Genomic DNA, 40,957 nt, shown 5'->3' with positions numbered 1-40,957 from the left:
GCCGCCGCTACTGCGTGTCTGGCTCCTCCTCTCCCCCCCCCCCCTCCCCCCCCCCCCCCCCCCCCCCCCCCCCCCCCCCCCCCCCCCCCCCCCCCACACCGTGCCCTGCCCACGGCGGTGGTTCGGTCCATGGCGCTCCCGGCGCATCACCGATGCCCACCGCCACGGCACCCACCGTGCCCTGCGACCGCCCGGCAAGGACAACCCGCCGAACCCGACCCCCCTCTTTGAGGCCCGTCGCCGGCCGCCGCCCCCGTGTCGCCCACACCGGTGATCATCACAGTGCTCATCGGCCGATGACAGGCACCCAGGCATCCACAGGTCAGCCCATCCGGGCCCGGGTTCCACATGCGCCGAAGCAGACGCCGCCCCGTCCAGCAGCGCCACTGTGGCGCCGGACGCCGCGTCACAGACCACCACTGGCCCTGTGCCCGGACTCGGCTGGATCCCGGCAAGTTGGAGGAATCGGCCTCCGCGCACCCGAGCGCACTGATCCCCAGGTTTCATGCACAGCCTGTGGACAGTCCCGTCTCCCGTCTACCCGGCCGCCGCGTCCCCTCGGCGAGAGCTTCCAGCGCCTGATACACGGACTCCGTGAACTCCCGATGGATCTCGCGTTCGCGCCGTCTGGAATCGCTGTCCAAGACGATCCACTTCGCCCGCCCGAGATCGTCCGGCCCGGCCCCGAGCAGTAGCCGGGTCAGCAAGATCGCGTCGATCGGCTCGAGACCCCGCGCGGCCAGAACGCGCTGCACCTCGTCCATCCCCGTCCCGGCGGCCATCGCCGCCCGACACTCGTCCAACAGTCTGGTCAAACGGGTGACCCGCTCCGGCTCGAAACCACTGGGAAACACTGCCGCCCCGCTCCGTCGTCTTCCGCCGAACCCGCCCGTGCGCCCGTCCGAGACCCACCGTAAAACCCGACCCCGATCACCCCGTCACACTTTCTCCACCCCCTCCGTCATGGAAGCAGGAGCCCATCGGGGCCCCACCCAGACCGGGAACCGAAGCCCGGTCCGCACAACGGGAGCTGTCATGACGAAGTCGATTCTGGTCACCGGTGGTACGGGCACGCTGGGCCGCCTGGTCGTCCCGCTGCTGCGGGACGCGGGCCACCGGATCCGGGTGCTCAGCCGCACCGGCGGTGGTCCGGCCGCGGAAGGCGTCGAGTACGTGACCGCCGACCTGCTCGAGAACAAGGGCGTCGAAGCGGCGGTGGCCGGCACGGACACCGTGTTGCACCTGGCCGGCGGCCCCAAGGGTGACGACGAGGCCACCCGCAATCTGGTCCGGGCCGCGAAGGACGCCGACGTACGGCACCTCGTCTACATCTCGGTGATCGGCGCCGACCGCGTCCCGCTCGGCTACTTCAAGGCCAAGCTCGGCGCCGAGCAGGCGGTGGCCGAGTCGGGTCTGCCGTGGACCACGCTGCGCGCCGCCCAGTTCCACGACCTGATGCTGACCGCCGTGGACAAGATGACCAAGCTGCCGGTGGTGCCGGTGCCGGGCGGGGTCCGGCTCCAGCCGGTCGACCCGCGCGACGTGGCCCAGCGGCTGGTCGAGTTGACGCTCGGCGAGCCGGCAGGTCTGGTGCGGGACCTGGCCGGCCCGAAGGTGTACGGGATGCGCGAGCTGAGCCGCAGCTACCTGCAGGCACGCGGCCGGCGTCGGCCGATGATGCCGGTGCGCTTCCCGGGAAAGGCCGGTCGGGCGTACCGCGCCGGCGAGAACCTGACCCTGGAAGGCGGCACGGTCGGCACCCGCACCTGGGAGGACTTCCTCACCGAGCGCGTGAGCGCGAACGCGAAGTAGTCCGTGGCCGGGCTCACGACCGGACCCGACGCCCAGCGGGGCCTTCCGCCGGAACGCGCGACCCGCGCAACCCGCGCGAGATGCGCAACACACGCGACCCGCGCCACACCCCCGGAAGGCCCCGCGACCACGCCCCGACTCAGTTCACCTGCCGCCCGCCCTCCCCCCAATACCGCGCCCGCAGCGTCTTCTTGTCCGGCTTGCCCAGCGGCGACAGCGGAATCGCATCGGTGAAGTCGATCGACTTGGGTGCCTGCACCGCGCCCTTGCGTTCCTTCACCAGCGCGATCAGCTCCGCCGGATCCACCTCCACGCCCGGCCGGAGCACCACGACCGCCTTGACCGCCTCGCCCCACTTGTCGTCCGGCACACCCACCACCGCGACCGCGGCCACCGCCGGATGCGCCGAGATCACGTCCTCGACCTCGCGCGGGAAGACGTTGAAGCCGCCGGTGATGATCATGTCCTTCTTGCGGTCCACGATGGTCAGGAAGCCGTCCGCGTCCGCCCGCGCGATGTCCCCGGTGTGCAACCAGCCGCCGCGCAGCGCCTCTTCGGTCTGCTCGGGCTTGTTCAGGTAGCCCGCCATCACCAGCGGCCCGCGGACGCAGATCTCGCCCGGCTCGCCCTGGGCCACCTCGTTCAGGTCGTCGTCGAGCAGCCGCACCGTCAGGTACGGGACCGGCCGACCGCACGAGGCGAGTCGCGCCGGGTCGTTCGGGTCGTGCTCGTCCCGGCGCAGCACGGTGATCGTCATCGGGCACTCGGCCTGACCGTAGTACTGGAAGAAGATCGGCCCCAGCCGTTCGATGCCCTCCTTGAGCCGCGCCGGCGACATCGCCGAGGCACCGTAGAACACCGTCTCCAGGCTGGACAGGTCGTGCTTGTCCAGGTCGGGGTGGTCCAGCAGCACATACAGCATGGTCGGCACCAGCATCGTCGCGGTGATCCGGTACTTCTCGATCGCCGCGAGCACCTGCTTGGGATCGAAGTGCGGCAACACCACGATCGAGCCGCCGCGCAACAGCGTCGGGATGAACGCCGACATGCCCGCGTGCGACAGCGGCGTCGCGACCAGGAAGCGCACCTCGTCCGGCCAGTCCCACTCGGCGAGTTGGATGGTCGGCAGGGTCACCCCGGAGCGGTACGTGGACATCACGCCCTTGGGCCGCCCCGTCGTGCCGCCGGTGTACGCGTAGCCCGAGACGTCCTCGGCGCTCACCTGCGGCGGCGTGATCGAACCCGGCTCGAACTTGGCGGCCAGCGCGAGCAGATCGACCCCGAGCCCGTCCGTGGCCGGCCCGAAGGCGAGCAGCTTCAGGTGCGGCAGCCGCTGCTTCAGCGCTGCGGCCCGCTCGCCGTACGGTCCCGGGTCGTAGATCAGCGCCTCGACACCGGCGTCGGCCAGCACGTACGCGTGGTCCTCCAGCGAACCCATCGGGTGCAGCGGCGTCGCGCGACAGCCGGTCAGCATGTTGCAGCCGGTCGCGAACAACACCTCGGGCCGGTTCGCGGACAGCACCGAGACCATGGTGCCCTTGACCACACCCTGCGACGCGTACGCCTGCTGGTAGCGGCTGATCTCGTCGCGGACCTGACGCGCCGTCAAGACATCCTCGCCCGCCGGTCGGTCGGTCAGGTAGACGGCCGGCTTGTCGGCATGCCTGGTCAGCGCGTGCAGGAGCAGATCGGGGACGAATACCGGGCGGTGCAGCGCGGCGGGCAGGTCGTACGACATCTGCGGCTTCCCCTCGGAGGCGATGGACGATGACGGATGGCGGCGGACCGTGGCGGAGGCCGAAGGCGTCGCCGTGCGAGAACATGTTTTCGCCATCCATTGACCTCGTCAAGGAACCTTACCTATCGTTCGGCCGGTGGCCGACCTCGTTCCCAGGCCGAGAGGATGACCGTGTCGACACAGACCGTCAGTACTATCCAGTTCCCTTACAAGCGCACACTCGGACCGGTCATGGGTCGCTTCTTCTCGGAGTTGACCGCCCGTCGCATCGTCGGGATCCGCTCCGGTGAGCGGGTGATCGTGCCGCCCATGGAGTACGACCCGGAGACCGGGAACGAACTCGCGCACGACTTCGTCGAGGTGGGTCCGATCGGCACCGTCCGGTCCTGGACCTGGGTCGCCGAACCGATCGAATCGCACCCGCTGGACCGGCCGTTCGCCTTCGTGCTGGTGCGGCTGGACGGCGCGGACACCGACCTGGTGCACGTGCTGGACGCCGGCAGCGAGGACGCGGTGAGCACCGGCATGCGGGTCGCGCCGCGCTGGCGCGACGAGCCCGTCGGCCGGATCGACGACATCGTCTGCTTCGTGCCGGGCGAGAATGCCCAGGCCCCGGCGGGTGAGCCCGGCGAGGCGCAGGAGGTGACCACGATGGAGTACTTCTCCAAGATCACCTACACCGACGTGCTCTCGCCCACCCTGGTCCGCTACGCGAACAACCTGCGGGCGGGTCGGCTCACCGGCCAGCGCTGCCCGCAGTGCAACCGCGTGTTCCTGGGCCGGGGTTACTGCTCCGTGGACGCCATCCTGCTCGGCCCCGAGTTGGACGAGGTGCTGCCGGACCGGGGCGTGGTGTCCAACTACACGATCATCACCCCCACGCCCTACCCCGGGCAGAAGGAGACCGAGCCGTTCGCGCGGGCCTCCGTCGTGCTCGAAGGCGACGAGATGGTGATCGCCCAGCAGCAGATCCTGGACATCCCGGTGTCCGAGATCCGGGTCGGCATGCGGGTCCAGGCCGAGTGGATGCCCGAAGCCGAGCGGGACGCGGCGGAGATCACCAGCAAGGGTTGGGGCACGGTCTCCGGCTTCATCAAGGGCTGGCGGCACACCGGCGAGCCGGACGAGCCCGCCGAGCAGTACATGAACCGGGTGTTCTGATGACGGCGCGTCACAACGCGGACGGCACCGGCCGGACCGGCCAAGAGGCGGGCGAGACAAGGGAGACGGCAGTGCGGCAGGACAGCGACATCGCGATCGTCGCGACCGCGCAGCTCCCGGCGGTGCGCCGGCAGGAGCTCACCGAGACCGAGATGCTGCTGATGGTCGTGGACGAGGCCCTGGGCAAGGTCGGCCTCGAGCGCTCCGACATCGGCTTCAGTTGCCAGGGCTCGTGCGACTACATCTCCGGCGGCACGTTCTCGTTCGTGCCCAACCTGGACGCGATGGGCGCGTGGCCGCCGATCCACGAGTCGCACGTGGAGATGGACGGCGCGTGGGCGATGTACGAAGCCTGGGTGCGGCTCAAGCACGGCGACATCGACATCGCGGTGGCGATGGGCTCGGGCAAGTCCTCCACCGGCGACCCGGCCGCGATCTACCCGCAGGAACTCGACCCGTACTACCTCGCGCCGCTCGGCCTGGACCCGGTCTCGCTGGCCGCGCTCCAGGCCCGGCAGTTGATCGAGTCGGGCAAGACCACCGAACGCGAACTCGCCGAGATCGCCGCACGCTCGCGGCGCGACGCGGCGGGCAATCCCAAGCAGCAGGTACGCAACGCCGAGCAGGACGTGGACAAGCTGCTCGCCGAGGCATACCTGCGCAACCCGCTGCGCAAGAGCGACCTGCCGCCGATCTCGGACGGCGCGTGCGCGGTGGTGCTCGTCCGCGGTCCGCGCGCGGCCGAACTGACCGAGCGCCCGGCCTGGATCACCGGCCTCGACCACCGCAGCGAGGTGCACAACCCGGCGCTGCGTGACCTGACCGACTCGCCCTCGACCCGGATCGCCGCCGAGCGCGCGGGCGGTGTGGCGGGTGTCGAGGTGGCCGAGCTGATGGCTCCGTTCACCGCGCAGGAGGTGATCCTGCGGCAGTCTCTGGGCCTGGCCGACGACGTGTTGATCAACCCGTCCGGCGGTGCGCTCACCGGCAACCCGCTGATGGCCACCGGCCTGGTCCGGATCGCCGCCGCCGCCGACCGGATCCTGGTCGACGGCCGCTCGCGCACGCTCGGGCACGCCACGTCCGGCCCGGCACTCCAGCAGAACCTCGTCTGTGTCCTGGAAGGTGACAACCGATGACCCATGAGCGCGTTGCCGTCGTCGGCATCGGCCAGACCAAGCACAAGAAGCGGCGGGACGACCTGTCCATCGCGGGCCTCGTCCGCGAGGCCGCCCAGCGCGCGCTCGACGACGCGCGGATGACCTGGAGCGACATCGACGCGGTGGTGATCGGGAAGGCCCCCGACATCTTCGAGGGTGTGATGAAGCCCGAGCTCTACCTCGCGGACGCGCTCGGCGGGGCCGGGAAGCCGGTGTTTCGGGTGCACACCGCGGGCAGTGTGGGCGGGTCGACCGCGATCGTCGCCTCACACCTGATCAGCAGTCGCGTGCACAAGCGGGTGTTGGCCGTCGCGTGGGAGAAGCAGTCCGAGGGCAACGCGCAATTCGGCCTGGGCGGCGGCAAGTCCGGGTCGATCGGCGCGGGCGGCGCGTTCGCGCCCTGGATTCGGGCCTACATCCAGAAGTCCGGGGCGCCCGAGCACATCGGCTGGCAGGTGGCGGTCAAGGACCGGCAGAACGCGCTGCGCAACCAGTACGCGCACCTGCAACTCAAGGACATCTCGATCGACAAGGTCCGCGAGTCGCCGATGATGTGGGACCCGCTGCACTTCCTGGAGTCGTGCCCGTCCTCGGACGGCGCCGGCGCGATCGTGCTGACCGACGAGGCGGGTGGCGACGCGGCGGCGGCCGACGGCCGGGCCCCGGCCTGGATCCTGGGCACCTCGATGCGTTCCGAGCCGTCCTCGTTCAACGGCCGCGACCCGATCCGCCCGCAGGCGGGCGTCGACTGCGCGTGGGACGTCTACCGCCAGGCCGGGATCACCGACCCGCGTCGCCAGATCGACGTGGCCGAGTTGTACGTGCCGTTCTCCTGGTACGAGCCGATGTGGCTGGAGGGCCACGACATCGCGCCCGTGGGGGAGGGCTGGAAGATGGTCGACCGCGGTGAGACCGCGTTCGACGGCGACTTCCCGGTGAACCCGTCGGGCGGCGTGCTCTCCTCCAACCCGATCGGCGCGTCCGGCATGCTGCGGTTCCTGGAGGCGGCCCTCCAGGTGCGGGGCGCGGCCGGAGAACACCAGGTGGACGGCGCGAAGGTCGCGCTGGCGCAGGCGTACGGCGCCGCGGCGCAGTACTTCGCGATGTGGGCGGTGGGTGCGGACAAGCCGTAGCGGCCCCGCGCCGCTCCCGTGACATCGCGCGGGAACGCGGCTCGGCGCGACGGCCGATGTGTCGACCGGCAAATGGTAAGGCTCCTTGACCTTGATTTGGTCAAGGAGCCTTCCTATTCTGGGGCCTTCACCCGGTGACCGGAGGTTCTGGCGATGAAGCCCCCCATCTGCGCGAGGCTCGGGATCGACTTCCCGATCTTCGCGTTCTCCCACTGCCGTGACGTGGTCGCGGCGGTCAGCCGAGCCGGCGGCTTCGGCGTCCTCGGCGCGCTCGCGTTCGATCCCGAGCAACTGGAGATCGAGCTGGCCTGGCTCGACGAACACACCGACGGCAAGCCGTACGGCGTCGACCTGGCGATCCCGATGGCGTACATCGGCAAGGGCGGCGGCGACGCCGCGCTGCCGAGCAATCTGGAGAAGCTGATCCCGGAGCAGCACTGGAAGTTCGTCGACGAACTGCTGGAGCGGCACGGGATCCCGGCGCTGCCCGCCGAGTTGACGGACAAGCCGGTCAAGGCCGCCGGGCTGAACGTGGACCTGGAGTCGCGCGCGCAGATCGAGGTGTCGCTCAAGCACCCGCTGGTCAAGATGTTCGTCAACGCGCTCGGCCCGCCGCCGGCCGACATCATCGACGCGTGCCACGCGGCGGGCGTTCTGGTCGGCGCGCTGTGCGGCAGCCCTCGGCATGCCCAAAAGCAGGTCGAGGCGGGTGTGGACGTGGTGGTCGCGCAGGGCACCGAGGCCGGTGGGCACTGTGGCGAGATCTCCACGATGGTGCTCATCCCGCAGGTAGTGGACACGGTCGGCCCGGACGTCCCGGTGCTCGCGGCCGGTGGCATCGGCGGTGGTCGGCAGATGGCCGCCGCCCTGGCGCTCGGCGCGCAGGGGGTATGGACGGGGAGTCTGTGGCTCACCGTCGCCGAGGCGGACACCCACGAGGTGGCCGTACAGAACCTGCTGGAGGCCAAGTCCACCGACACCGTGCGCTCGCGGGCGATGACCGGCAAGCCGGCCCGCCAACTCAAGAGCGCGTGGACCGAGGCGTGGGAGGACCCGGCGAATCCCGACCCGCTGCCGATGCCGCTCCAGGGCATCATCTTCAACGCGGCGTCCCGGCGCTTCACCCGGACCAAGAACAAGGAGCTCAACGGCTGGCCGGTGGGCCAGGTCGTGGGCATGCTCGACCGGGTGCGGCCGACGCAGGAGGTCGTGCTGTCCCTGGTCGAGGAGTGGATCGAGACGACCGAGCGGCTGACCGCGTTCCTCGCCGACGACTGAGCCCGCCGCGGCGACTCGGATCCGGCGGCGACTTCGATCCGGCCGAGACCTGCCGGGCCGGGCGCGCGGGAGGACTCGCGTGCACGGCCCGGCGGTCGGCGGGTCACGGGAGTGAGTGACACCGGTCCCGCGCCTATGGATATCGCGAACTGTCTCGGTATTTCCGCAACTTGAGTGTTTTGCGTGTGTCGGCGGCGAGATGTCGGTAAAATTTGCCGGCTCGCCGGCGTCGGGTCTCGACACGTGTGGAGGTGCCCGACGCCGGCGGTTCGCCTACGGGGCGACCGAGTCCCACCCGGTGAAGCCCGATGGGTCGTGCCGACCGAAGGTGCCGTGCTCGAAGATGCCCACACCCTCGGCGAGCAACGCCCCGTCGGGGCCGGTGAGTCGGGCGGAGGCGACGTGGTCGATCACGCTGAACGGGATGCGCTTGGCCACCTCGGGATCCTGCTGCTCGTACACCGCGCCGTCGAGGTAGTCCTCGCCCTTCCACTGGCCGTGGCCCCAGTCCGGGTCGCCGCCGTAGCCCGCGCCGACGTTGAGCGCGATGTACCCGTGGTTGTCCAGGTGCAGCGTGAGCGCGTTGCGCTTGCGGTCGGTCAGGTGGATCGCGGCACCCTCGGGTATCCGGGTGCCGGACGTGTAGCGCACGTCGAACTCGGGCCAGCCGAGTTGCTCGGGCGCCTTCCCGTCGGCGATCGGGAAGATCCGGATCGCCTCGGTCAGGAAGCGGTGCCCCTCGGCCGACTCCTGCGCGATGATCATCAGCGCCTGGTCGCCGAGGTGGATGGGGATCCAGTTCCACCAGAACCCGGCGGTCTGCGCGGGCCGCCCGGCCGGCGGCGCCTCGCCCGACGGGCGGATGCCCCACGAGCGGTCGCGCGAGCCGGACCAGGTCTGCGGGGTGACCGCGATCTCCTCGCCGTCCAGGGTCACCGTGCCGGTCCAGTCGCCGATCTGCACGAAGCGCGAGGCGTCCAGGAGTGGCTTGAAGTCGCTGCGCTGCACGTGTCGAGGTTCCGGCAGCGGCGCGAACGGTGAGGTGAAGGTGAGGTCGATCGAGATGCCCTGGTCCGGCGCGTCGCACACCACGCGCACGCTGGCCAGCGGCTCCAGGACCTCGATCCGGTACGGCCCGACCTCCTGCTCGAGCCGATCCGGGCCGAGCGCGCCGGACATCCGCACCGCGTGCTGGCGGCCGTTCTTGCGGATCACCACGTACGCGTCGATCACGCCCAGGTTCGGATAGACCCCCAGGCCGGTCGCGATCTGGACGCCGCCCGCGCGGTCGTAGGCGTGCATGATGCAGCGGTCGTAGAAGTTCCGGTCGGTCGAGCCGACCTCGCTGTGGAACAGCGGGACCTGGTGGACCGGATATTCGTCCAGGGGCACGGGGATCGGCATCGGATTCCTCCTGACCACGCGCCGACGTGCGCCGACGCGTTGGCGCTGGTTGAGACGTCGTGCGAGTCTGCGTCAAATCATTGACGCAATCAAGCGTCTCGCTCGCGCACGGCCGGGGTCATCGCTCCTCGAGTGCGGTCGCGAACCGGGCGGCTTCGGCGGGCGCGGCGTGGTGCGGCGTCGCACGACGCGACCTCGACGCGCTGCCGGTGCGGTGCCTCCACGGCAGTGCGTTGCCGATGCGATGCCGGTGTGACGTCCGGCGGCGGCCCGGTCGGGCATCGGAGGTATGTGGCGGGAAGAATCGGACATATCGGACATATCGGCCATGTAGTTGAATCCGCCACTCGGTTGGGCCTCCAGCCGTCGGTGCGGTTGCCACGCTCCGTGAGACACGTGTTACTGAAGGTGTCCATGTGTAGGGATACCGCCCGGACCACGCTGTCGCCCACCGTCGTGGGGAAGGGCGGTCGGGATGGAAGTCCGCGACGCGTCGGGAGAGATCATGAGTCACCAGCAAGACCTCGTCATCTGCCGCGAACTCGGCGACCGCAACGGCGAGGGGCGGACGTTGAACAACCTCGGCACCGCCCTCCAGCACGTGCGGCGGTTCGACGAGGCCATCGACGCCCACCAGGAAGACCTCGTCAACTGCCGTGAGCAAACCGACCACCACGGCGAAGCCCAGGCGCTGGGCAATCTGGGTACCGCTTTCCAACAGGTGGGGAAGTTCGACGAAGCCATCGACGCCCATCGACGGGCCGCGGCCCTGTTCGCCGATCTCGACGACCGGCACCGCGAGGCCCAGGTCCTCAACAACCTCGGCACCGCTCTCCAGGAGGTGCGGCGGTTCGACGAGGCCATCGAGGCGCATCGGCAGGCCGCGGCCCTGTTCACCGAACTCGACGACCACCACCGCGAGGCCCAGGCCCTGAACAACCTGGGCATCGCCCTTCAGGAGGTGCGGCGGTTCGACGAGGCCATCGAGGCGCATCGGCAGGCCGCGGCCCTGTTCACCGAACTCGACGACCACCACCGTGAGGGCCAGGCCCTGAACAACTTCGGGTTTGCCCTTCAGGAGGTGCGGCGGTTCGAGGACGCCATCGAGGCGCATCGGCAGGCCGCCACCCTGTTCACCGAACTCGACGACCTGCACCGACAAGGCCAGGCACTGGACTGCCTCGGAGGCGCGTTGCACCAGGTGCGGCGGTTCGACGAGGCGGCCGACGCGCACGAGCGGGCCGCGACCCTGTTCGAGAAGCTCGGCGACCGGCACCGCGAGGGCCAGGCGCTGAACAGCTTCGGGGCCGCGCTCCAGCAGTTGCGGCGGTTCGACGAGGCGGTCGGCGCGCACGAGCAGGCCGCGACCCTGTTCGGGCAGGTCGGCGACCGCCTCGGCGAGGGCCGGGCGCTGAGCGAGATGGGTACGGCCCGCAAGCGGGCGCGCGGGGACGACGAGGACCGCGGACCCGGGTTGTGGGGCAGATTCGCGGCGCGGCGTCGGGAGCGACAGGAACGACCGTTCGACGCGATCGCCGCACTCGGCCCGGTCCTCGAACCGACGCAATAGCGCACGGATCCCCCGGCGCATGCTCTGGGGCAAGGACGGCTTCCCGCCGAGTCACGGGCACTCGTCCCCGCGTGGTCGTCGAGCCGGTGCCCGGGCGGAGGCAAAGACGCGGACGGCACCGAACGAGGAAACCGGAATTCCATATTCCGGCTTCCTCGTTCGGCTTTCCCGGTTCGGGTTCGACTTCCCCGTTCCGGAATTCCGGCTTCCGGATTCCCGTCCCCGGTTTCCTCGTGCCGACGGGCCGCTCCGGATCGGCGTCCGAGGATCGCGTCCGAAGATCAGCGTCCGGAGTGGAAGTAGTCCCGCGGATCCCTTTCCGCCCCGTGCCGGCGCGACGCCCGTCGGCCGACCCGACTCGCGGCCGATGTCGCACCGATCCGGTTGTCCTCCAGGCGGGCCAATCGGGCGTCGAGTTCCGCCTCTTCCTTGATCTCGTCGGCGGACGGCGACAGCGCGACGACGAACAACGTGATCACCGTGAAAAGGCTGATTCCGGTGATCAACGGCGCGAGGAATTGGGAGGCTTCCACGCCGTGTGCCATGCCGTGCCTGCCCTCGGTGCGCACACTCATCGCGGACATGCCCGTGTAATGCATTCCGCTGACCGCCAGGCCCATGATCAACGCGGCGCCCCCGGTCGCCGCGAATCCGCTCACGTTCAACGCGGCCCACAGCGCGGCGGTGGCCGCGACCACCGCGATCACGATCGACAGGCCGACCCGGAACGAGTCGTATTCGACCGAACCGTCCAGGCTCATCGCGGCCATGCCCATGTAGTGCATGCTCGCCACGCCGCCACCGGTGATCACCCCGCCGAGGACCAGTCCCCCCGCGCCCGCGTCGCGCCGACCGGCGACCGCCATGCCGATGCCGACCACCACCACCGCGAGCACGAGCGATGTCATCGTCTTGGTCACGTCGTATCGAATCGGTGTCTCGCGCACGGAGAATCCGAGCATGCCGATGAAATGCATGACCCAGATTCCGGTGCCGCCGATCGACACCGCGCCCAGTACCAACCAACGTGCCCGAACCCAACCGCGCACCGCGCGCGCCCGTGTCGTACAGAGCAGCCCCAGAGCCGATCCGACACACGACATGAGATAGGCGATGCCCGGGGTCACAGCTCCGTACGCGAAATGATCTACGTGTCCCATGCCGGCAAACCGCTCCGTTAGTCCAGGCCCCTTCGGAAGCGGGGAATGTCATCGTCGAATCGCCGATGATAGGGCAGCCGGGCCGGCGGTTCTCAGGCGGGTTTGCGACATTCCGAAACGAAGATCGAGAACGTCACCGCCCGTACGCGGAGCTGGAATTCGGATAAAGATCCCGGTAAGCCGGGATCTCGCCGCCGCGTTTCGCGGCCAGTACGCCGTGCAGCACGGCCCGGGCGAATACGTCCGCCGCCGCCGCGTGGATCACGGTCAGCGCGGCGGCCTCCGCGTTCACCCCGTACGGCGTGGTCGGATCGGGCGTGGGCAGCGGCACCAGGGCCGTGGACACCGCGAAGACGGTGTCGCCGTCGTAGAGCGTGTGCACCGGTCGGATCGCCCGGGCCAGCCCGTCGTGCGCGACGCCCGCGACCTTGTGCGCCTGCGACCTGGTCAGCACCGCGTCGGTGGCCACGATCCCGATCGTGGTGTTGAGCGAGGGCGGCAACTTGGCCGACGCCGCAGCGCGGTCCAACGCGGCGGCGTGTTCGGCGTGTTCGGGCGGGACGAGCGGAAACTCGCCGGGCAGGCCGAGGCCGACCGCGTACGGCAGCCCGCCGGTCGGGTCCACCGCCGAGCCCGCCGCGTTGACCACCGCGAGCGCGGCGACGGTGACCCCGCCGGGCAGCACCACGCTTGCGGTGCCGACCCCGCCGCGCAGTCCGCCGACCATCGCGCCGGTGCCCGCGCCCACACTGCCCATCGGCACCGGCGCGTGCTCCGGCTCGGCGTCGGCCGCCGCGATCGCCGCCCGGCCCAGCGCCGCGTCCGGCCGCCGGGCCCAGTCGCCACCGCGTCCGAGGTCGAACAACGACGCGGCCGGCACCACCGGCACCACCTGATGCGGCTCCGTGCCGACCGGGAACCCGCGACCGCGCTCGGCCAGCCAGGCCACCACGCCGCCCGCCGCGTCCAGGCCGAACGCGCTGCCGCCGCTGAGCACGATCGCCTCGATCCGGGGCACCAGGTTGCGCGGGTCGAGCGCGTCCAACTCGCGGGTGCCCGGCGCGCCGCCGCGGACGTCCACCCCGGCCACGAACCCGCCGACCGGGCCGAGCAGGACGGTGGTGCCGGTCATCGCGCCGGCATCGGTGTAGGCGGCGTGTCCGACCCGCAGTCCGGCCACGTCGGTGATCGCGTTGCGCGGTCCGACCTTGTATTCCTCGACGTCGAACATGCGGCCTCCCGAGAGCGATGAACCGTGCTGAGGTCCCTGTTCCCATGCTGCTCCATCCAGCATGTCTCAGAGTTCAAGATTCTCGTCTCAAGCTCTGAGAAAGCTTGTATGGTGCACTGATATCGACGTGGAGGTGGCGCGATGGGGGAGAGCCGGCGCTGGCTGATGCTGGCCATCGGAATGTGCGCACAACTGGCGAGTTGCGTGTTCCTGTACGGCCTCGCCTACCTCGTCCCGGTGCTCCGCGAGGACGAGGGCATGTCGCTCGCGCAGGCCGGCACGGTCGTGGCGTGCCCGACCTTCGGCCTGTTGCTGACCCTGGTGTTGTGGGGCGCCGCGGCCGATCGCTGGGGCGAGCGCCGGGTGATGGCGGTGGGTCTGGCGCTGGCCGGAGTCGCGATCGTGGTGGCCCTGGCCGGCGACGGCGCGGTGTGGTTGGCCGGCTGGCTCGCGGTCGCCGGCGCGTGCTCGGCGGCGGTCAACGCGGCCAGCGGGCGAGTCGTGCTGGGCTGGTTCGCTCCCGAGCAGCGCGGACTGGCGATGGGCATGCGGCAGATGGCGCAACCACTGGGCATGGTGGCCGGCGCCCTGGTGCTGCCGCCGATCGGTACCCACGCGGGTTTTCGGGCCGCCCTGGTCTTCCCGGCCGTGTTGTGTGTGCTGGGTGCGGCGCTGGTCGCGGTAATCGTGCGCGACCCGGCCCGACCCGAGACGCCGGCCGGTGCGAGCAGGCCCGCCTCCCCGTACGACTCGCCGATCCTGTACCGGATACACGCGGCGAGCGCGCTGCTGGTGGTGCCCCAGTTCGTGGTGGTGTCCTTCGCGTCGGACTACCTGGTCTCCGAGCACGGCTGGACCGCGACCACCGCCGGCCGCCTGCTCGCGGCCGTGCAACTGGTCGCCGCGGGCACCCGGATCGCGGTCGGCCGCTGGTCGGACCTGGTCGGCTCCCGGCTGCGGCCGATGCGGACGTTGTGCGCGGTCAACGCCGTGGTGGTGGGCGCGCTCGCGCTGACCTCGGTGATCGGCGGACCGGTCGCGATCGGCTTCCTACTGCTCGCCTCGGTGGCCACGGTGAGCTGGAACGGGCTGGCGTTCACGGCGGTCGCCGAGATCGCGGGCGGCGCGTGGGCGGGTCGGGTGATGGGCATCCAGAACACCGGCCAGAACCTGACCGCCGCCGCCGGACCACCGCTGTTCGGGATGATCATCGGCGGCCCGGGCGGCTATGCCGGCGCGTACACGATCTGCGCGCTGCTCCCGGTCCTGGCCGGGCTGTTGACGCCGGGTCAGGACTCCCGTTCGGAGTACGCGACCATGCCGAGCAGCAACACGTCGATGCCGAACGCGAAGCGCTCGTCGCCGTCGCCGGAGGTCAACGCGTCGGACATCGACATCAGCGTGGGGAAGCGCGAGGCCGGGAGCGACGTGAAGTAGTCGTGGATCCGCCGGTAGTAGGCGTCGCGCTCGGCGTCGGTCGACCCGTGCATGGTGCCCTGGCCGCCCATCTCCAGGCCGGACATCACGGTGTACATCGACAGCAGGTCGGCCGCGAACGCGCTGACCTTCTTGGACAGTCCGCCCGCGCGCAGGATGGCCAGCAGGCGCTCGGAGGAGTCGAGCGAGTTGGGTCCCATCGGCACCGCGCCGATCAGGGCGCGGCCGAGATCTCGGTGTGAGGCGTACACGTCGCGGATCGCGAACATCGCCTCGCGCAGTTGCTCGCGCCAGCGCTCGGGATCCGCGACCGGGATCCGGACCTCCCCGTTGACCCGGTCCACCACGAGCTCGACGAGCTCGTCCTTGTTGGCCACATAGGCGTACAGCGACGCCGCGCCGGTGTCGAAGCGTTGGGCGATCCGGCGCATGCTCAACGCGTCCATGCCCTCCGCGTCGATGATCTCCAGGGCGGCGGTGACGATCGCCTCCTGGCTCAGGGTCGGCTTGCGCGCCGCCCGACTCCTGGGCGACGTGCGCCAGGGCGGCATGGGTACTTCGGGAACCTCGGACACGGCGCCACCTCCTCGATCAACCCCACACCGATCGCTCAGCTTTACGAACACTGTACTTGACGCGAACGCTGTTCGTGACTAAAACAGTGTTCGAAGAGATAACGGCGTTCGAAGCACGAACGGCGTTCGCATTTAGAGGGGGAGACGATGGAAACCGACATCACCAGGGCGGCGCCGGTCGCGGCCGAGCCGGCGGAGCGGCCGTCCTACCCGCTCCGGTGGATCGGCCTCGCGGTGGTCATGGGCGCCGACATCATGGACCTGCTGGACGCCACCATCGTCCAGGTGGCGGGGCCCGGCATCCGGGAATCCCTCGGCGGCACCTCGACCCACCTCCAGTGGTTCTCGGCCGCGTACACGCTGGCGTTCGCGATGTTCCTGATCACCGGCGCCCGACTCGGCGACATCCTCGGCCGGCGCCGGATGTTCCTCGGCGGGGTGCTCGCCTTCACCGTCACCTCGGCGCTGTGCGGCCTGGCTCAATCACCGGAGATGCTGATCGTCGCGCGCGGCTTGCAGGGTCTGGCCGCCGCGATGATGGTGCCGCAGGCGATCGGACTGATCCGGGAGATGTTCGATGAGCGCGAGATCGGCGCGGCGTTCGCGGTGTTCGGCCCGGCGATGGGCCTGGCCGCGGTGCTCGGCCCGATCCTGGGCGGCGTGGTGATGGACGCCGACCTGTTCGGCCTGGGCTGGCGCGCGGTCTTCCTGTTGAACGTGCCGCTGGGTCTGTTCGCCTTCTTCGCCGGCTCCACCGTGGTGCCCCGACCCACCACCCCGGCGGCCGGCACGCGCCGGCCCGGCCTGGACGTGGTCGGCATGGTCCTGGTCACCACCGCACTGGTGCTGCTCGTCTACCCGCTGGTCCAGGGCCGCGAACAGGGCTGGCCCGGCTGGACGTTCGTGTGCATGGCCGGCTCACTGCCGGTGCTGGCGCTGTTCGCCTGGTACGAGGTGCGGACCGGTCGTGCGGGCCGCGACGCGCTCGTGGAGATCAGCCTGTTCCGCAACCGCGCGTTCACCGGCGCCCTCGCGGTCGGCCTGATGATGTTCGGCTCGATGATCGGCCTGATGCTCCTGCTCGGCGTCTACCTCCAGGTCGGCCTGGGCTGGAGCGCGACGCACGCGGCGCTCGCGCTGATCCCGTGGTCGCTGGGCTCGACCGTCGGCGCAGGTCTGGCCGGCGCGGTGCTCGCCGCCAAGTACGGCCGCCGGGTCCTGCACGCCGGCCTGCTGGTCGGCCTGGTCGGGGTGATCGGCATCGGTGCCACCCTCGCGCTGCACGACGGGCCGGTGGACGCCTGGGTCCTGCTGCCGGCGACCACGGTCACGGGCTTCGGCTTCGGTCTGCTGATGGCGCCCTTCTTCGGGATCGCGCTCGCCGGGGTCGGCGACCACGAGATCGGCTCGGCGTCGGGAGTGCTCAACGCGGTCCAGCAACTCGCGGGCGCGCTGGGGGTGGCGCTGTTCGGCACGCTGTTCTTCGGCCACGTGGAGGACAACGTGGCTGCCGCGCACGGAGCGGACGCGGTGCGCGCGGTGTTCGACGACGCGTTCACGATCGGCCTCGTGGGCAGCGCGCTCGCGCTGGCCGCGGGGTGGGGGCTCGCGTTCCTGATGCCGCGGTGGGAACGGCCGCCGGGCGCGGAGGGCGGCGCGGGGCACTGAGTCCCGGGCGACGCACGGCGCGCATCGGCGCCGGACCGGCTTCTGCGCCGGTCCGGCGCCGATGCGTTCGCGGTGTCAGTGGCTGCCGGCGATGCCGTGTCGGGACGGGTCGCCGCCGAGCGAGGATGCCCCGTCGCGGGAGAGCACCGAGGCCCGGCTGCGGAAGGCGTCCTCACGGGCCGCTTCCTGCGGGTGCCGCGAGCGCCAGTACGGGTTGTCGTGGGGCAGATGGCCGCTGACCCGCCCGTACAGGCCGAATGTCATCACCAGCAGACCGACCACGAAGCTGAAGATCACGTTCGGCATCTTGAAGGACAGGTAGTTGATGTCCGGAGTGCCCATCAGGCCCAGATTGACGAACCCGCTGATCACGAACAGCGCGCCCACCACGATGTTCACGGTCGAGGCGGTGTTGCCGCCGATGATCGCGCCGACGATCAGGATCGCGCCGACCACGACCGAGATCAGGCTCAGCGCACCGTTGGTCGACATGCCGGCGACCTCGCGCCCGGTGGTGGAGAAGAAACCGACGTTGTTGGTGAACCCCAGGACACCGAACGTGATCAGCACGATTCCCATGAACCCGCCGCCGTAGCGGTAGACCTGCCCGAGCCGATGATCGACCGGCAATCCCTCGTCCAAGCCTGGCATGGCCGCCTCCCGGTATCCGTTTTGTGGAATAACTCCTCTTTATCCCTCTTCCCGGAAATACCGGATCGACGCGGCCGAAGATCAGCCGGACAGGCGCCGGTCGCCGCCGGCGGGAAGCCCCGGACGGGAGCCGCCCGCCGGTCCGGCTCAGCCGATCAGCTCCACATGTGCCTCGCGGATCCCGTACACGAACGCGTTCGGCATCTGGACCACCGCGCTGCCGGGCACCGGGCGCAGCTCGCGGACCCGGGCGAGCAGTTCCTCGAAGAAGACCCGGATCTCCAACCGGGCCAACGGCGCGCCCAGGCAGAAGTGGGTGCCGAAGCCGAAGGTGATGTGGTCGTTGGGCGTGCGCGTCACGTCGAACCGCTCGGGTTCGGCGAACACCGCCGGGTCGCGATTGGCCGAGCCGTACATGAGCACCACCTGGTGTCCGTCCGGGATCACCGTGTCACCGATGCGCTGGTCCCCGACGGCGACCCGGCACATGTTGTGGATCGGAGTGGTGTACCGGATGAACTCCTCCGTGGCCACCGCGAGGTCCGCGCCCGCGCGCAGCAGGTCCCACTGCTCCGGGTGCTCGATCAGGTACAGGAAGGTACGGGCGATCACCGTGCGGGTGGTCTCCGCGCCGCCGTCCAGCAGCAGCAGGCAGTCGCTCGCCACATCGCCCGGGCCCACCGGCTCGCCGTCGATCCGCGCCGTGGTCCACACCGACATCACGTCGTCCGCCGGGCAGGTCTTCTTCGTCTCGTACAGTCCCAGCGCCGACCGGATGAACTCGCCCGCCGCGGCCCGGCCGTCCTCGGTCAGGTAGCGCGGTCCGCCGCCGAGCGCGATGGTGCGCTCGGACCAGTCCCGCAACAGCGGCCAGTCCCGGTCGGGAAACCCGAGCAGCCGCCCGATCATCTTCGCGGGCAGTACGGACGCCAGGTCGCCGACCACCTCGACGGTGCCCTTGGCCACGGCGGCGTCCAGCAGCTCCACGCACGTCTCGCGCACGTGCGCCTCCCACTCGCGCACGCCACGCGGGGTGAACCACTTGCTCACCAGCTTGCGCCGTTTGTTGTGCAGCGGGTTGTCCAGGCCGATGATCGCCGGGTCGGCGGGCAGGTTCGGGCGGTAACCCCCCTTGTTCCGGTCGGAGTTGACGAAGTGCTCGCTGCGCGCCTCGACATCCTTGAGATCCGCGTGCCGGAAGACGCCCCACAATTCGTTGCCCGCGTCCCACGCGACGGGTTCGTGCTCGCGGAACCACGCGTAGTCCGCGTAGGGGCCGTTCGCGTACCAGTCGCCGTCGAGCAGGTCGAGCCTCGGTCGCGGGGTCGGCGTCGTCGTCATGGGCAGATCCTCCGGATCGCGTCCTGGGCCGGGGCGGGCTCGGGTACGCAATCACGAAGCGGGAGCGGAAACCATAGCCGCGCGGGCGACCGGGCCGGGGCCGGGCCGGGCTGTTGCGCGGGTGGTGGGTCGTTACGCCGGCTTCAGCACGATCTGGCCGTTGTTCACCGCGATCGGCTTCGCGGCGAGCGGGCGAGGGGCCGGGCCGCCGAGGACCGCGCCCGTGGAGGCGTCGAAACTGCTGCCGTGGCACGTGCAGTTGATCTTGCCGGCCGCGACGTTGGCGACCAGGCACTGCTGGTGCGTACACACCGCGGTGAACGCCTTGAAGTCGCCGGCGGTGGGCTGGGTGACCACGACCTTGGCGTCGTCGTAGATCTTGCCGCCGCCGACCGGCACGTCGGCGGCCGCACCGAGCGTCTTGTCGCCGGCGGGGGCGGTGTTCTTCGTGTCGTCATCACCACCGTCGTCGTCGCCACCGCAGGCCACCAGGGTCGCTCCGGCGGCGGCGACGAGGGCGCCGCAGACCAGGATCCGGCGGGTGGGCTCGGCCCTACTCGTCGGCTCGATGCCCGTCGGCTCGACGCTTGCCGGCTCGGTGCTCGGGTCGCTCGTTCGCATGGGGTGCCTCCGTCGTCGGTCCCGGCGCCGGCCGATCGTGCGGCGCCGATGCAACGGAAACGTACGCGAGCGGCTCGTGGTTCGACGGATCGCTGAAGCGAACGGGTGTAACCGGTTCGAGGTCCTCCGGGAGGTCCGGTGGGAGGTCCTGCCGGAGGTCCCGCGGGAGGTTCCGGGAGAGGTCCGCCGAGGGGTCCTCGGCGGCCGGGTCGGCGGGGCCGGCCGGGTCCACCGGCTTTTCGGCGTCGGCGAGTTCGGTGTCCGCTGCCGCTTTCGGCTCGTCCGGTTCGGCGGCGCGGTCCGGCAGGGTGAACTCGATCCGGGTCCCGTCGGTGTACCCGGTGTCCACGGCGATCCGGCCGCCGTGTTGTTCGACGATTCGCTTGGCCATCGCGAGTCCGATGCCGCTGCCGGTGTACGTCTCGCGCGGGTGCAGCCGCTGAAAGGCCGCGAACACCCGTTCCGCCGCCTCGGTGGGGATGCCGATCCCGTTGTCGGTCACGGTGATCCGCCATCCGTCGGACACCGGCTCGGCGGCGATCCGCACCCGTGGCGGCTCGTAGGGGCGCTGGAACTTCACCGCGTTGCCCAGCAGATGCTGGACCAGCGTGGCCAACAGCGCGGGATCCGCGTCCACCACCGGCAGTTCGTCGTACGCCAACTCGGCGCCGGTGTCCTCCACCCGGTCCGCCATGTCCAGCCAGGTCTGCCGGACCAGGTCGCCCAGGTCGACCCGGGCACTTTCCGCGCGCGAGCGGCCCACTTCGGTGAGGGTGACCATCTCGTCGATGAGCACCTGGAGTCGGCGGGCGTTGTCGATGGTGAAGTCGATGTATTGCCGGCCGCGCCGATCGAGCACGTCCTGATAGCGCTCCTGGAGCATCCGGCCGAACGAGACGATCCGGCGCAGCGGATCCTGCATGTCGTGCGTCGCGGCGTGCGCGAACCGATCCAGGTCCGCCCGGGCGAGCCGGGCCCGCCGGGCGTGCTCCTCGACCAGGGCCCGCAGTTCCTCCCCGGCGTGGACCAGATCCCGGGTCTGCTCGCGCTCGGTCTCCAGCGCCCGGTCCCGTTCCGCGACCGACTCGGTCAGCCGGGCGATCTCGGCCTGCGTGCGGCGGGCCTCCTGCTCCGCTGTGCGGGCCCGCGCGTGCAGCTCCGCCATGGTGGCGGCGATCAGATCGAACTCGCGGCTGTCGTAGCGCGCGGCGCGCGCCGGCTGCGCGTTCGGATCGGCCAGCCGGGTGAGCGGCCGCTCGACGGTGCGCCGCAGCGCGGCCTCGATCAGCACGGTCAGCCCGACCACGAGCAGCAGATCACCGCCGAGCACCAGGAGCAGCCCGCGCGAGCGCGCGTCCCCGTCCAGCGTCAGACCCACCACGAGCGCCGCGACGGTGGCGAGCATCACTGCCGCGCACGGCACCCAGATCAGCCGCAACCGGGCGCGCACCGTCCACCACGAGTCCTCGGAACCCGCCATCGGTACCCCGCCCTCTCCGGCCCGCCGTCGCCCGCGCGAAACCCCCGCGCGGGTCCCCCTCGTGGAACCCTTCGTGGAACCTTTCGTGGAACAAGGAAATTGTGGCAGTGCCGGGCGCGGCGCACGAGGGCATGATCGGGCCGCCCGCGTCCGAGTGCTCCGGGCGCACCCGGTGACCCGGAACGATGCGTGCGCACACCTTCCGCGCACAGATTCTTAAGGCATTCATAAATCACCCATACCGGGGTGCCGAGGCCGTGGATCTTCGGGATACGGTCGCAGGGCCGGCCGGGCGCGTTTGGAGAGACGGCGCCGAGCCGACGCACAGCGGGGGATTCCTGCGACCGTCGCCCTCCTCCCACTCGTTGGGGCGACGGTCGAAGGAACCCTTCGTCACGACTTCGTGACCGTGCGGGTATCGGCCTGATTCGTCCCCACCGGGGTATCCATCCGGCCGGTAGCGTCCACAGGCCGAGGCCGTATCCCGCTGAGAAAAATGGTGGTCGAGTGTCACGACGAACGTCGGATGTCGAGGCGACCCCGCACAGGCGTCGAGTGGTGATCGGCGCGCTCTTCTGCGTGGCCGCGGTCCTGGTGGTGGCCGGCCTCGCGTCGACCGGACGCATCTCGGGCCATCCCAGGTCGCGCGGTACCGGCGACGCCTCCCGCGGGTACCACCTCCCGGACCCGGCCGAGGGCGACCGGATCGCGGCGAGCCTGCTCGGCGCGGCGCCCGCCGGTCCGTCCTCCGAGCTGTCGTCGTCGCCCGTGCCCACGGAGTCCTCGTCGCAGGTCGAGCCGCTGCCGGCCTCCGATCCGCTGGAGGCCGCCCCGATCGCGGCGACCCCGGCGATCGGCGCGCTGCTGCACGTGGCGGAAGGGGAGGATCCGGAACACTTCTGCACGGCGAGCGTGGTGCGGTCCCCGAACCGGAACCTGGTGGTCACCGCCGCGCACTGCGTGTTCGGCGACGCCTTCGCCTCCGACATCGCGTTCGCGCCCGGCTATCACGACGGCGTGATGCCGTACGGCGCGTGGGTGCTCTCCCGGATCGACGTGGACCCGCGCTGGGTCGCCGACCGGGACCCGGACTACGACGTGGCCTTCCTCCAGGTGCGCCGCCCGGGTACCGACGACCGGATCGAGACGATCACCGGCGCCGAGCAGGTCGACTTCGATTCCGCTCCCGCCCGCCCGGCCCGCCTGATCGGCTACCCGGACGACGAGGACCAGCCGATCGGGTGCCAGAACACCACGTCGGCCTACTCCGACACCCAACTGCGCTTCGACTGCGCGGGGTTCCCCAACGGCACCAGCGGCGGCCCGATGCTCACCGAGATTGACCCCGCCAACGGCCGCGGCACGGTGATCGGCGTGATCGGCGGCTACCAGGAGGGCGGCGACGACCTCACCTCCTACAGCAGCTACTTCGGTCCCGACATAGCCGCCCTCTACGACCGAGCCCGCACCGCCGAGGTGTCCCCGACCACCTGACCCACCCGGAAAACACCGAAACCCCGGCCGAAGCCGGGGTTTCTCGCCTGTTCGACCAGGTGCCCCCAGCAGGATTTGAACCTGCGACACCCGCTTTAGGAGAGCGGTGCTCTATCCCCTGAGCTATGGAGGCTTCGGGGCCGTGAGGTCCCGCAGGACAGGGTAGCGGAACGGTCGAGGGGGTGGCCGGCGGCTTTGGCGTGGGTCAGGGTTTGTTGACGGTCAGGACGACGGCGGAGTCCTCGAGGGCCTCGAGGGAGTGGGGTTCCTGGGGGATGACGAGGAGGTCGCCGGAGGTGCCCTCGATGGTCTCGTCGTCGGTGGCCAGGCGGACGTGGCCGGTGAGGACGATCAGGGAGGCCTCGCCGGGGCTTTCGTGGGGGGCCAGCGAGTTGCCGGTGGTCAGGGCGATCAGGGTTTGGCGCAGGTGTTGTCGGGATCCGCCGAGCATGGTGACCGAGCTGCGGCCGGACGAGGTGGCGCGGGCCGAGGCGAGTTGCTCCCGGGTGGCCGTCCGGAGCGAGATTTTGTCCATGTATGCCAGTTTCGGGGGCGCTCACTCTCCGCGCATGTTCTGGTGTGCCCGGGCGTGCGGGGACTCCCGGGTCGGGTGATGCTGGGCGGATGGGCACGGCGTACGGCGCTCGCGCGCGACGCATGCTCGCGACCGTCGTCGGGGCGCGTGTCCGAGGTCGGGTTCGAGGCCGCCGACAAGGAGATATCCACTTGCTCGCGCATCGAAGAATGAATCTCATGACCACAGACGAGAGTGTTCGCACCCGCGGGACCGTGTTCGATCGGGACGGATCGCTGGTGGCCGACTACCGGCTGGGCAACCGGTCCGGTCGCCCGGCCGCGCTGGATCTGCGCCTGCACCGGTTCCCGGCCGAGCTCGCCGCGCCCGCCATCCTGACCGCGCTGCCCGGGTGGGTGGTGTCGACCGGCGAGGAGATCGGTGCGGTGCTGCTCGCCGCCGGCGGCCGACTGTTCCGCCATCTGCACCAGTACACCCGCGACCTCGGCCCGGACCTGGGGGACACCGCGTGGACCGAGGCGGGCATCGAGGCGCGCCCGGCGGTGTCCGTGCCGCCTTCGGCGCTGTACGAGAACTGGCTCGCCGCCTACCCGCCGGATCACCCGGATCGCGCCGAGCACCCGAATCCACAGGATGTGGACGGTCTGTACGACGGCCGCACGCTCGGGCCGCTGTGCGGGTTCAGCACCGTGGCGGTCGACGAGGAGCGGGTGGTCGCGGCCGTCCTGGTCAACGACGCCGAGTTGCTCGGGCCGTGGATCAGCGAGGTCTTCCGCGACCCGGACCCGCGGTACGCCGGGCTGGGCGGCCGGTTGTTGCGGCACACGCTCGGACTGGCGGCGGCCGACGGGCTGCCCTCGATCGGGCTCGCGGTCACCGAGGGCAATCCGGCCCGGAAGGTGTACGAGCGGCTCGGGTTCCGCCATCGCGCGTCGTTCATCCAGGTTGTCCTCCCGGGAGGGGAGCGGTAGACACCATGACGCCGAGATGAGACATTAATGTCTCATAAGAATTGAGGATGTTTCATGGCCGGCTCCACCACACCTTCGCCCGAACTCGACCCGACGCGCTGGGCCGTGCTCGCGATCCTGTCTGGGAGCCTGCTGATCATCGCGATGGACGCGACGATCCTGAACGTCGCCTTCCCCTCGCTGGTCGCGGATCTGCGGCCCGATTCGGTCGAGCAGTTGTGGATCATCGACGCGTACGCGCTCGCGCTGTCCGGCCTGCTGGTCACCGCCGGCGCGCTCGGCGACCGCTGGGGGCGCAAGCGACTGCTGCTGGTCGGCTTCGCGATCTTCGCGCTGGCCTCGCTGCTCGCCGTCGCGGCCACCGAGGCATGGCACGTGATCGCGGCCCGGGTGCTGCTCGGCGTCGGCGGCGCGGCGATCATGCCGTCCACGCTGACCATCCTGCGCCAGGTGTTCACCGACGCCCGTGAGCGGGCCCTCGCGTACGCCGTGTGGTCGGCGGTCTTCGGCGGCGGCATGGCGCTGGGGCCGGTCGTCGGCGGTCTGCTCGTGGAGTCGCACGGCTGGCAGTCGGCGTTCCTGCTGAACGTGCCGATCGCGGTCGCGGTGATCGCATTCGGACTGTGGCTGCTGCCCGAGTCGCGCTCGCCGCGCACCGGTAAGTGGGACTGGCCCGGGGTCGGCCTGTCGATCGTCGGCATGGGCACCCTCGCGGGCGGCATCAAGCAACTCGGCAAGGCCGGTGTCGCCGATCCCGTCGCGTGGGTCCTGATGGTGGTGGCCGCGGTGGCCCTGACCGTGTTCGTGCGCCGCCAACTGCGGCTGGCCAACCCGCTGCTCCAGGTCCGGTTGTTCACCCATCGCGCGTTCACCATGGCCGCGACGGCGATCTTCCTGGGCATGCTCGGGCTGGGCGCGGCGTTGTTCCTGCTCAGCCAGTGGTTCCAGTACGTACAGGGGTACAGCCCGGTCTCCGCGGGGCTGCACCTGCTGCCCGCGCCGATCGCGCTGATCCTCGCGTCGATGTTCGTGCCCCCGCTGATGCATCGCTTCCCGCCCCGGAACGTGCTCGCGTCCGGCCTGGCGCTGATGGGCGTCGGGCTCGCGCTGCCGTGGATCGGGCAGCACTTCGGGGACGTGGACTACGTGCTGGTGGGCGTCGCGCTCGCGGTGGTCGGATTCGGCGTCGGTACCCTGGCCACCGTCGCGTCCGTGGTGCTGATGTCCTCGGCGCCGGCCGCCGAGTCCGGTGGCGCGGCGGCGATCGACGAGACCGCGTACGAACTCGGCGCCGCGCTGGGCGTCGCGATCCTGGGCAGCCTGGCGTCCTCGCTCTACCGGGCCGACCTGGCCGATCTGGACCTGGGTCCGGCCGATCTGGCGGCGGTGCGCGAGTCGATCGGCGAGGCGTCGGTGGTCGCGGCTCGGCTCGGCACCGGAAGCCTCCTGGACCGGGCCGGCGAGGCGTTCACGTCCGCCATGACGCCGACCTTCCTGGCCGGCGGCGTGGTCGCGATGATCGCGGCCGGACTGGCCTGGCGGCTGATCCCGCGCGACCTGCAACCCGCGCCGGACACGCACTGACGGCCGGCCGAAACCCATCGGTAGACGACGGGCGCGCGTCCGTCGATGGCGTCGGATAACAGTGGATAAGCCGATATTCGCCGCCGAATCGATGCCGGCTCGCGGAGTCGACCTGGGATCGCCGGGGCAGGGCCGGGCGCGTGCCTTAGGAACATCCGGGCCTCGTCGACCGTTGAGCGGATCGTAGGCACCAAGCGGCACCCCCACAGTACGCATGGGCCGCCCGACGCCGGGCAGGCGCTCGCAGGGGCCGCTATCGGCCAACCTTTCAACAGTACATCTGCGGACGGAATATCACAGGCTTCTCGTTCGTTCGAATTACTGACGAACGCGAATGAAAGCGAGGGCTAGAGCATGCCGACTACACGTGGTGTGGCCCGACAGGGCGCCGAGCGAGTGGCGGCTTCCCGCACGCGGAAGGCTGCCGACGTCGAGCGCGACACGGTCGGTGTGTACCTGGACGAGATCAGCCGCACGAAGCTGCTCGACGCGGAGCGCGAGGTCGAGATGTCCAAGGACATCGAGGCCGGGCTGTACGCACAGAAGCTGATCGACGAGGACGCGGTGCCCGAGGGTGTCGAGCAGGCCGAGCTGGACCGCCTGATCGAACGCGGCGCGCAGGCCAAGGAGCTGTTCATCCAGGCCAACCTGCGTCTGGTGGTGTCCGTCGCACGGCGCTACCCGCGCAGCGGGATGCCGTTCCTGGACCTGGTTCAGGAGGGCAATGTGGGCCTGGTCCGCGCGGTCGAGAAGTTCGACTACGCGAAGGGCTTCAAGTTCTCCACCTACGCGACGTGGTGGATTCGGCAGGCGATCACCCGCGCGATGGCGGATCAGGCGCGCACCGTGCGGCTGCCCGTGCACCTGGTCGAGGAACTGAGCAAGATTCGGCGGGTGCAGCGCGAGTTCGCCCGTGACCACGGTCGCGATCCGGAGATGGCGGAGATCGCCGAAGCGGTGGGCTCCACCCCCGAGCGTGTCGTGGACGTCATCGGCTGGGCGCGCGATCCGATCAGCCTGGACACCCCCGTGGGTGATGACGGCGAGACCGAACTGGGCGAACTGGTCCAGGAGACCGACCCGTTGACGCCGGAGGACATCACCCTGGCGACGCTGCGGCGCGAACAGATAGCGGACCTGGTGGGTCGGCTCGACGGCCGTACGGCCACGATCCTGCGGGCGCGCTACGGCATGGCGGACGGCAAGGAGCACACGCTGACCGAGGTCGGCAAGCAGCTCGGCCTCACCCGCGAGCGGATTCGGCAGATCGAGAAGCAGGCGCTCGTCGAACTGCGCGAGCTGGCCACCGCCCAGGGGCTGGAAGCCGCGTGACGCGGGTGCCGCCGGGGCGCCGGCACACTGGTGCGATGGCGGATGCGGATGCGGAAGTACGCGCGACGAGTGGGCCGGGCGAAGCGAGGCGGCGGGACGCGTTCGGCTGGGACGACCTGCTCCCGGACGTGAGCTCGGACGAGACCGACTCCGGATGGGGCGACGCGCGCACGGCCGCCGACCCGGCGGACCTGCGCCGATTCCTGGACGACAAGCCGCCGCATCACCTCTGACGACCGGCGACGCGAGACTGGGCGACACGAGACTCGGCGATACGAGACGGCGGGCCCGCACCTTTCGAGGAAGGTGCGGGCCCGCCGTCTCACGTACATCTGCCCGGTGCCGTCCGACGCCCGCGCCGGTGTGTGGGTGCGAGTCGGGGCGTGTGTGTGCTGTGTGTGCCGTCGGCCGATCAGAGGTCGGAGCGTGAAGAGCGCGAGCCGGGGACGCCGTGGTTCGGTTGGTTCGCTTCCGCCTCGGGGTTGAGCCGCGCGGCGAGCAGATCGCGGATCTCGACCAGGAGTTCGGTGTCGCTGAGTTCCTTCTCGCCGGCGTGGCCCAGGGCCCGCTTGCGCCTTTCCATCATGTGGTTCAGCGGCAGCACGAGCAGGAAGTAGACGACCGCCGCGGTGATCAGGAAGGTCAGCGTCGCGCCGAGGACCGAACCCCAGAGCAGTTGCACGCCGGTTGCCTGCCCCTTCGCGTCGACTCCGCACGGGCCCTTGATGCAGGTGGTGTAACCGTCCAGGTTCTTGGTGCCGAAGGCACCCACGACCGGGTTGATCATCCCCTTCACGAACGCGGTCACGACCGCCGTGAACGCGGCGCCGATGACCACGGCCACGGCCAGGTCCACGACGTTTCCGCGCATGAGGAACTTCTTGAAGCCGCCCACTGCTTGATTCCCATCGATCTTGATCGGTCGAAGCCTCGAAGGGGCGAACCGATCAATGATCAATACCGGGAACAGTAGTGACCACTGAATACCCCCTGAAGCAGGACAACTCGCACGAGTCTGCTGTCATTCGCGATCCGTCGCAACAGGGCCGTTCGCGAGTCTGTGGATGGTATAGGTCAGCGCCGGTCCGGTCGCCACGCCCGCGAGTTCGGCGGCCACGGGGCGGGGGACTTCGAGGATCAGCAGGGCTCCCGTCGAGGAGCCGGACGATGCCGGCCGGGCCACCACGAGCGCGCCGGGCACGATCAGGCGCGCGGGTCCCGGGTGGTCGGCAAGCGGCGCGGCCAACACGTCGATCCGGTCGCCCGGGCGCAGTACGGCCACCGCGTCGGCGTCCGCGAAGCGCGCGGGCAGGGCGACCGTGTCCGGGTCGCGCGGGGCGCCGGAGCGGGCCACCCGGACGTCGGTCACCGGTTCGCCCCGGCGCAGCGGACCGGTCAGCGCGACCCCGGCCGCCTGGCCCACCGTGTGCAGAACTCCCGCCGGACGCAAGGCCGTCGGCATCTCGACCAGGGTCAGGTCGGCGGGTCCGGGGGTGCTTCCCGCGGCCAGATCGCGCGCCGCCACCACGATCGGTGTGGTGGCCGCGGGTGCCGGGCGGACCGCCACGATCACCGCGAGCACCGCGACGGCGGCGGACAGCGCGGCCAGGCCGCGGCGATGGCGGGCCAGCACGCGCCGCCACGGCGTCCGGGCGCTCGGGGGCGGCGGCGCCCGGAACGCCGGGCCGAACGTCGAACCGGGCGAGGACCCGAACGATCCCGAAGCGGACATCACACCTCCAGCGCGGGCAGCGCGAAACGGCACGGACGGTGCGGCCCGACCCCCGTCGGAACCGGGGCGGGAAACGAGGGCCGAGCCGCGTTCCCACCGTGCCGCGCGCCGCCGCACCCCGGCCGAGGTGTCTCCTCGCCTGTGCACAACTCCGCCCCTGGGGACAACCGGTCCACTCGTGTGAGTGACGACCCGGCCCCGACCCCCACCCGCCTTGGCCTGCGCGCGACACACCCCGCCACGGCGACCCCACACACCACGAAGGCCGCCCCCCGAACCGGGAGACGGCCTTTCGTACGTTTCGACACTGCCACCACGCGGGCCGCGCGCAACCGCGCCCCAGGGCAAAACGCCGGGCCGACACGCTAGGCGGGTCGCTCGACCTCCGCCGTGCCACACGCGCACGAACGCGTCTTCGGCAGCGCCGCGACCACGTCGAACAACAGCGTGCGCAACCGGTCGACGTTGGCCGCGAAGACCTCCATCACCTCGGCGTGGGTGACCCCCTCGCCCGCCTCGACGCCCGCGTCCAGGTCGGTGACCAGCGCGACGGCGGTGCAGCACAAACCGAGTTCGCGGGCGAGTACGGCCTCGGGGTGTCCGGTCATCCCGATGATCGACCAGCCCTGAGCCGCGTACCACTTGGATTCGGCGCGGGTGGAGAAGCGCGGGCCATCGATCACCACGAGCGTGCCGCCGTCCACCGGATCCCAGCCCGACGTGCGTGCCTGGGCGGCGACCACCGCGCGGCCGTCCGCGCAGTACGGGTCGGCGAACGTGGTGTGCACGACCGGCGGGAGGCTGCCGTCGGCGAGCGGGAGCCCGTCGAAGAACGTCTGGGTGCGACCGGAGGTGCGGTCGATCAGCTGGTCGGGGACCACGAGTGTGCCCGGGCCCAGCTCGGCGCGCAGGCCGCCGGTCGCGCACGGCGCGAGCACCTGGGTCACCCCGACGGCGCGCAGGGCCCACAGGTTGGCGCGGTAGTTGATCCGATGCGGCGGGATCGCGTGGTCGCGGCCGTGCCGGGGCAGGAAGGCCACCCGACGGCCGGCCACCTCGCCCAGGAACAGCGCGTCACTGGGCGCGCCGTACGGCGTGTCCACGCGCACCTCGACCACGTCGTCCAGGAACGCGTAGAACCCGGAGCCGCCGATCACGCCGATCTCGGCCGGGGCCACCCCCGCCGGCAGCACGCCGGTCGTCATCGGTCAGGCCGCCGTCGACGTCGTACCGGACGAGCCGGACGAGGACGACGACGAAGAGGACGACGACGAACCCGAGGACGAAGACGAGGACGAGGACGAGGACGAGGAACCGCCCGAGTCGGACGAGGAGGACGACGACGCGGCCGCCGGGGTCGCCGCCGGGGTCGAGGACGTGCTCGAGCCGCGGCTGTCGGTGCGGTAGAAGCCGGAGCCCTTGAACACGACGCCCACGGCCGAGAAGACCTTGCGCAGCCTGCCCTGGCAGGCGGGGCACTCGGTCAGCGCGTCGTCCGTGAACTTCTGGACGGCCTCAAGGCCCTCGCCACAGGCGGTGCACTGGTACTGGTACGTCGGCACGGTCTGGTCCTCCTTCGACAGACAGGTCAGCTGGGTACTGGCACTCTCACCTGTCGAGTGCCAATGGTGCAGCATTCACCGGAGATCCGTCCACCACGGTCGCGGTCATCGGTGTAATGGGTGTCACATCCGGGCTCGGCCGCAGCAGTCGCTGCCCGGTGAGCACCACGAGGAAGCCGATGCCGGCCGCCGCCAGGGTGAGCGCGAATCCGGCGCCCGAGCCGCGCGCGTCGGTCAGCATCCCGGAGAACGTCGAACCGAGTGCGAGGCCCAGGCCGATCGCGCCGGTCAGCCACGTGAATGCCTCGGTCTTGGCCTCGGCCGGGACCAGCGTGTCGACGAGGGTGAAGCCGGTGATCAGCGTGGGTGCGATCGCCAGTCCACACAGCAACGCGACGGGCACCATGATTCCCACCGTGGGGATCGCCCACAGCGGCGCGGTGCCCAGCGCCAGCAGCGCGAACGTCACCAGCATTCGGCGGTGCGCCGCCCCTCGCCAGGCGATCGCGCCGTAGACCGCGCCGGCGATCAGACTTCCGCCCGCGAAGACCGCGTACAGCGCGCCTGCCAGCCCGGGTACGCCGGATTCCTCGGCGAACGCGGTGACCGAGACCTGCACGGTCCCGAAGACCCCGCCGATGCACACGAAGGCCACCACCAGGAGCCGCACGCCGCCGATCCGCAGCGCGGACACGCGCGGCGCGTCGTCGGCCGTGCGGACCACCCGCCGGGGCGCGGTGCCGCGTTGCAGCGCGAACAGCAGCGACCCGATCAGGGTCAGCGCGGCCTCGACGACCAGCCCGGCGGCCGGGTGCACGCCCGTGGCCAGGAAGGTGGCCACCACCGGGCCCACCACGAAGGTGAACTCGTCGGTGACCGATTCGAACGCGAACGCGGTCGGCAGCAGCGGCGACCGCTCCAGGTGCGCGGCCCAGCGGGCCCGCACCATGGAGCCGATCTGCGGCACGGTCGCGCCGGAGAGCACGGCGGTGACGAACAACAGCCACAGCGGCGCGTCGGTGAGCGCGGCGACGATCAGCGCGGCCACCGCCGCGCCGTGCAGCACCGCCCCGGGAACGACCACGGCGGCCTGGCCGAAGCGGTCGGCGAGCCGACCCGTCTGCGGGCCGACGAAGGCGAGCGCGACGGCGGCCGCGGCGGAGACCGCGCCGGCGGTGCCGTACGAACCGGTCGTGTGTTTGACCAACAGCACGATGCCCAGGCCGAGCATCGCGTAGGGCAGCCGCGCGATCAGCGCGGGCACCAGGAAACGCCAGGCGGACGGGGTCCGCAGCAGCGAGGAGTATGTGGATATCACGCGCACCACTCCTCGTGGGCGCGTCGTGCGGTCCGATGCGTGGGCATCGTGGATGTCGCTTCCTGCCACCTGGTGACGCACATGGGAAACCCCGGTGCGCCGAGAGCTGTCCTCGAAAGCGTCCACCGGGGTAGATACCGAAGCTGTGCTTCGGCCGCCGTGCGGTCCTGACGCCAGCCCTGCGTCAGGCAGAGTCGGTGTGTGGAGGGGATCGGCGATCGAGGCGCCGTGAGGCGCCCCGATGGCAATCAATCAACCAACCGATCGTACCTCACGTGTCGCCCTTGACCCCGAACCAGCCCGCGAGCTTGCCGCCCCGGCTGACCGCGCGCAGTCGGTCCTCCGCGTCGTCGCGCACCGTGTCGGTGGCCACCACGAGCAGGTCGTCACCGCGCCGCAGCACGGTGGTCTGCTCGGGCACGAAGCTCTCGTCGTCGCGGACGATCAGAGTGACCGCCGCGCCGCGCGGCAGCCGCAGCTCGCCGACCTCCACGCCGTGCATGCGCGAGCCCGGCGGCACGCTGACCGACAACAGGTGACCCTGGAGCCGCTCCAGCGGCGCGGACTCCACGCCCAGGTCGGTCGGCTCCTGCTCGCCCGCGAAGCCGGCCTTGCGCGCTATCCACGGCAGCGTCGGTCCCTGCACCAGGGTGAACACGACCACCAGTACGAAGGTGATGTTGAACAGCCGCTGGGCGTCCGGGACGTTCTTGACGATCGGGATGGTCGCGAGCACGATCGGCACCGCTCCGCGCAACCCCGCCCAGGACAGGATCAACTGCTCGCGCCACGGTATGCGGAAGGGCGTCGTGGTGACGATCACCGACAGCGGTCGGGCGACCAGCAGCAGGATGGTGCCGATCACCAGCGCCGGGACGATCGCGCCGGCCAACTCGTGCGGGGTGACCAGGAGTCCGAGCAGGACGAACAGCCCGATCTGGGCGATCCAGCCGAGCCCCTCGGCGAAGCCGCGCGTCGCGGGACCGTGCGGGAGCTGCGAGTTGCCCAGCACCAGCGCGGTCAGGTAGACCGCGAGGAACCCGCTGCCGTGGGCCAGCGCGCCGCCGGAGTAGGCGAGCACGCACAGCGCCATCACCGCGATCGGGTACAGGCCGGACGCCGGCAGCGCGACGTGGCGCAGACCGTACGCGCCGATCCTGCCCACCGCGAGGCCGACCACCGCGCCGATGGTCAGCTCCATGCCGATCTCGCCGAGGATCACGTACCACGGTTCGACGTGACCCACGTGGGCGAACGTGACCACCAGAATCACCACCGGTGCGTCGTTGAACCCGGATTCGGCCTCCAGCAGACCGGTCAGCCGATGCGGCAGCGGCAGCTTGCGCAGTACCGAGAACACCGCGGCGGCGTCCGTGGAGGAGACGATCGCGCCCATCAGGATCGCGGTCGACCAGTCCACGTCCAGCACGATCCTGGTGGCGAACGCGGTGATCGCGACGCTCACTCCCACCCCCACGGTGGACAACACCGCCGCCGCCGGCACCGACGGCCTGATCTCCTTCCAACTGGTCGCTATCCCGCCCTCGGCGAGGATTACTATCAGCGCGGCGTAGCCGAGCGTCTGGGTCAGCTCGGCGTTGTCGAAACCTATGCCGAGGCCGTCGTCCCCGATCAGGGTTCCGAGTCCGAGGTAGAGCAGCAGGCTCGGCAGTCCGGTCCTGGTCGCCAGGCGCACCGCTATCACGGCGGACAACATGACGAGGGCACCCAGGAGCAGGACCTGGTTGAGCTCGGGCACGGACACGTGCGTCACCTCCGGCGGTCGTCGGTCCGGCCACCCCCCAGGCGGCCGCACGGAGTGCGGAACAAGAAGGCAGGGCGACGACGGGCAAAGCCGGCGACACCGCGATGCGCAGGCAATCAGCGAGCCATGGGAAGGGGGGCCCTGCCGCGCCGGCGAACCGGCGATGAATTACCTACGCCTGGCGAATATTTTACCAAAGCGAAGGATCCATACCCCACAGGGGTCCCGTCTCGTACCCGTGGCTGTGATGCCGGCGACGCTCGGCTTTTAAGGTGTCCTTGCCGCACCGACCGCATAAGGACCTTGATGCCTCCCTCGAAGACGCCCGACCCGGAGCAGCCCCCCGGTGGCCAGGACGCCTCATCCCCCGGGTGGGACGACTGGCCCACGGGCGAGTGGCCCACATCGCAGTGGGCCGCGGCGGATCCGGTCGCGGCCCAGCGGCGCGCGGACGAACGCGCGGAGCGTGAACGTCGAGCCGCGTCCGAGCCGTACGACGAACCGGAACCGTACGGCGAGCCCGAGCCGTACGCGCCGCACCAGCCGCAAGAGCCGTACGCACCACAGGAGTCCTACGCCGCCCGGGAGCAGCCGTACGCCCAGGAGCCCTACCCGGCCGCCCAGGAGCCGTACACCGCCCAGGAGCCCTACGCACCGCCCGAGCCGTACGCGGAGCCGCCCGCTCCGGCGGCCGTTCCCGCTCCCGCCGCGCCGCCCGCGCCGCGAGCCGGCGAGCCGCCGCGGGTCGAGTCCGCGCCGGTGCCCGCGCCGGCGGCCGAGCCCACGCCCGTCGCCGATCCCGAGCCCGCAGCCCCGGCCGAGGCGCCCGCGCCCGGTGCCACCGCCAAGGTCAAGGAACGATCGACGACCCCCAAGGGGCCGTCCAAGGCGTGGCGCCGCTTCCGGTTGACGGCCATCGTCCTGGTCGTGGTGCTGGCCATCGCGATCGGTGGACTCGGCTGGTGGGGCTGGCAGTTGTCGCGCGACTCGTTCCCGCAGGCCTCCGGCACGGTCCGGGTTCCGGGGCTGACCGGCAAGGTGGACGTGGTCCGCGACGCCAAGGGCATCCCGCAGGTGTATGCCGACACGTCCGAAGACCTGTTCCGGGGGCAGGGCTACGTACACGCCCAGGACCGGTTCTGGGAGATGGACGTACGCCGGCACATGACCGCCGGCCGGCTGTCCGAGATGTTCGGCTCCGGTCAGGTGGAGAACGACAAGTTTCTGCGCACGCTGGGCTGGCGCAAGGTGGCCGAGCAGGAGTACGCGGCCATGCCGCCGGAGTCGCAGAAGTTCCTCCAGGCCTACTCCGAGGGCGTCAACGCCTACCTCAAGGACCACAAGGGCGCCGACGCGTCGTTCGAGTACGCGCTGCTCGGCCTCGTGCACGACGGCTACAAGGCCGAGCCGTGGACCCCCATCGACTCCGTGGCGTGGCTCAAGGCGATGGCGTGGGACCTGCGGACCAACATGCAGGACGAGATCGACCGGGCGCTGCTGTCCGACAAGCTGACGGTCAACCAGATCGACGAGCTCTACCCGCCGTACCCGTACGAGGCGAGCAAGCCGATCGTGCGCGACGGTGCGATCGTCAAGGACGGCAAGACCGAGCGCTTCGCCCAGGAGGCTCCGCCCGCGGTGCCCTCCAAGAGCGCGCAGAGCGCGCTGACCGGCCTGTCCGAGTCGTTGTCCAAGCTGCCCTCGCTGTTCAGCGAGAAGTCCTCCGGTGTCGGCTCCAACTCGTGGGTGGTGGCGGGTAGTCGCACCACCACCGGCAAGCCGCTGCTGGCCAACGACCCGCACCTGTCCCCGTCGCTGCCCTCGGTCTGGTACCAGATGGGCCTGCACTGCCGCACGGTCGGGCCCAAGTGCCAGTACGACGTCTCCGGCTACACGTTCTCCGGCATGCCGGGCGTGATCATCGGCCACAACCAGAAGATCTCGTGGGGCTTCACCAACCTCGGCGCCGACGTGACCGACCTCTACCTGGAGAAGGTCCAGGGCGACACCGTGCTCTACGGCGGCAAGTTCGAGCCGTTCGTGGACGTGCGCCAGGAGACGATCAAGGTGGCCGGCGGCGCCGATCGGCAGATCACCGTGCGCACCACCCGGCACGGGCCGATCCTGACCGACGTGTCCGACGAACTGGAGGACGTCGGCAAGGACGCGCCGATCCCGGACCCGAGCCCGCAGCGCGAGGAGGGCTTCGCGGTCGCCCTGCGGTGGACCGCGCTGGACCCGGGCACCTCGATGGACGCGCTCTTCCAGCTCGACAAGGCACAGAACTGGAACGACTTCCGGGCCGCGCTGAAGAACTTCGACGTGCCGTCGCAGAACGCGATCTACGCGGACGTCGAGGGGCACATCGGCTACCAGGCGCCCGGCAAGATCCCGGTGCGGCGCAGTGGTGACGGCCGCTGGCCGGTGTACGGGTGGGACCCCAAGTACGACTGGGTGGGCACCATCCCGTTCGAGTCGCTGCCGAACGTGTACGACCCGCAGGACGGTTACATCGTCACCGCCAACAACGCGGTCACCTCGCCGGCGTACCCGTACCTGATGACCTCCGACTGGGGCTACGGCTCCCGCAGTCGGCGGATCGAGGAGATGATCACCACCGCGCCGGGCAAGATCGACGCGGCGGCGATGCAGAAGATGCAGGCGGACGACGTCAACCCGGTCGCGCAGTTCCTGGTGCCGTACCTGCGCGACGTCAAGATCGACGATCCGTGGGTGCGCGAGGCGCAGGACCTGCTCAAGGACTGGGACATGCGCAACGACGCGGACTCCAAGGCCGCGGCGTACTTCAACGCGGTGTGGCGCCAGGTGCTCATGCTCGCCTTCGGCGACAAGATGCCGTTCTCGGTCCGGGCCGACAACGACTGCGCGAGCAACCCGACGACCAACCACGTGCAGTGCGGCGACCGGGACGACTCCACCGCGCAGCCGGACGGCGGCGACCGGTGGAACGAGGTCGCGCGCACGCTGCTGGCCAGTCCGGAGAGCCCGTGGTGGAACATCTCCAAGAACCCGGGCGCGATCACCACCCGGGACGGCCTCCTGCACAAGGCGATGACCGAGGCGAAGAAGGACCTCACCTCCCGGCTCGGCAAGGACATCGACACCTGGTCGTGGGGTCGGCTGCACACGCTGACGCTGCGCAACCAGACGCTGGGCACCGAGGGGCCGGGCGTGGTCAAGTACATGCTCAACCGCGGGCCGTACCGGATGTCCGGCGGCGAGGGCCTGGTCAACGCGACCGGGTGGAACGTCGCGCAGGGCTACGAGGTGACCACCGTGCCGTCGATGCGGATGGTGGTGGACCTGGCCGATCTGGACGCGTCCCGGTGGATCAACCTGACCGGCGCCTCCGGGCACGTGTGGCACGACAACTACACCGACCAGACCGACCTGTGGCGCAAGGGCAAGACGCTGGCGTGGCCGTACACGCCCGCCGCGGTGGACAAGGCGGCCAAGCACCGGCTGGCCCTGGTCCCGGGCGACCCGGTCGCTCCGGCGGCCCCAGCCGGGCCGTGACGGCGGCCCGCGGCGGTGCTACCGGCTGAACCGGTACACCGCCGCGGGCGTCACCGCGATGTCCACGGGCACGTCGTGCGGCTCGGCCGGCACCCGGTCGAGCACCTCGTCGTCGTACAACAACACCACCGTCACCGCCGCCCGCACCCGGGTGAGCGCCCGATCGTAGGACCCGCCGCCACGGCCGAGCCGAACACCCCGGCGGTCCACCGCGAGCCCCGGCACCACCAGGACGTCCGCCGTGCGCACGCCCTCGACGCCCAGCCGCGGTCCGATCGGCTCGCGCAGCCCCCGGCCCGCCGGCACCAGCGACGCCGGCCCCTCGTACACGGCCCAATCCAGGTCGTTGTCCGCCAGCAACACCGGCAGCAGCACGCGCCGGGTCGATCCGGCGGCGAGGTCCTCGGCCAGATCCCGCCCGCCCGGCTCGGAGCCCACCGGAACATAGGCGGCGACGGTCTCGGCGCGGGCCACCTCGGGGAGCGCGAGGAGCGCGTCGCGGAGCGCGCGACACGCCGCGACACGCCGATCCGACCCCATGAGTGACCGTGAGTGCAACAACTGTGACCTCAGCGTGGCCTTGTCGTTGAGGATGTCCTTCATGCTGTTCCCTGAATGACGTGTTTGGACGGGTTACCGAAGGAGTCCGCGCAATCGACACAGTTCGCGCCACCGCACCGGACCCGGATCCCGCATGGCCCTGACTTTCGAACGCCTCCTGATCATCCTGCTGGTCGGCGCGCTCTCGGTGGCGGTCGGCTCGCTGGCGGTCGCCGTGCGTCGGCTGCGCGCGATCGCCGGGAACGAACTGCCCGAACTGCGGCACGAGGTCACCCGCCTGGAACTCAGTCGCGCCGAGTTGGAACGGCTGTCGGTGACCGACCCGCTGACCGGCGTGTGGAACTACCGCTACCTGCAACTCGTGCTCGACCGCGAGGTGATGCGCGCGACCCGGTTCGGCCGGCCGCTCGGGTTGCTCATGCTCGACCTCGACCATTTCCGCGACGTCAACGAACGGCACGGTCACCAGGGCGCGAGCGCGGTGCTGCGCGAGGTGGCCCAGCGGCTCGCCCTGGAGATCCGCCAGGTGGACACGATCGCCCGGTACGGCGGCGAGGAGTTCGTGATCCTGCTGCCCGAGACGGACGCGGCCGGCGCGGCCAAGGTCGCCGAACGGTTGTGTTACGCCGTGCGGCGCGGCACGTTCGGCGCGGCGACCGACCCGGTCCGGCTGACCATGGCGATCGGCACGGCCGTACTGCCCGGCGACGGCACCCACTCCGCGACCCTGCTGCGGGCCGCGGATCGGGCACTGGGTCGGGCCAAGCGGGCGGGTGGCGACCGGTTCTGCGGCCCGGATCCGGTCGAGGGCGGACCGGCGGGCGACAAGCGTCCGATCGCCGGGCTTAACGGGACCCCGGGCGACCTCACCCGTTAGTGTGCGAGCCATGCATGCGCGTCGTTCGTTCCACATCACCAAGGCCGTCGTTCCCGCCGCCGGCCTGGGTACCCGCTTCCTGCCGGCGACGAAGGCCACGCCGAAGGAGATGTTGCCGGTCGTGGACACGCCGGCCATCCAGTACGTGGTCGAGGAGGCGGTCGCGGCCGGGCTCACCGACGTGCTGATGGTCACCGGTCGCAACAAGCGTCCCCTGGAGGACCACTTCGACCGGGCGTACGAACTGGAACACGCGCTGGCGGCCAAGGGCGACGTGGATCGACTCAAACTGGTCCGCGAGTCGAGCGAGTTGGCCGCGATCCACTACGTGCGCCAGGGCGATCCGCGCGGCTTGGGCCACGCCGTGTCGTGCGCCCGCCCGCACGTGGGGGACGAGCCGTTCGCGGTGCTCCTCGGCGACGACCTGATCGACCCGCGCGATCCGCTGCTGAGCACGATGTTGCGGGTGCGCCGGGAACTCGGCGGCAGCGTGGTGGCGCTGATCGAGGTGGACCCGGCACAGATCCACCTCTACGGCTGTGCGGCGGTCGAACCGCTGGCTCCGGGCGTCTCCGAGCCCGGCGTGGTGCGCGTCACCGACCTCGTGGAGAAGCCGGAGGCGGGCGGCGCCCCCAGCAACTTCGCGGTGATCGGCCGCTATCTGCTCGACCCGGCGATCTTCGACGTGCTGGAGAGCACTGCGCCCGGTCGGGGCGGCGAGATCCAACTGACCGACGCGCTGCGGGTGCTCGCGGGTCGCGAAGCCGCCGACGGCGGCACCGTGCACGGCGTGGTGTTCACCGGCCGCCGGTACGACACGGGTGACCGGGCCGACTATCTGCGTGCCATCGTGAAGCTGGCATGCGAGCGTGAGGATCTGGGACCCGCGTTTCGGGCCTGGCTGAGGCAGTACGTGAACGAGGAGATGCAGGCATGAAAAGCGTCGAGGACCACCTTGCCGGGATCCTCGGACGGATCGCGGCGCTGGCCCCCCTCGAACTGCAACTGCTCGACGCGCACGGCAGCCTCCTGGTCGACGAGGTCGCCGCCACCGGCGACCTGCCGCCGTTCGACAACTCGTCGATGGACGGCTACGCGGTACGGGTCGCGGACGTCGCGGACGCCGGTGAGCGCTACCCGGTGGTGCTCGACGTCGTCGACGACATCGCCGCGGGCAACGCGCCGAAGATCGCGATCGGATCCGGCACGTGCGCGCGGATCATGACCGGCGCGCCGCTGCCGGAGGGCGCGGAGGCGATCGTGCCGGTCGAGTGGACCGACGCGGGCATGCCGACGGTACGGATCACCCGGGCGCCGTCGAGCGGCCAGTACATCCGGCGCCGCGGCAGCGACGTCACCGCCGGGCAGACGGTGCTGGACGCGGGCACCGCGGTGGGCTCGGCGCAGGTCGGCCTGCTCGCCGCGATCGGCCGCGAGCGGATCCGGGTCCGGCCCAAGCCGCGCGTGGTGATCCTGTCCACCGGCAGCGAGCTGACCCAGCCCGGCCGGCCGATCGGCCCCGGCCAGATCCGCGACTCGAACAGCTACATGCTCACCGCCGCCGCACGCGAGGCGGGCGCCATCGCGTACCGGGTCGGCAACGTGCCCGACGACCCCAAGATCCTGATCGACACCATCGAGGACCAGTTGATCCGGGCCGACGTGGTGGTCACCACGGGCGGGGTGAGCGCGGGTGCCTACGACGTGGTCAAGGAGGTGCTCTCCGAGCTGGGCACGGTCGAGTTCGGCAAGGTCGCGATGCAGCCGGGCATGCCGCAGGGCTTCGGCGTGATCGGCCCCGACGAGACGCCGATCTTCACCCTTCCCGGCAATCCGGTCAGCGCGTTCGTGTCGTTCGAGGTGTTCGTGCGTCCGGCGCTGCTGCGCATGCAGGGGGCCGAGGTCACCGAGCGGCCGATCGTGCGGGCCACCTGTTCGGCGGCGCTGAAGTCCCCCGAGGGCAAGCGCCAGTTTCTGCGTGCCTGGTACACCCCGCCCGCGGCGGGAGTCGGCGAGGGCACCGTGGACCCGGTCGGCGGCACCGGCTCCCACCTGCTCGGCAGCCTGGCCAGGGCGAACGCGCTGATCACCCTTCCGACCGACGTCACCGAGGTCGCCGAGGGCGCCGAGGTGTCCGTGATGCTGCTCGGCTGAGCGCCGCGATCGAGCGCCGAGATCCCCGGCCCGGGGGGGGGGGGGGGGGGGGGGGGGGGGGGGGGGGGGGGGGGGGGGGGGGGGGGGGGGGGGGGGGAGGGAGGGGAGGGGGGGG

General features: G+C 70.9%; 34 protein-coding genes, 1 tRNA gene and 1 pseudogene. 17 read left to right on the top strand and 19 right to left on the bottom strand.

Features of this window, described 5'->3' with window-relative positions; genetic code table 11:
* Window positions 1-503: 503 nt before the first annotated feature.
* Complete coding sequence (locus tag ACZ4FV_RS40870) at window positions 504-764, bottom strand: hypothetical protein (protein ID WP_395864245.1); 261 nt, start codon at window positions 762-764, stop codon at window positions 504-506.
* A 271-nt stretch (window positions 765-1,035) separates the two neighbouring features.
* Here ACZ4FV_RS40870 and ACZ4FV_RS40865 point away from each other — a divergent pair, with 271 nt between their 5' ends.
* Window positions 1,036-1,812 (top strand): SDR family oxidoreductase, encoded by a 777-nt coding sequence (locus ACZ4FV_RS40865; RefSeq protein ID WP_395864243.1) that lies wholly within the window; start codon window positions 1,036-1,038, stop codon window positions 1,810-1,812.
* Between the two features lie 139 nt (window positions 1,813-1,951).
* Here ACZ4FV_RS40865 and ACZ4FV_RS40860 read toward each other — a convergent pair whose 3' ends face one another.
* Window positions 1,952-3,550, bottom strand: coding sequence for an AMP-binding protein (locus tag ACZ4FV_RS40860; protein ID WP_395864242.1), 1,599 nt, complete (start codon window positions 3,548-3,550; stop codon window positions 1,952-1,954).
* Window positions 3,551-3,715: 165 nt separating this feature from the next.
* On the opposite strand from ACZ4FV_RS40860, the gene ACZ4FV_RS40855 reads away from it, so the two are divergent.
* The 4 genes from ACZ4FV_RS40855 to ACZ4FV_RS40840 all read left to right on the top strand — a co-directional run bounded on the left by ACZ4FV_RS40855 (window position 3,716) and on the right by ACZ4FV_RS40840 (window position 8,282).
* On the top strand, window positions 3,716-4,711 hold the full coding sequence (locus ACZ4FV_RS40855) for a Zn-ribbon domain-containing OB-fold protein (RefSeq protein WP_395864241.1): 996 nt from the start codon (window positions 3,716-3,718) through the stop codon (window positions 4,709-4,711).
* Window positions 4,711-5,850 (top strand): lipid-transfer protein, encoded by a 1,140-nt coding sequence (locus ACZ4FV_RS40850; RefSeq protein ID WP_395864240.1) that lies wholly within the window; start codon window positions 4,711-4,713, stop codon window positions 5,848-5,850. Before ACZ4FV_RS40855 ends, ACZ4FV_RS40850 begins: the two co-directional genes overlap by 1 nt.
* Complete coding sequence (locus ACZ4FV_RS40845; protein WP_395864239.1) at window positions 5,847-7,004, top strand: thiolase domain-containing protein; 1,158 nt, start codon at window positions 5,847-5,849, stop codon at window positions 7,002-7,004. Before ACZ4FV_RS40850 ends, ACZ4FV_RS40845 begins: the two co-directional genes overlap by 4 nt.
* A gap of 153 nt (window positions 7,005-7,157) precedes the next feature.
* Window positions 7,158-8,282 carry an NAD(P)H-dependent flavin oxidoreductase gene (locus ACZ4FV_RS40840; protein ID WP_395864238.1) on the top strand — a complete coding sequence of 375 codons (1,125 nt, stop codon included), beginning with the start codon at window positions 7,158-7,160 and terminating at the stop codon, window positions 8,280-8,282.
* A gap of 273 nt (window positions 8,283-8,555) precedes the next feature.
* On the opposite strand, the gene ACZ4FV_RS40835 is transcribed toward ACZ4FV_RS40840, so the two are convergent.
* Window positions 8,556-9,686 carry an Rv3169 family protein gene (locus ACZ4FV_RS40835; RefSeq protein WP_465325763.1) on the bottom strand — a complete coding sequence of 377 codons (1,131 nt, stop codon included), beginning with the start codon at window positions 9,684-9,686 and terminating at the stop codon, window positions 8,556-8,558.
* Window positions 9,687-10,191: 505 nt separating this feature from the next.
* Here ACZ4FV_RS40835 and ACZ4FV_RS40830 point away from each other — a divergent pair.
* On the top strand, window positions 10,192-11,256 hold the full coding sequence (locus ACZ4FV_RS40830; RefSeq protein WP_402239253.1) for a tetratricopeptide repeat protein: 1,065 nt from the start codon (window positions 10,192-10,194) through the stop codon (window positions 11,254-11,256).
* 281 nt (window positions 11,257-11,537) lie between these two features.
* Here ACZ4FV_RS40830 and ACZ4FV_RS40825 read toward each other — a convergent pair whose 3' ends face one another.
* Both ACZ4FV_RS40825 and ACZ4FV_RS40820 read right to left on the bottom strand, forming a co-directional pair.
* The gene (locus tag ACZ4FV_RS40825) at window positions 11,538-12,416 is read right to left on the bottom strand and encodes an MHYT domain-containing protein (protein WP_465325761.1); all 879 of its coding nucleotides are present in this window, start codon (window positions 12,414-12,416) and stop codon (window positions 11,538-11,540) included.
* 133 nt (window positions 12,417-12,549) lie between these two features.
* Window positions 12,550-13,647, bottom strand: coding sequence for a P1 family peptidase (locus tag ACZ4FV_RS40820; RefSeq protein ID WP_465325759.1), 1,098 nt, complete (start codon window positions 13,645-13,647; stop codon window positions 12,550-12,552).
* 141 nt (window positions 13,648-13,788) lie between these two features.
* Here ACZ4FV_RS40820 and ACZ4FV_RS40815 point away from each other — a divergent pair, with 141 nt between their 5' ends.
* Entirely contained in the window at window positions 13,789-15,084 is a 1,296-nt protein-coding gene (locus tag ACZ4FV_RS40815; protein WP_395864230.1) for an MFS transporter, read from the top strand.
* On the opposite strand, the pseudogene ACZ4FV_RS40810 reads toward ACZ4FV_RS40815, so the two are convergent.
* Window positions 15,021-15,635 (bottom strand): annotated as a pseudogene (locus tag ACZ4FV_RS40810) (TetR/AcrR family transcriptional regulator); the annotation flags it as partial. The gene ACZ4FV_RS40815 and the pseudogene ACZ4FV_RS40810 overlap by 64 nt on opposite strands.
* Window positions 15,636-15,806: 171 nt before the next feature.
* Between ACZ4FV_RS40810 and ACZ4FV_RS40805 the strand changes: the two are divergent.
* A complete protein-coding gene (locus ACZ4FV_RS40805) occupies window positions 15,807-17,327 on the top strand; it encodes an MFS transporter (RefSeq protein WP_402239250.1) in 1,521 nt (506 codons plus the stop codon).
* A gap of 75 nt (window positions 17,328-17,402) precedes the next feature.
* On the opposite strand, the gene ACZ4FV_RS40800 is transcribed toward ACZ4FV_RS40805, so the two are convergent.
* From ACZ4FV_RS40800 to ACZ4FV_RS40785, 4 genes are all read right to left on the bottom strand, one after another.
* Window positions 17,403-17,978: a DUF4383 domain-containing protein gene (locus tag ACZ4FV_RS40800; RefSeq protein ID WP_395864226.1), complete on the bottom strand. Its 576-nt coding sequence runs from the start codon at window positions 17,976-17,978 to the stop codon at window positions 17,403-17,405.
* A 147-nt stretch (window positions 17,979-18,125) separates the two neighbouring features.
* A complete protein-coding gene (locus tag ACZ4FV_RS40795) occupies window positions 18,126-19,319 on the bottom strand; it encodes a cytochrome P450 (RefSeq protein ID WP_395864224.1) in 1,194 nt (397 codons plus the stop codon).
* A 132-nt stretch (window positions 19,320-19,451) separates the two neighbouring features.
* A complete protein-coding gene (locus ACZ4FV_RS40790; RefSeq protein WP_402239247.1) occupies window positions 19,452-19,940 on the bottom strand; it encodes a Rieske (2Fe-2S) protein in 489 nt (162 codons plus the stop codon).
* Window positions 19,873-21,420 carry a sensor histidine kinase gene (locus tag ACZ4FV_RS40785; protein ID WP_402239246.1) on the bottom strand — a complete coding sequence of 516 codons (1,548 nt, stop codon included), beginning with the start codon at window positions 21,418-21,420 and terminating at the stop codon, window positions 19,873-19,875. The genes ACZ4FV_RS40790 and ACZ4FV_RS40785 overlap by 68 nt, the downstream gene beginning before the upstream one ends.
* Before the next feature lie 507 nt (window positions 21,421-21,927).
* Between ACZ4FV_RS40785 and ACZ4FV_RS40780 the strand changes: the two genes are divergently transcribed.
* Window positions 21,928-22,914 (top strand): trypsin-like serine peptidase, encoded by a 987-nt coding sequence (locus tag ACZ4FV_RS40780; protein WP_395864218.1) that lies wholly within the window; start codon window positions 21,928-21,930, stop codon window positions 22,912-22,914.
* A gap of 60 nt (window positions 22,915-22,974) precedes the next feature.
* Here the strand turns inward: ACZ4FV_RS40780 and ACZ4FV_RS40775 are convergent.
* Window positions 22,975-23,047: transfer RNA gene (locus tag ACZ4FV_RS40775), tRNA-Arg, on the bottom strand.
* 72 nt (window positions 23,048-23,119) lie between these two features.
* Window positions 23,120-23,449 carry a cupin domain-containing protein gene (locus ACZ4FV_RS40770; RefSeq protein ID WP_395864216.1) on the bottom strand — a complete coding sequence of 110 codons (330 nt, stop codon included), beginning with the start codon at window positions 23,447-23,449 and terminating at the stop codon, window positions 23,120-23,122.
* A 218-nt stretch (window positions 23,450-23,667) separates the two neighbouring features.
* On the opposite strand from ACZ4FV_RS40770, the gene ACZ4FV_RS40765 reads away from it, so the two are divergent.
* The 4 genes from ACZ4FV_RS40765 to ACZ4FV_RS40750 all read left to right on the top strand — a co-directional run bounded on the left by ACZ4FV_RS40765 (window position 23,668) and on the right by ACZ4FV_RS40750 (window position 27,569).
* Window positions 23,668-24,420, top strand: coding sequence for a GNAT family N-acetyltransferase (locus tag ACZ4FV_RS40765; RefSeq protein WP_395864215.1), 753 nt, complete (start codon window positions 23,668-23,670; stop codon window positions 24,418-24,420).
* A gap of 54 nt (window positions 24,421-24,474) precedes the next feature.
* On the top strand, window positions 24,475-26,004 hold the full coding sequence (locus tag ACZ4FV_RS40760) for an MFS transporter (protein ID WP_465325754.1): 1,530 nt from the start codon (window positions 24,475-24,477) through the stop codon (window positions 26,002-26,004).
* Window positions 26,005-26,358: 354 nt separating this feature from the next.
* Window positions 26,359-27,336 carry a sigma-70 family RNA polymerase sigma factor gene (locus ACZ4FV_RS40755; RefSeq protein WP_395864211.1) on the top strand — a complete coding sequence of 326 codons (978 nt, stop codon included), beginning with the start codon at window positions 26,359-26,361 and terminating at the stop codon, window positions 27,334-27,336.
* A 35-nt stretch (window positions 27,337-27,371) separates the two neighbouring features.
* Window positions 27,372-27,569, top strand: coding sequence for a hypothetical protein (locus tag ACZ4FV_RS40750; RefSeq protein ID WP_395864209.1), 198 nt, complete (start codon window positions 27,372-27,374; stop codon window positions 27,567-27,569).
* A gap of 179 nt (window positions 27,570-27,748) precedes the next feature.
* Here the strand turns inward: ACZ4FV_RS40750 and ACZ4FV_RS40745 are convergent, their stop codons facing one another.
* The 6 genes from ACZ4FV_RS40745 to ACZ4FV_RS40720 form a co-directional block, all read right to left on the bottom strand.
* Entirely contained in the window at window positions 27,749-28,207 is a 459-nt protein-coding gene (locus tag ACZ4FV_RS40745; RefSeq protein ID WP_465325752.1) for an MscL family protein, read from the bottom strand.
* A 150-nt stretch (window positions 28,208-28,357) separates the two neighbouring features.
* A complete protein-coding gene (locus tag ACZ4FV_RS40740) occupies window positions 28,358-29,068 on the bottom strand; it encodes an SAF domain-containing protein (protein ID WP_465325750.1) in 711 nt (236 codons plus the stop codon).
* A gap of 365 nt (window positions 29,069-29,433) precedes the next feature.
* Window positions 29,434-30,273, bottom strand: a complete 840-nt coding sequence (locus tag ACZ4FV_RS40735; protein ID WP_395864203.1) for an S-methyl-5'-thioadenosine phosphorylase — start codon at window positions 30,271-30,273, stop codon at window positions 29,434-29,436.
* 3 nt (window positions 30,274-30,276) lie between these two features.
* A complete protein-coding gene (locus ACZ4FV_RS40730) occupies window positions 30,277-30,630 on the bottom strand; it encodes an FmdB family zinc ribbon protein (RefSeq protein ID WP_465325748.1) in 354 nt (117 codons plus the stop codon).
* A 46-nt stretch (window positions 30,631-30,676) separates the two neighbouring features.
* A complete protein-coding gene (locus tag ACZ4FV_RS40725; RefSeq protein ID WP_465325746.1) occupies window positions 30,677-31,948 on the bottom strand; it encodes an MFS transporter in 1,272 nt (423 codons plus the stop codon).
* Window positions 31,949-32,219: 271 nt separating this feature from the next.
* Window positions 32,220-33,722, bottom strand: a complete 1,503-nt coding sequence (locus ACZ4FV_RS40720) for a potassium/proton antiporter (RefSeq protein ID WP_395864198.1) — start codon at window positions 33,720-33,722, stop codon at window positions 32,220-32,222.
* A gap of 297 nt (window positions 33,723-34,019) precedes the next feature.
* Here ACZ4FV_RS40720 and ACZ4FV_RS40715 point away from each other — a divergent pair, with 297 nt between their 5' ends.
* The gene (locus tag ACZ4FV_RS40715; RefSeq protein ID WP_465325744.1) at window positions 34,020-37,250 is read left to right on the top strand and encodes a penicillin acylase family protein; all 3,231 of its coding nucleotides are present in this window, start codon (window positions 34,020-34,022) and stop codon (window positions 37,248-37,250) included.
* Window positions 37,251-37,268: 18 nt separating this feature from the next.
* On the opposite strand, the gene ACZ4FV_RS40710 is transcribed toward ACZ4FV_RS40715, so the two are convergent.
* On the bottom strand, window positions 37,269-37,853 hold the full coding sequence (locus ACZ4FV_RS40710) for a 5-formyltetrahydrofolate cyclo-ligase (protein WP_402239233.1): 585 nt from the start codon (window positions 37,851-37,853) through the stop codon (window positions 37,269-37,271).
* Window positions 37,854-37,944: 91 nt separating this feature from the next.
* Here ACZ4FV_RS40710 and ACZ4FV_RS40705 point away from each other — a divergent pair, with 91 nt between their 5' ends.
* From ACZ4FV_RS40705 to glp, 3 genes are read left to right on the top strand one after another with little or no spacing between them, the layout of a single operon-like run.
* A complete protein-coding gene (locus tag ACZ4FV_RS40705) occupies window positions 37,945-38,688 on the top strand; it encodes a GGDEF domain-containing protein (RefSeq protein WP_395864193.1) in 744 nt (247 codons plus the stop codon).
* Between the two features lie 10 nt (window positions 38,689-38,698).
* The gene (locus ACZ4FV_RS40700; RefSeq protein WP_395864191.1) at window positions 38,699-39,625 is read left to right on the top strand and encodes a UTP--glucose-1-phosphate uridylyltransferase; all 927 of its coding nucleotides are present in this window, start codon (window positions 38,699-38,701) and stop codon (window positions 39,623-39,625) included.
* Window positions 39,622-40,842, top strand: a complete 1,221-nt coding sequence (gene glp, locus ACZ4FV_RS40695; protein ID WP_465325741.1) for a molybdotransferase-like divisome protein Glp — start codon at window positions 39,622-39,624, stop codon at window positions 40,840-40,842. The genes ACZ4FV_RS40700 and glp overlap by 4 nt, the downstream gene beginning before the upstream one ends.
* The last annotated feature ends 115 nt before the right edge of the window (window positions 40,843-40,957 follow it).

Source organism: Embleya sp. NPDC025285 (genome assembly GCF_055558835.1).
The sequence above is the reverse complement of the archived record's forward strand: the minus strand, read 5'-3'. Positions and strand labels throughout refer to the sequence as shown.

Excerpts from the sequence above, each read along its gene's own strand:
- ACZ4FV_RS40870 (WP_395864245.1), bottom strand. The coding sequence starts at position 764 with ATGGACGAGGTGCAGCGCGTTCTGGCCGCGCGGGGTCTCGAGCCGATC.
- ACZ4FV_RS40845 (WP_395864239.1), top strand. The coding sequence starts at position 5,847 with ATGACCCATGAGCGCGTTGCCGTCGTCGGCATCGGCCAGACCAAGCAC.
- ACZ4FV_RS40790 (WP_402239247.1), bottom strand. The coding sequence starts at position 19,940 with ATGCGAACGAGCGACCCGAGCACCGAGCCGGCAAGCGTCGAGCCGACG.
- ACZ4FV_RS40770 (WP_395864216.1), bottom strand. The coding sequence starts at position 23,449 with ATGGACAAAATCTCGCTCCGGACGGCCACCCGGGAGCAACTCGCCTCG.
- ACZ4FV_RS40865 (WP_395864243.1), top strand. The coding sequence starts at position 1,036 with ATGACGAAGTCGATTCTGGTCACCGGTGGTACGGGCACGCTGGGCCGC.
- ACZ4FV_RS40795 (WP_395864224.1), bottom strand. The coding sequence starts at position 19,319 with ATGACGACGACGCCGACCCCGCGACCGAGGCTCGACCTGCTCGACGGC.
- ACZ4FV_RS40835 (WP_465325763.1), bottom strand. The coding sequence starts at position 9,686 with ATGCCGATCCCCGTGCCCCTGGACGAATATCCGGTCCACCAGGTCCCG.
- ACZ4FV_RS40815 (WP_395864230.1), top strand. The coding sequence starts at position 13,789 with ATGGGGGAGAGCCGGCGCTGGCTGATGCTGGCCATCGGAATGTGCGCA.
- ACZ4FV_RS40715 (WP_465325744.1), top strand. The coding sequence starts at position 34,020 with ATGCCTCCCTCGAAGACGCCCGACCCGGAGCAGCCCCCCGGTGGCCAG.
- ACZ4FV_RS40755 (WP_395864211.1), top strand. The coding sequence starts at position 26,359 with ATGCCGACTACACGTGGTGTGGCCCGACAGGGCGCCGAGCGAGTGGCG.
- ACZ4FV_RS40710 (WP_402239233.1), bottom strand. The coding sequence starts at position 37,853 with ATGAAGGACATCCTCAACGACAAGGCCACGCTGAGGTCACAGTTGTTG.
- ACZ4FV_RS40760 (WP_465325754.1), top strand. The coding sequence starts at position 24,475 with ATGGCCGGCTCCACCACACCTTCGCCCGAACTCGACCCGACGCGCTGG.
- ACZ4FV_RS40750 (WP_395864209.1), top strand. The coding sequence starts at position 27,372 with ATGGCGGATGCGGATGCGGAAGTACGCGCGACGAGTGGGCCGGGCGAA.
- ACZ4FV_RS40765 (WP_395864215.1), top strand. The coding sequence starts at position 23,668 with ATGACCACAGACGAGAGTGTTCGCACCCGCGGGACCGTGTTCGATCGG.
- ACZ4FV_RS40830 (WP_402239253.1), top strand. The coding sequence starts at position 10,192 with ATGAGTCACCAGCAAGACCTCGTCATCTGCCGCGAACTCGGCGACCGC.
- ACZ4FV_RS40850 (WP_395864240.1), top strand. The coding sequence starts at position 4,711 with ATGACGGCGCGTCACAACGCGGACGGCACCGGCCGGACCGGCCAAGAG.
- ACZ4FV_RS40735 (WP_395864203.1), bottom strand. The coding sequence starts at position 30,273 with ATGACGACCGGCGTGCTGCCGGCGGGGGTGGCCCCGGCCGAGATCGGC.
- ACZ4FV_RS40825 (WP_465325761.1), bottom strand. The coding sequence starts at position 12,416 with ATGGGACACGTAGATCATTTCGCGTACGGAGCTGTGACCCCGGGCATC.
- ACZ4FV_RS40745 (WP_465325752.1), bottom strand. The coding sequence starts at position 28,207 with ATGCGCGGAAACGTCGTGGACCTGGCCGTGGCCGTGGTCATCGGCGCC.
- glp (WP_465325741.1), top strand. The coding sequence starts at position 39,622 with ATGAAAAGCGTCGAGGACCACCTTGCCGGGATCCTCGGACGGATCGCG.
- ACZ4FV_RS40820 (WP_465325759.1), bottom strand. The coding sequence starts at position 13,647 with ATGTTCGACGTCGAGGAATACAAGGTCGGACCGCGCAACGCGATCACC.
- ACZ4FV_RS40860 (WP_395864242.1), bottom strand. The coding sequence starts at position 3,550 with ATGTCGTACGACCTGCCCGCCGCGCTGCACCGCCCGGTATTCGTCCCC.
- ACZ4FV_RS40840 (WP_395864238.1), top strand. The coding sequence starts at position 7,158 with ATGAAGCCCCCCATCTGCGCGAGGCTCGGGATCGACTTCCCGATCTTC.
- ACZ4FV_RS40785 (WP_402239246.1), bottom strand. The coding sequence starts at position 21,420 with ATGGCGGGTTCCGAGGACTCGTGGTGGACGGTGCGCGCCCGGTTGCGG.
- ACZ4FV_RS40855 (WP_395864241.1), top strand. The coding sequence starts at position 3,716 with ATGACCGTGTCGACACAGACCGTCAGTACTATCCAGTTCCCTTACAAG.
- ACZ4FV_RS40740 (WP_465325750.1), bottom strand. The coding sequence starts at position 29,068 with ATGTCCGCTTCGGGATCGTTCGGGTCCTCGCCCGGTTCGACGTTCGGC.
- ACZ4FV_RS40700 (WP_395864191.1), top strand. The coding sequence starts at position 38,699 with ATGCATGCGCGTCGTTCGTTCCACATCACCAAGGCCGTCGTTCCCGCC.
- ACZ4FV_RS40800 (WP_395864226.1), bottom strand. The coding sequence starts at position 17,978 with ATGCCAGGCTTGGACGAGGGATTGCCGGTCGATCATCGGCTCGGGCAG.
- ACZ4FV_RS40805 (WP_402239250.1), top strand. The coding sequence starts at position 15,807 with ATGGAAACCGACATCACCAGGGCGGCGCCGGTCGCGGCCGAGCCGGCG.
- ACZ4FV_RS40705 (WP_395864193.1), top strand. The coding sequence starts at position 37,945 with ATGGCCCTGACTTTCGAACGCCTCCTGATCATCCTGCTGGTCGGCGCG.